Annotated in this window: 47 protein-coding genes (2 of these 47 only partly in view); 32 read left to right on the forward strand and 15 right to left on the reverse strand. The window is 61.1% G+C overall.

Annotated elements, in window-relative coordinates:
- The 5 genes from AC1RP7_RS00525 to AC1RP7_RS00545 form a co-directional block, all read right to left on the reverse strand.
- A protein-coding gene (locus AC1RP7_RS00525) for a substrate-binding periplasmic protein (protein WP_090455092.1) crosses the window boundary here: on the reverse strand, nucleotides 1–8 show its beginning. It extends 766 nt beyond the left edge of the window; 8 of the gene's 774 nt are visible here — the first part of the coding sequence; the start codon lies at nucleotides 6–8; the stop codon falls past the left edge of the window.
- 5 nt (nucleotides 9–13) lie between these two features.
- Complete coding sequence (locus tag AC1RP7_RS00530; RefSeq protein ID WP_057714926.1) at nucleotides 14–730, reverse strand: response regulator; 717 nt, start codon at nucleotides 728–730, stop codon at nucleotides 14–16.
- 92 nt (nucleotides 731–822) lie between these two features.
- A complete protein-coding gene (locus tag AC1RP7_RS00535; RefSeq protein WP_007981565.1) occupies nucleotides 823–1470 on the reverse strand; it encodes a TetR family transcriptional regulator C-terminal domain-containing protein in 648 nt (215 codons plus the stop codon).
- 245 nt (nucleotides 1471–1715) lie between these two features.
- Nucleotides 1716–2504: a class II aldolase/adducin family protein gene (locus tag AC1RP7_RS00540; RefSeq protein WP_223502231.1), complete on the reverse strand. Its 789-nt coding sequence runs from the start codon at nucleotides 2502–2504 to the stop codon at nucleotides 1716–1718.
- 75 nt (nucleotides 2505–2579) lie between these two features.
- Nucleotides 2580–3629 (reverse strand): ABC transporter substrate-binding protein, encoded by a 1050-nt coding sequence (locus AC1RP7_RS00545; RefSeq protein WP_218495945.1) that lies wholly within the window; start codon nucleotides 3627–3629, stop codon nucleotides 2580–2582.
- A gap of 315 nt (nucleotides 3630–3944) precedes the next feature.
- Here AC1RP7_RS00545 and AC1RP7_RS00550 point away from each other — a divergent pair, with 315 nt between their 5' ends.
- Both AC1RP7_RS00550 and AC1RP7_RS00555 read left to right on the forward strand, forming a co-directional pair.
- On the forward strand, nucleotides 3945–5906 hold the full coding sequence (locus AC1RP7_RS00550; protein ID WP_349734003.1) for an oxidoreductase: 1962 nt from the start codon (nucleotides 3945–3947) through the stop codon (nucleotides 5904–5906).
- Between the two features lie 179 nt (nucleotides 5907–6085).
- Nucleotides 6086–6682 (forward strand): cupin domain-containing protein, encoded by a 597-nt coding sequence (locus AC1RP7_RS00555; protein WP_057714930.1) that lies wholly within the window; start codon nucleotides 6086–6088, stop codon nucleotides 6680–6682.
- Here AC1RP7_RS00555 and AC1RP7_RS00560 read toward each other — a convergent pair.
- The gene (locus tag AC1RP7_RS00560; RefSeq protein WP_218495951.1) at nucleotides 6679–7611 is read right to left on the reverse strand and encodes a helix-turn-helix domain-containing protein; all 933 of its coding nucleotides are present in this window, start codon (nucleotides 7609–7611) and stop codon (nucleotides 6679–6681) included. The two genes, AC1RP7_RS00555 and AC1RP7_RS00560, sit on opposite strands and share 4 nt — an antisense overlap.
- A gap of 162 nt (nucleotides 7612–7773) precedes the next feature.
- Here AC1RP7_RS00560 and AC1RP7_RS00565 point away from each other — a divergent pair, with 162 nt between their 5' ends.
- The 10 genes from AC1RP7_RS00565 to AC1RP7_RS00610 all read left to right on the forward strand — a co-directional run bounded on the left by AC1RP7_RS00565 (nucleotide 7774) and on the right by AC1RP7_RS00610 (nucleotide 19469).
- Nucleotides 7774–9132 carry a glutamine synthetase family protein gene (locus AC1RP7_RS00565; RefSeq protein WP_090455086.1) on the forward strand — a complete coding sequence of 453 codons (1359 nt, stop codon included), beginning with the start codon at nucleotides 7774–7776 and terminating at the stop codon, nucleotides 9130–9132.
- Nucleotides 9133–9302: 170 nt separating this feature from the next.
- Nucleotides 9303–10391: a polyamine ABC transporter substrate-binding protein gene (locus AC1RP7_RS00570; protein WP_218495953.1), complete on the forward strand. Its 1089-nt coding sequence runs from the start codon at nucleotides 9303–9305 to the stop codon at nucleotides 10389–10391.
- The gene (locus AC1RP7_RS00575) at nucleotides 10388–11689 is read left to right on the forward strand and encodes an NAD(P)/FAD-dependent oxidoreductase (RefSeq protein WP_150813219.1); all 1302 of its coding nucleotides are present in this window, start codon (nucleotides 10388–10390) and stop codon (nucleotides 11687–11689) included. Before AC1RP7_RS00570 ends, AC1RP7_RS00575 begins: the two co-directional genes overlap by 4 nt.
- Nucleotides 11690–11928: 239 nt before the next feature.
- Entirely contained in the window at nucleotides 11929–12525 is a 597-nt protein-coding gene (locus AC1RP7_RS00580; RefSeq protein ID WP_493180870.1) for a paraquat-inducible protein A, read from the forward strand.
- Nucleotides 12522–13178 (forward strand): paraquat-inducible protein A, encoded by a 657-nt coding sequence (locus tag AC1RP7_RS00585; protein WP_057714936.1) that lies wholly within the window; start codon nucleotides 12522–12524, stop codon nucleotides 13176–13178. The genes AC1RP7_RS00580 and AC1RP7_RS00585 overlap by 4 nt, the downstream gene beginning before the upstream one ends.
- Entirely contained in the window at nucleotides 13159–14835 is a 1677-nt protein-coding gene (locus tag AC1RP7_RS00590; RefSeq protein WP_493180869.1) for a PqiB family protein, read from the forward strand. The genes AC1RP7_RS00585 and AC1RP7_RS00590 overlap by 20 nt, the downstream gene beginning before the upstream one ends.
- A 17-nt stretch (nucleotides 14836–14852) precedes the next feature.
- Nucleotides 14853–15410 carry a PqiC family protein gene (locus tag AC1RP7_RS00595; RefSeq protein WP_090455082.1) on the forward strand — a complete coding sequence of 186 codons (558 nt, stop codon included), beginning with the start codon at nucleotides 14853–14855 and terminating at the stop codon, nucleotides 15408–15410.
- Between the two features lie 376 nt (nucleotides 15411–15786).
- A complete protein-coding gene (locus AC1RP7_RS00600; RefSeq protein WP_057714939.1) occupies nucleotides 15787–16800 on the forward strand; it encodes an iron ABC transporter substrate-binding protein in 1014 nt (337 codons plus the stop codon).
- Nucleotides 16801–16803: 3 nt separating this feature from the next.
- A complete protein-coding gene (locus AC1RP7_RS00605) occupies nucleotides 16804–18402 on the forward strand; it encodes an ABC transporter permease (RefSeq protein WP_057714940.1) in 1599 nt (532 codons plus the stop codon).
- A complete protein-coding gene (locus tag AC1RP7_RS00610) occupies nucleotides 18399–19469 on the forward strand; it encodes an ABC transporter ATP-binding protein (RefSeq protein WP_057714941.1) in 1071 nt (356 codons plus the stop codon). The genes AC1RP7_RS00605 and AC1RP7_RS00610 overlap by 4 nt, the downstream gene beginning before the upstream one ends.
- A gap of 4 nt (nucleotides 19470–19473) precedes the next feature.
- On the opposite strand, the gene AC1RP7_RS00615 is transcribed toward AC1RP7_RS00610, so the two are convergent.
- A complete protein-coding gene (locus AC1RP7_RS00615; RefSeq protein ID WP_057714942.1) occupies nucleotides 19474–20412 on the reverse strand; it encodes a site-specific integrase in 939 nt (312 codons plus the stop codon).
- 461 nt (nucleotides 20413–20873) lie between these two features.
- Here AC1RP7_RS00615 and AC1RP7_RS00620 point away from each other — a divergent pair, with 461 nt between their 5' ends.
- From AC1RP7_RS00620 to AC1RP7_RS00640, 5 genes are all read left to right on the forward strand, one after another.
- Entirely contained in the window at nucleotides 20874–22253 is a 1380-nt protein-coding gene (locus AC1RP7_RS00620; protein ID WP_493180868.1) for a UDP-glucose dehydrogenase family protein, read from the forward strand.
- A gap of 182 nt (nucleotides 22254–22435) precedes the next feature.
- A complete protein-coding gene (locus AC1RP7_RS00625; protein ID WP_493183923.1) occupies nucleotides 22436–23647 on the forward strand; it encodes an MFS transporter in 1212 nt (403 codons plus the stop codon).
- Nucleotides 23648–23805: 158 nt separating this feature from the next.
- Nucleotides 23806–24513, forward strand: coding sequence for an HPP family protein (locus tag AC1RP7_RS00630; RefSeq protein WP_493180866.1), 708 nt, complete (start codon nucleotides 23806–23808; stop codon nucleotides 24511–24513).
- Between the two features lie 97 nt (nucleotides 24514–24610).
- Nucleotides 24611–26083, forward strand: a complete 1473-nt coding sequence (locus AC1RP7_RS00635) for a nucleobase:cation symporter-2 family protein (RefSeq protein ID WP_150813227.1) — start codon at nucleotides 24611–24613, stop codon at nucleotides 26081–26083.
- 57 nt (nucleotides 26084–26140) lie between these two features.
- Complete coding sequence (locus AC1RP7_RS00640) at nucleotides 26141–26611, forward strand: LEA/WHy family protein (RefSeq protein ID WP_057714946.1); 471 nt, start codon at nucleotides 26141–26143, stop codon at nucleotides 26609–26611.
- Between the two features lie 35 nt (nucleotides 26612–26646).
- Here AC1RP7_RS00640 and AC1RP7_RS00645 read toward each other — a convergent pair whose 3' ends face one another.
- Entirely contained in the window at nucleotides 26647–27663 is a 1017-nt protein-coding gene (locus tag AC1RP7_RS00645) for an AraC family transcriptional regulator (protein ID WP_493181012.1), read from the reverse strand.
- A gap of 182 nt (nucleotides 27664–27845) precedes the next feature.
- The gene (gene pssA, locus AC1RP7_RS00650) at nucleotides 27846–29189 is read right to left on the reverse strand and encodes a CDP-diacylglycerol--serine O-phosphatidyltransferase (protein ID WP_493180865.1); all 1344 of its coding nucleotides are present in this window, start codon (nucleotides 29187–29189) and stop codon (nucleotides 27846–27848) included.
- 215 nt (nucleotides 29190–29404) lie between these two features.
- Here pssA and AC1RP7_RS00655 point away from each other — a divergent pair, with 215 nt between their 5' ends.
- From AC1RP7_RS00655 to AC1RP7_RS00665, 3 genes are all read left to right on the forward strand, one after another.
- Nucleotides 29405–29968 (forward strand): TetR/AcrR family transcriptional regulator, encoded by a 564-nt coding sequence (locus AC1RP7_RS00655; RefSeq protein WP_218495974.1) that lies wholly within the window; start codon nucleotides 29405–29407, stop codon nucleotides 29966–29968.
- A 55-nt stretch (nucleotides 29969–30023) separates the two neighbouring features.
- Entirely contained in the window at nucleotides 30024–30500 is a 477-nt protein-coding gene (locus AC1RP7_RS00660; protein WP_020799197.1) for a nuclear transport factor 2 family protein, read from the forward strand.
- 190 nt (nucleotides 30501–30690) lie between these two features.
- Entirely contained in the window at nucleotides 30691–31470 is a 780-nt protein-coding gene (locus tag AC1RP7_RS00665; RefSeq protein WP_057714950.1) for a TSUP family transporter, read from the forward strand.
- Here AC1RP7_RS00665 and nudC read toward each other — a convergent pair.
- Nucleotides 31438–32268 (reverse strand): NAD(+) diphosphatase, encoded by an 831-nt coding sequence (nudC, locus tag AC1RP7_RS00670; protein WP_057714951.1) that lies wholly within the window; start codon nucleotides 32266–32268, stop codon nucleotides 31438–31440. The genes AC1RP7_RS00665 and nudC overlap by 33 nt on opposite strands.
- Nucleotides 32269–32274: 6 nt before the next feature.
- Nucleotides 32275–33087 (reverse strand): crotonase/enoyl-CoA hydratase family protein, encoded by an 813-nt coding sequence (locus tag AC1RP7_RS00675; protein WP_057714952.1) that lies wholly within the window; start codon nucleotides 33085–33087, stop codon nucleotides 32275–32277.
- A 559-nt stretch (nucleotides 33088–33646) separates the two neighbouring features.
- Between AC1RP7_RS00675 and glgA the strand changes: the two genes are divergently transcribed.
- The 8 genes from glgA (at nucleotide 33647) to AC1RP7_RS00715 (ending at nucleotide 46488) form a co-directional block, all read left to right on the forward strand.
- Complete coding sequence (glgA, locus tag AC1RP7_RS00680; protein ID WP_218495976.1) at nucleotides 33647–35230, forward strand: glycogen synthase GlgA; 1584 nt, start codon at nucleotides 33647–33649, stop codon at nucleotides 35228–35230.
- Between the two features lie 12 nt (nucleotides 35231–35242).
- Nucleotides 35243–37039 carry a malto-oligosyltrehalose trehalohydrolase gene (gene treZ / locus AC1RP7_RS00685; protein WP_218495978.1) on the forward strand — a complete coding sequence of 599 codons (1797 nt, stop codon included), beginning with the start codon at nucleotides 35243–35245 and terminating at the stop codon, nucleotides 37037–37039.
- The gene (gene malQ / locus AC1RP7_RS00690) at nucleotides 37036–39114 is read left to right on the forward strand and encodes a 4-alpha-glucanotransferase (RefSeq protein ID WP_057714955.1); all 2079 of its coding nucleotides are present in this window, start codon (nucleotides 37036–37038) and stop codon (nucleotides 39112–39114) included. The genes treZ and malQ overlap by 4 nt, the downstream gene beginning before the upstream one ends.
- Entirely contained in the window at nucleotides 39111–41906 is a 2796-nt protein-coding gene (locus AC1RP7_RS00695; protein WP_493180864.1) for a malto-oligosyltrehalose synthase, read from the forward strand. The genes malQ and AC1RP7_RS00695 overlap by 4 nt, the downstream gene beginning before the upstream one ends.
- A 21-nt stretch (nucleotides 41907–41927) precedes the next feature.
- Complete coding sequence (locus AC1RP7_RS00700) at nucleotides 41928–42245, forward strand: DUF2934 domain-containing protein (protein ID WP_218495982.1); 318 nt, start codon at nucleotides 41928–41930, stop codon at nucleotides 42243–42245.
- A 229-nt stretch (nucleotides 42246–42474) separates the two neighbouring features.
- Nucleotides 42475–44637, forward strand: coding sequence for a glycogen debranching protein GlgX (gene glgX / locus AC1RP7_RS00705; protein ID WP_493180863.1), 2163 nt, complete (start codon nucleotides 42475–42477; stop codon nucleotides 44635–44637).
- Nucleotides 44638–44850: 213 nt separating this feature from the next.
- A complete protein-coding gene (locus tag AC1RP7_RS00710) occupies nucleotides 44851–45609 on the forward strand; it encodes a PIG-L deacetylase family protein (protein ID WP_492587147.1) in 759 nt (252 codons plus the stop codon).
- 114 nt (nucleotides 45610–45723) lie between these two features.
- Nucleotides 45724–46488: an endonuclease/exonuclease/phosphatase family protein gene (locus tag AC1RP7_RS00715; protein ID WP_349733981.1), complete on the forward strand. Its 765-nt coding sequence runs from the start codon at nucleotides 45724–45726 to the stop codon at nucleotides 46486–46488.
- Between the two features lie 159 nt (nucleotides 46489–46647).
- On the opposite strand, the gene glgB is transcribed toward AC1RP7_RS00715, so the two are convergent.
- The 3 genes from glgB to AC1RP7_RS00730 all read right to left on the reverse strand — a co-directional run bounded on the left by glgB (nucleotide 46648) and on the right by AC1RP7_RS00730 (nucleotide 54385).
- A complete protein-coding gene (glgB, locus tag AC1RP7_RS00720; protein ID WP_493180862.1) occupies nucleotides 46648–48879 on the reverse strand; it encodes a 1,4-alpha-glucan branching protein GlgB in 2232 nt (743 codons plus the stop codon).
- A 2-nt stretch (nucleotides 48880–48881) separates the two neighbouring features.
- Entirely contained in the window at nucleotides 48882–52223 is a 3342-nt protein-coding gene (treS, locus tag AC1RP7_RS00725) for a maltose alpha-D-glucosyltransferase (RefSeq protein ID WP_493180861.1), read from the reverse strand.
- Between the two features lie 167 nt (nucleotides 52224–52390).
- Nucleotides 52391–54385, reverse strand: coding sequence for an alpha-1,4-glucan--maltose-1-phosphate maltosyltransferase (locus AC1RP7_RS00730; protein WP_493180860.1), 1995 nt, complete (start codon nucleotides 54383–54385; stop codon nucleotides 52391–52393).
- Between the two features lie 214 nt (nucleotides 54386–54599).
- On the opposite strand from AC1RP7_RS00730, the gene AC1RP7_RS00735 reads away from it, so the two are divergent.
- Nucleotides 54600–54767 carry a hypothetical protein gene (locus AC1RP7_RS00735; RefSeq protein WP_167362862.1) on the forward strand — a complete coding sequence of 56 codons (168 nt, stop codon included), beginning with the start codon at nucleotides 54600–54602 and terminating at the stop codon, nucleotides 54765–54767.
- A gap of 37 nt (nucleotides 54768–54804) precedes the next feature.
- Here AC1RP7_RS00735 and AC1RP7_RS00740 read toward each other — a convergent pair whose 3' ends face one another.
- Complete coding sequence (locus AC1RP7_RS00740; RefSeq protein ID WP_057714964.1) at nucleotides 54805–55302, reverse strand: MgtC/SapB family protein; 498 nt, start codon at nucleotides 55300–55302, stop codon at nucleotides 54805–54807.
- A 121-nt stretch (nucleotides 55303–55423) separates the two neighbouring features.
- Here AC1RP7_RS00740 and AC1RP7_RS00745 point away from each other — a divergent pair, with 121 nt between their 5' ends.
- The 3 genes from AC1RP7_RS00745 to mapR all read left to right on the forward strand — a co-directional run.
- Nucleotides 55424–55657: a DUF3203 family protein gene (locus AC1RP7_RS00745; RefSeq protein ID WP_057714965.1), complete on the forward strand. Its 234-nt coding sequence runs from the start codon at nucleotides 55424–55426 to the stop codon at nucleotides 55655–55657.
- A gap of 195 nt (nucleotides 55658–55852) precedes the next feature.
- Nucleotides 55853–57265, forward strand: a complete 1413-nt coding sequence (gene ccoG, locus AC1RP7_RS00750) for a cytochrome c oxidase accessory protein CcoG (protein ID WP_493180859.1) — start codon at nucleotides 55853–55855, stop codon at nucleotides 57263–57265.
- Nucleotides 57266–57444: 179 nt separating this feature from the next.
- A protein-coding gene (mapR, locus tag AC1RP7_RS00755) for a GntR family transcriptional regulator MpaR (RefSeq protein ID WP_057714966.1) crosses the window boundary here: on the forward strand, nucleotides 57445–57671 show its 5' end (the start). The gene runs 1183 nt beyond the window's last position; 227 of the gene's 1410 nt are visible here — the first part of the coding sequence; the start codon lies at nucleotides 57445–57447; its stop codon lies off the right edge, out of view.

Genomic DNA, 57671 nt, shown 5'->3' on the forward strand with positions numbered 1-57671 from the left:
CGCGCCATCAGCTTCAGGCCGCCACGCTGGCGGTGAACAGGTAACCGGCGCCGTGAATGGTGATGATCAACTGGGGTTCGGCCGGATCGTCATGCAACTTGCGGCGCAGGCGCCCGACCAGCACGTCGATGGAGCGGTCGTTGGGCACCCATTCGCGGTTGCGGATCTGGTCCATCAATTGATCGCGGCTGAGGGTGTGGCCGCTGTTGCGCAGGAACACGCTGAGCAACTGGTATTCGCCGTGGGTCAGCAGGGTTTCGCTGCCGGACGGATCGATCAGGCGACGGCGGTCGGTGTCCAGCGCCCAGTCGGCAAACTGCTTGACCGGTTTTGCCGCCGCGATGGCGGGCGCTGGCGTTTGCGCATGACGTACCCGGCGAATCAGGTTTTTCGCCCGGGACACCAGCTCCCTTGGATTGAGGGGTTTGATCACGTAGTCATCGGCGCCGCATTCGAGGCCGACGATGCGGTCGATTTCATCGTTGCGCCCGGTGATCAGGATGATCCCGACCTCCGAACGTACCCGCAACTCGCGGGTCAGGGTCAGGCCGTCCTTGCCCGGCAGGCGGATGTCGAGCATCACCAGGTCGACGGTCTGGCTAGCGAGGAAGGTTTCCGCCAGTTCCGCCGTGGCGGCGCAATGGACGTCGTAACCTTCCTGGGACAGGTAGGCGTGTAGCAGATCGCGAATCAGCGGATCGTCATCGACGATCAATACCCGAGGAGTCATCGCTTGGTGTCCGGCATAGGCCCGAAGGCCAGTTTCTTATTAGAGTGTTTTCCTGCGTCGGCGCCAGAGAGTATCGATTGCTGAACGACTGATCAACAGTCGCTCGTCTGCACGCAGAAGCGCTGTCGTCCGCCGGCCTGCAAACCATCGACCCAGGCCTCGCAAATCTGGATTCCCTGCTCCGGGGTGAAGGTGCCGGGGTTCAGCCCGGACTCCAGCCACAAGCCGTCGAGCAAGGCGCTGAGGCTGATGGCGGCGAGGTCGGCGTCGAAGTTTTCCCAGCCCTCCTCCTGGGCCAGTTCCGCCAGAACCTTGCGCAGGATGCCGCGATACTCGCCATAGGAATGATCGTGGGCCTGGTTGATGGCCTCGGCGGTTTTCACTGCGCCCCAGAACGCCAGCCACGCATCGATCAGCTGAGGATCGAGCAGCTCGGCGGAAAACGATCCGCGGAAAAACGCCGACAAGCGTTCCCGGGCATTCGGCGCGGCTTGCTCCATGGCGTCACGCAGCAAGGTCATGACCCGCCCGGTGATCGCCATGTAAGCCTCGGCCACCAGCTCATCCTTGCCGGAATAGTGATGGCTGATCAGCCCCACCGAGACCCCGGCCTCGGCGGAAATCTTGCGGATCGACGCGCCCTGGAAGCCATGACGCTTGAGGCACACCAGCGTCGCCTCGATCAGGTTGGCTTTGCGCAACTCCGGTTCCATGCGGGAAAAACGGGCTTCCTGATTCATGGGCGACACGCTCCTTGGTTCAATCGTTTAGGCCCGCGCGGGGTAGCGGCGGGCTGAACGAATGTACAGCAAGAGCGGGCAGTTTCTCTAGTCGGGTGTAAGCCAGGGGGACCGTGGTGCGCCCATCGCGAGCAAGCTCGCTCCCACAGTGGTCTGGGTTGTTCGCAGATCTTGCGTACGCCCACTCACCCTGTGGGAGCGAGCTTGCTCGCGATGGCGTCAGTCCATACAACACAGGATCTGGATCAGTCGCGGTAACCCGGCGCCACTCGATCCAGCATTCTCAACAACGCCGCCCACGCCAGTTGCATGGCATCCGGATCAGCCAGCTGACCCTCCTCCAACGGCCGCCCCGGATCATTGAACTGCCGTTCGGTATGCGCGCAGACCTCGTCAGACGGCAGTACGACTTCACCGGCGGCCTGGGCGGCCAACTGGATTTCACAGGCCTTTTCCAGGTAGTACATGCGCAGGAAAGCCTGGCTCACCGTCTCACCGACGGTCAGCAAACCATGGTTGCGCAGCATCAGTACCGATTTGTCGCCCAGGTCCGCGACCAGCCTTTTTTGCTCGCTCAAATCCAGCGCCACGCCTTCATAGTCGTGGTAGGCGACCCGGCCATAGAACTCCATGGAAATCTGGTTCACTGGCAACAGCCCGCACTTCAACGCCGCCACCGCGCAACCGGATTTGGTGTGGGTGTGCAGCACGCATTGCGCATCTTCGCGGGCGCCATGAATAGCACTGTGGATCACGAAGCCAGCCGGATTCACCGGGTACGGCGACGGTTCCACGGCGTGGCCATCAAGGTCGATCTTCACCAGGTTGGACGCGGTGATCTCATCGAACATCAGCCCGTAAGGGTTGATCAGAAAGTGATGCTCCGGCCCCGGAATGCGCACCGAGATGTGGGTGAAGATCAAATCGGTCATGCGAAAGTGCGCAATCAAGCGGTAACAGGCCGCCAGTTCCTCACGCAGGCGCTGCTCGGTGGCGCTGCGTTCGGGTGCCAGGTGGGTGGCGATGTTGTTCATTCTTGTGGTTCTCCAGGCTGATCGGCTGGGGCAGACAGTAAGGCTGGACGCTTGGACACGTCCAGCCGTCCGTGTTTATTTACTGGCCCAGGCGTTGAAGCGCTCTTCGAGTTCTTCGCCATGGTCGACCCAGAAACCGACGTTCATCGACAGTGCGCCCTTGAGGTTCTGCGGCGCGGTGGGCACCCATTGCGCCAGTTTGTCGTCCAGCCGTGCGGCGGCCTGGGTGTTGGTCGGGCCGTAGGGGATCTGTTGCACGTAGTTGACCTGGGCGTCCGGTTGATTGGCGAAGGCAATGAATCGCTTGGCCTGATCCACATGTTTGGACCCTTTGATGATCGCCCAGTAATCCATGCCGTACAGGCTGCCGGGCCAGACCAGACCGAGGTGGCTGCCTTTCTGCGCGGCGTCGGCGATGCGCCCGCTGTAGGTCGAGGTCATTACCACATCGCCGGCGGTCAGCCATTGCGGCGGTTGCGCGCCCGCCTCCCACCACTGGATGTAAGGCTTGAGTTCAGTGAGTTTGGCGAATGCCCGGTCCACGCCCTGCGGGGTGCTGAGTACCTTGTAGACGTCTTCGGTCTTGACCCCGTCCGCCAGCAAGGCGAATTCCAGGTTGTACACCGCACGTTTACGCAGCCCACGCTTGCCGGGGGTTTTCTTCACGTCCCAAAAGTCTGCCCATGAGGTTGGGGCCTGGGCCAGTTTGTCGGTGTCGTAGGCAATGGCCACGCTCCACACCAGCGCAGCGGAGCCGCATTCCTGTGCCGCTTCGGGGATCAACTGGTCGGCATGGCCCAGACGGGTCCAGTCCAGGCGCTCGTACATGCCTTCCTCGCAACCGCGCATCAGGTCCGGGCCTTCGATCTGCACTACGTCCCAGTCGACGTTGCCGGTATCGACCATCACTTTGATTTTGGCCATTTCGCCGTTGTATTCGCTCTGGATCACTTTGCTTTGATCCACGGCGGCGAAGGGTTGAAAGAACGCCACGTCCTGGGCTTTTTGTCCGGCTCCGCCGTATCCGACCACCACCATGTCCGATGCTGCCTGAGCGCTGCCCAGGCCCATGGCCACGGACAACACCAAGGGATAAAAACCGTGCTTGAGCTTGTGCGATTTCATCAGTGGTTCCTCTTGCAGGTGCCACGGGACCCAAGGCCCGCGCAGCCCTTTTTTATTGTTGTGAGGTTTGGCCCTGGAGCGGGCTCGAGACGAAACTACTGCAAGGCATAGTAAAAAAACAAGTTGATTTTTTACTGAAGGTAAATTTCTATAGATAAAAATAACAACACCGAAAACCTTATGCCTCTGTAGGAGCGAGCTTGCTCGCGATGGACCTGAGGGCGACGCGTTCATCCGGACAACACGCGTTATCGTTAACGTCCATCGCGAGCAAGCTCGCTCCTACAGAGGTAGCCTGCCAGGAGTACCCGCACCATGCCGACCTCTGCACCCGCCTTCGCGCACCTGTTCGAACCCCTGGAGATCCGTGGCAAGCGCCTGAAGAACCGCATCATGTCCAGTGGTCACGACACCTCGATGCCCACCGACAACTTGGTCAACGAACAATTGATCGCCTATCACCGGGCGCGGGCCGAAGGCGGAGCCGGGCTGATCGTGCTGCAAGTGGCCGGGGTGCATGACAGTGCGCGCTACACCTCCCACGTGCTGATGGCCACCGACGATGCGTGCATCGAGGGCTACCGCAAACTGGCGCAAACCTGCCATGCCCACGGCACCCTGGTGTTGTCCCAGGTGTTCCATCCGGGGCGGGAGATCATGGAGTCCAGCGATGGCCTGCTGGCGGTGGCCTACTCCGCATCGTCAGTGCCCAACGAACGTTTCCGGGTGATGCCCCGCGCGCTGGACCAGGCAATGATCGACGAGATCGTCGCCGGTTATGCCGCTGCCGCCCGCCGCCTGCATCAGGCAGGCATTGATGGCGTCGAGGTCGTGGCCAGCCACGGTTACCTGCCGGCACAGTTCATCAATCCGCGGGTCAACCGGCGTACCGATGGCTACAACGGTGAGCTGGACCAGCGTTTGCGTTTTCTGCGCGAGGTCATCGCCGCCGTGCGCGCGGCGACCGACGAGCAGTTCATCATCGGCCTGCGCATTTCCGCCGACGAGCGCGACCCGGAAGGCCTGACCGAGGACGAATCCCTGGCCGCCGTGCAGTCACTGCAAGCGCAGCTCGATTACGTGCATATCGTCGCCGGCACCTCGGCTTCCCTTGGCGGCGCGGTGCATATCGTGCCGCCCATGGCGATCGAAGCCGCGTACCTGGCCAGGGAAGCCGGAACGTTCAAGGCCAGCTTGAACATTCCGTTGTTCGTCACCGGGCGCATCAACCAGCCCCAGGAAGCCGAGCTGATCCTGGCTCGTGGTCAGGCCGATGTGTGCGGCATGACCCGGGCACTGATCTGCGATCCGCAAATGCCCAACAAGACCGACACCGGCCGCGTCGAAGACGTGCGGGCGTGCATTGCCTGCAATCAGGCGTGCATCGGCCACTTCCACAAGGGCTTGCCGATTTCCTGTATCCAGCACCCGGAAACCGGACGCGAACTGATCTTCGGCGAACGGCGACAAGCGCCACAGCGCAAACGCATCATGATCGCCGGCGGTGGCCCGGCCGGGATGAAAGCCGCCACCGTCGCGGCCCAGCGCGGCCATGAGGTGACGTTGTACGAAGCCAATTCGCAACTGGGCGGTCAGGTGTTGCTCGCGCAATTGCTGCCACGGCGCAGCGAATTCGGCGGTGCCAGCACCAACCTGCAGCGGGAAATGGAACTGGCCGGCGTGCGCGTAGTGCGCAATACCCGAGTCGACCGGGCACTGGTGGAGCAGGAAAAACCGGACATGGTGATCGTCGCTACCGGTGCCGAGCCCTACTGGCCACCCTTCGAGCGCGGTGGTGAGTTGCAGGTGGTGGACGCCTGGCAGGTATTGCGCGATGAAGTACGGATCGGTCGTTCGGTGGTGGTGGTCGACTGGCGCTGCGACTGGATCGGCCCCGGCATCGCCGAACGCCTGGTTCGCGCCGGGCACCAGGTACAACTGGCGGTCAACGGCACCCATTGCGGGGAAAACCTGCCGCTGTACGTGCGCGATCAACTGGCCGGCGAGCTGCATAAACTGGGCGTGCCGATCACGCCATATGCGCGGTTGTATGGCTGCGATGACAACACGGTTTACCTGCAACACACCGCCAGTGGCGAACCGATGCTGATGGAGAACATCGACACGCTGGTGCTGTGCCAGGGGCATCAGCCGGTCGATACCCTAGGCGCGGAGTTGCAAGGGCTGGTGGAGTTTCGCCGGATCGGTGACTGCCTGGCGCCGCGCACCGCCGAAGAAGCAATTTATGAAGGCCTTAAAGTCGCGTGGGAGCTTTAAGGCTGTTTATACTCCGGGGCTTAGACGGCTAACACCAACCCTGTAGGAGCGAGCTCTGCTCGCGATGAACCCGAGAACACCGCTGGGTGTCAGGCTTCCAGCGTTATCGTTGGCGACCATCGCGAGCAAGCTCGCTCCTACAAGGGATTTGCGCCACTCCTCCCGGTTCGGATTTGACCATGAGCAACAGCAGCACCACACAGCCCGCACCCGGCAGCGCCGAACCGCACTTTCTCGGCACGCGCATTCGCGGCCTGCGCAAGCGTCGGGGCATGACCCTGACGGAACTGGCGCAACAGAGCGAGCTCACCGCCGGCTACATCAGCCAGCTGGAACGCAACCTCGCCTACCCGTCGATTCCGGCGCTGTTCAACATTGCCCGCAGCCTCGGCGTCACCATCCAGTGGTTCTTCGCCAGTGAAGCGGTCACCGCGCCCGAAGACGATGGCATCGTGGTGCGCAAGAACAGCCGCCTGAACGTGCATTACGAAGACGGCATCGTCGACCAGTTGCTGACACCGCAAGCCAACCGCCAACTGGAAATGCTCCACTCGCGTTTCCCGCCCGGCACCTACAGCCAGCAAAGCTACAGCCACGACGGTGAAGAAGCCGGCTACTTGCTCTCGGGGAGTTTCGAGTTGTGGGTGGGCGAGCGCCATTTCCAGCTCAATGAAGGCGACAGCTTCAGCTTTTCCAGCCAGGAACCGCACCGCTATGGCAACCCTGGCGATGTCGATGCGGTGGTGATCTGGGTGATTACACCGCCGACGTTCTAACGTCGGCCGCGACCAGGGGACGGCGTGACACTCGCACGCTTGAGGGTGTCGCTCGGCAATTCCTTGAACAGCGCACGATAGCTGCTGGAAAACCGCCCCAGATGCCAGAACGACCAACGCATCGCCACTTCAGCCACGGTGGTTTGCGTCGGCGTGCGACTCAGCAATTCGCGGTGGGCGCTGTTGAGTCGGCGCAGGCGCAGCCACTGGGTCGGCGACATGCCGGTGTAGGTCTTGAACGCATGCTGCAACTGACGCAGTGAAAACCCCGCGATTTGGGACAACTGCAGCAGATTGAGATGTTCTTCCGGGGTGTCCGCGGCCCATTCCCCTACCCGTTTCATGATCGAGCGCTCCCCGGCCCGACGCTGCAAGGCGCCCTGGTCGAGGCCGACACACGCGTTGTCGAGGATGAACAGGCAATCTTCCAGCAGTTGCTGGGTCAGCGCTTCGCGGCTCGGTGGATCGAAGGTCTGCGACAGCCGCGTCAAGGTTCCGCTGAGCCAACGGCAAAACAGCGCGTTCTGCTGGGCGTTGAGCGGTGCCATGAACAACCCTTCAAGCCTGGCGATGTCCAGGCTGTGGCGCTTTACAAACTCCGGCCCGAACACCACGGCGATTTCCTGGTAGTTCTCCGGGGTGATCCAGATGTTGCGGCTTTCGCCATTCAACACGTACAGCGCGTTGTCACCGCGATCGAAACAGAACGATAACGAACCCTGGGGCGCGCTGAAATTCTGCTCGACCCGGGTGTTCATCGACTCTTCGTAAATCTCCACGCCCTGCAGATCCAGATAACGCACCCGACCCGCGAAGTGCCCCGGCGACATCTGCTGGTATTGCTGCACCCAGCCCGGCGTGGCGCGGATTTGCTCGGCGACATCGGCGGTGTTGAACGCTTGGACCTGGAGGGAACTGGAACCTGTCATGGGGCGACCTTACGCACTCTTTTGGTGCGTTTTGTGCTGCTTAAAGTGGATAGATGGAACCGCAAGGCTCGCACAAGATAGTCGTCAACGCGCTACAGGGGAAGTGTCCGGCGGATGAAACCGGTCTCTCCTGGCGTTAATAAAACCAATAACGAGGTCTTTATGAATGTCCCTTTCGATCAGCTGTTCACTTGGCTGAAAGATCACAAGATTACCGAAGTCGAGTGCGTCGTCAGCGATCTGACCGGCATTGCACGCGGCAAAATTGCACCGACCAACAAGTTCCTGCATGAGCGAGGCATGCGCTTGCCGGAAAGTGTCCTTCTGCAAACGGTAACCGGGGACTTTGTCGACGACGACATCTACTACGACCTGCTCGACCCGGCCGATATCGACATGGTCTGCAAGCCGGACGCCGACGCCGTCTACGTGGTGCCATGGGCCATCGAGCCGACCGCCATCGTGATCCACGACACCTTCGACAAGTTCGGCAACCCGATCGAACTGTCGCCGCGCAATGTGCTGAAGAAAGTCCTGCAGTTGTACACCGATAAAGGCTGGCGGCCGATTGTCGCGCCGGAAATGGAGTTCTACCTGACCCAGCGCTGCGAAGACCCGGACCTGCCGCTCAAGGCGCCGATGGGCCGTTCGGGCCGCGCCGAAAGCGGTCGTCAGTCGTTCTCCATCGACGCGGCCAACGAATTCGACCCGCTGTTCGAAGACGTCTACGACTGGTGCGAACTGCAAGGTCTGGACCTCGACACGCTGATCCACGAAGACGGCCCGGCGCAGATGGAAATCAACTTCCGTCATGGCAACGCCCTGGACCTGGCCGACCAGATCACCGTGTTCAAGCGCACCATGCGTGAAGCGGCGCTCAAGCACAACGTGGCGGCAACCTTCATGGCCAAGCCGGTCGGCGACGAGCCTGGCAGCGCCATGCACCTTCATCAGAGCGTGGTGGACATTGCCACCGGCCAACCGATCTTCGCCGATGCCGATGGCAACATGAGCGAACTGTTCCTGCATCACATCGGCGGTCTGCAGAAGTACATCCCGAAAGTGCTGCCGATGTTCGCGCCGAACGTCAACTCGTTCCGCCGCTTCCTGCCGGACACCTCGGCACCGGTGAACGTCGAGTGGGGCGAAGAAAACCGCACCGTCGGCCTGCGCGTGCCGACCTCCAGCCCGGACGCCATGCGTGTCGAGAACCGTCTGCCGGGCGCTGACGCCAACCCGTACCTGGCCATCGCCGCCAGCCTGCTGTGTGGTTACCTGGGCATGGTCGAACGCATCGAGCCAAGCGCTGCGGTACAGGGCCGCGCCTATGAGCGTCGCAACCTGCGCCTGCCGATCACCATCGAAGACGCCCTGACCCAGATGGAAGAATGCGACACCATCAGCCGCTACCTGGGCAGCAAGTTCGTGCGGGGCTATGTCGCGGTCAAACGCGCCGAGCACGAGAACTTCAAACGGGTGATCAGCTCCTGGGAGCGTGAGTTCCTGATGCTCAGCGTCTAAAAAACCCGCTCTCGCATGGGATCACACATCCCTTGTGGGAGCGAGCTTGCTCGCGATGAGGCCAGTGAATCCAATATCTTCGTTGACTGACAGGCCGCCATCGCGAGCAAGCTCGCTCCCACAGGTAGGTGATCACCTGAAGAATCCAATAATTCCAAGAAGGTATCGATATGCGCTTATTGAAATCCATGGTCCCGGTCGCGCTGGCAGCACTGTTCAGCGCCGTTGCCCAGGCCCAGCCACAGGTCAGCGTCTACAACTGGACCGACTACATCGGCGAAACCACCCTCGCCGACTTCCAGGCCAAGACCGGGATCAAGGTGATCTACGACGTATTCGATTCCAACGAAACCCTTGAAGGCAAACTGCTTGCCGGTCGTACCGGGTATGACGTGGTGGTGCCGTCCAACCACTTCCTGGCCCGCCAGGTGAAGGCCGGCGCGTTCCTCAAGCTCGATCGCGAGCAACTGCCGAATTTCAAGAACCTCGACCCGAAATTGCTGGCGCTGCTGGAGAAAAACGATCCGGGCAACGCGCACTCGGTGCCGTACCTGTGGGGCACCAACGGCATCGGCTATAACGTCGACAAGGTCAAGGCTGTGCTGGGCATCGACAAGATCGACTCCTGGGCCGTGCTGTTCGAACCGGAGAACATCAAGAAGCTCAGCGCCTGCGGCGTGTCGATGATGGACTCGGCGGACGAAGTGTTCCCGGCGATGCTCAACTACATGGGCATGGACCCGCGCAGCGAAAACCCCGAGGACTTCAAGAAGGCCGAAGCCAAGCTGCTGAGCATTCGCCCGTACATCACCTACTTCCATTCCTCCAAGTACGTCTCGGACCTGGCCAACGGCGATATCTGCGTAGCGTTCGGATACTCGGGTGATGTGTTCCAGGCCGCCAACCGCGCCAAGGAAGCCGGCAACGGCGTGAACATCGCCTACGCCATTCCCAAGGAAGGCGCCAACCTGTGGTTCGACCTGCTGGCCATCCCCGCCGACGCCAGCAACCCGAAGGAAGCTCATGCCTTCATCAACTACCTGCTGGACCCGCAAGTGATCGCCAAGGTCAGTGAGTCGGTCGGCTACGCCAACCCGAACCCGGCCGCCAAGCAGTACATGGACCCTGAGCTGGTCAGCAACCCCGAGGTTTATCCGTCCCAGGAAGTCCTCGACAAACTCTACATCTCCACCACGCCGCCGCAGTCGATCATGCGCCTGATGACCCGTTCGTGGAGCAAAGTGAAGTCCAACAAATGAATCAGTACACCAAGGAACACACCCACTCCTATTACGCAGCGTCCGCCAAGGGCATGAGGCAGCGCCCCGCGCTGGCCTCGGACCTGGTGGCCGATGTCTGCGTGGTCGGCGCGGGTTTCACCGGCATCAACACCGCCATCGAGCTGGCCCAGCGTGGGCTCTCGGTGGTCCTGCTGGAGGCCCGACGGATCGGCTGGGGCGCCAGCGGGCGCAACGGCGGCCAGTTGATTCGTGGTATCGGCCATGACGTCAGCGGTTTCGCCAAGCACATCGGCGCCGATGGCGTGCAATACCTGGAACACGCCGGGAACGAGTCGGTGCAAGTCGTGGCCAATCGCATCCGCGAGCACGGCATCGATTGCGACCTGAGCTGGGGCTTCTGCGAACTGGCCAATACCCCGGCCCAGTTCAAGGCGCTCAAGGCCGAGCAGGCGCAACTGATTGAATCCGGCTACGCCTTTGAAACCCGACTGGTGGCGCCAGAACAAATCCGTGAACAGGTGGTGAACTCCGGTGTGTACGCCGGCGGCCTGGTGGACATGGGCTCGGGGCATTTGCATCCGCTGAACCTGGTCCTTGGCGAAGCGCAAGTTGCCGAGTCCCTTGGGGTGCGGATTTTCGAGCAGAGCCCGGTGCTTGAGTTGATCCATGGCAGTACGGTGCAAGTGCGCTGCGCCGGTGGCACTGTGAGTGCAGGCACGTTGGTGCTTGCTTGCAATGCCCATCTGGAAGAGCTCGAACCGAAGCTCAGCGGCAAAGTACTCCCGGCAGGCAGCTACATCATCGCCACCGAACCCTTGTCGCAAGAGGCCGCTGCAAAACTGATCCCGCACAATGTTGCGCTGTGCGACCAGAAGGTCGGCCTGGATTACTACCGGCTCTCGGCTGACCGGCGCTTGTTGTTCGGTGGTGCCTGCCATTACTCCGGGCGCGATCCTTCGGACATCAGCGCCTACATGCGCCCGCAGATGCTCAAGGTGTTCCCGCAACTGGCCGATGTGCGCATCGACTATCAGTGGGGCGGCAAGATCGGCATCTCGGCCAACCGCTTTCCCCAGGTCGGGCGCCTGAGCCAGCACCCGAACGTGTTCTACGCCCAGGGCTACTCAGGCCATGGCCTGAACGTGACCCACTGGTGCGCGAAGTTGTTGGGCGAAGCGATCCATGCCGGCCACAGCAAAGGCTTCGACGTGTTCAGCGCCGTGCCGCACATGACCTTCCCCGGCGGACGCGCCCTGCGTTCACCCTTGCTGGCCCTTGGCATGTTCTGGTATCGGATGCGGGAAATGCTGGGCTGACGTCGTCCTGCCGGGCGCCTGCTAACCACTGTGGGAGCGAGCTTGCTCGCGATAGCGACCTGAAATCCAATGATTGGGTTGTCTGGCACGCCGCTATCGCGAGCAAGCTCGCTCCCACACTGTTTTACGTATTCCCTCTTCTACCATCCCCTTGTTTCGACTTTCGATTTGCTCAATTGCGAGTCACTTCTATATTGAGGGAGTGCTCTGAACTTCCTGCCTTCTGTCGAGCTTGACCCATGGCAACTACTGATCAGCTGATCATCTGCGAGCACTGCGACAGCGTGTACCAAAAAGTGACGCTCGCCAAACATCAAAAAACCCTGTGTACACGCTGCGGCGGCGTGCTTCAGCGCTATAACGGCCTCACTGTGGAGCAGCGTCTTGCGTTGACCTTCACCGCGTTGATGCTCTGGATATTCGCCAATTTCTATCCGGTAATGAGCATCAACCTCAAAGGCGTGAAGAACAGCGCAACGCTCTGGGACTCGGTGCTGGCCCTGAGCCTGGGGCCTATCACCTTCATCGCCATGGTGGCGGCAATCGCCATGATCATCGCGCCGATTGTCCAGTTGCTGCTGCTGATCTGGGTGCTGGGCTTCGCACTCGGCGGGCGACGCTCGCCCGGATTCAAATTCTGCATGCGCTGGCTGGAAACCCTCAGGCCCTGGAGCATGCTCGAAGTCTGCCTGCTGGGCGCCATGGTCGCGGTGATCAAGCTCGCCGGACTGCTCGATGTGCTGCCCGGCATAGGGTTGTTTGCCCTGGCGGCGCTGAGCCTGATGATGATCCGCATCGCCGGGCGCGACATTCGCGAACTATGGGACATTGTATGAGCACGCCTCCTTACGCCGACGAGCTCAACCTGTGCCTGTGCCACACCTGCGGCCTGGCCTGCGACATGACTTGCGAGCCCCACGAATGCGAGCGTTGTGGTGCACCGTTGCACCGGCGCAAAGCCAATTCTCTGGCCCGCACCTGGGCCTACATGATCGCGGCCCTGGTGTTCTACATCCCGGCCAACCTGTTGCCGGTGATGAACACCGAGATGGTCGGCAACGGCGCCGACAGCACGATCATGAGCGGCGTGCTGGAGTTCTGGGAAGCCGGGGCCTGGGATATCGCCCTGATCATATTCATTGCCAGTATCGCGGTGCCGGGAATCAAGTTCGTCGCCATCACATTGCTGCTGGTCACCGTGCAACGCGACAGCGAGTGGGCACGCAAGGAGCGGTCGACGCTGTACCGCTTCGTCGAAGTCATCGGTTACTGGTCGATGCTCGATGTGATCGTGGTCGCCCTGGTGGCCTCGCTGGTGAAATTCCAGGCCCTGGCCGACATCGAACCGCGCCCGGGCATTCTGTTCTTTGGTCTGGTAGTGGTGTTCACCATGCTTTCGGCAATGAGTTTCGATCCCCGCATGATCTGGGATAAAGAACGGAAAAACCCACACAATGAGGAGGTCAATGATGAAGTCACAAGCCACTGACGGGCCACAAGCCCCCGGGCAGGCGCCGATCAAGACCCGCCGTTTCAGCGTTTCGCTGGTCTGGATCGTCCCGATCGTCGCGGTGCTGGTGGGTATTTCGCTGGTGGTCCACAGCATTTTGCAGCAAGGCCCGACCATCGTTGTCACGTTCAAGACCGGTAACGGCCTGACCGCGAACAAGACCGAGGTCAAATACCGCAATGTCGTGATTGGTCATGTCTCCGATGTGGAGCTCAGCAGTGACCAGAAAAGCGTCAACGCCACCATCAAACTGGAAAAGCAGGCCGAAAGCTTTACCCGCGAAGATTCGCAGTTCTGGGTCGTGCGGCCGCGCATTGGCGCGGGCGGTGTGTCGGGGATCGATACGCTGCTGTCGGGCGATTACATCGGGGCCGATATCGGCCAGGCCAACGGCCGGGCAAAAAACTTCATCGGACTGGAGAATCCGCCTCCCATCACCTACGGCGAACCGGGCAAGCGTTTTACTCTGTTCACCCAGGACCTGGGATCGCTGGACATCGGCTCTCCGGTCTACTACCGCAAGATCCCCGTGGGCCAGGTGGTGGCCTACGCGCTGGACCCGGATGGCAAGGGCGTGAACATTGAACTGTTCATCCATGCACCCCATGACAAGTACGTCACCGAAAACACCCGTTTCTGGAACGCAAGCGGCATTGACGTGAACGTCGGCGCCAATGGCTTTGCGGTCAAGACCGAGTCGTTGTCTTCCTTGCTGGTGGGCGGCATAGCCTTCCGCGCGCCCGACTACAGCCCCAACGACAAGCCGGCTGCCGCAGAGTACGCCTACGAATTGTTCGACGACCAACAAACCGCCCTGGCCCCGCCGAACGGCAAGCCGCAATACCTGGCCATGCGCTTCGACCAGGCACTGCGCGGGCTCAAGGTCGATGCCCCGGTGGAGTTCCTCGGTGTGGAAATCGGCAAGGTAGTGGCGGTCAATCTGGATTACGACGAGAAAAAGCGCTCCTTTCCGGTCAACGTCGGTATCGTGATCTACCCGCAGCGCCTGGGCCAGGCCCATGTCAAAATGCTCAAGGCGCTCAATCATGACCCTGATAACGAAGCCGCTGGCGTACGCTTGATCGGTACCTTTATCGAAAACGGCCTGCGTGCCCAAGCCCGCACCGGCAACTTCCTGACCGGCCAGTTGTACATTGCCCTGGACTTCTACCCCAAGACCGACAAGGTCGCCTTCGATGTAAACGCACGCCCGGTCATGATTCCGACCATTCCCGGCAGCCTCGAGCAATTGCAGGAAAAACTCGAATCCATGGTCGACAAGATCAACAAACTACCGATCGAGCGTATTGCCGGCAATCTCGATGGCAATCTCGTCGAACTGCGCAAAGGCATGATGCAATTCAACGGAAAGATCTTGCCTGGCGTGCAAACCACTTTGTCGGAAGTCAGCAAGACGCTGGAAACGGCCAATTCGACCCTGCAGTCGGCCAGTTCGACCTTGGCCGAGGATTCGCCGCAACGGGAAAAACTGGGGCTAACCCTGGATGAACTGGGACGCACGTCGAGATCCTTGCGTGATCTTTCGGATTACCTGGGACGGCATCCGGAATCGCTGCTTCGCGGTCGTCCGAATAATGCCGCCCCCATGGATCTGCAAGGGCCACCGCGCAATTGAACACAGGAGCAACACCCATGGCTTTACCGCTGAAGTTCACCCTGGTCACCGCGATGTTGCTGCTCGCCGCCTGCCGCAGCGACCCGATTCAATTCCATACCCTGACCCCGGCCCAGGAGGGCAATCACTCAAGGACCACCGTCGGCGTGATCCAGATCGAGTCGATCAGCGTGCCGCCCCAGGTCGATCGTGCGCAGATCGTCATTCGCGAGGGCAACAGTGGCCTGGCGATCCTGGAAACCCAATGGTGGGGAGCAACCCTGGTGGACGAACTGCGCAGTGCGTTGGTCGATCAACTGAGCAACAGTCCTGTACAAGGCCGACACTCGGTGCGGGTCGATGTGCAGCGTTTCGACTCGGTGCCCGGCCAGTACGCCTTGATGGACGTGGAATGGCGCCTGCGCAGCGCCAGCACCGGCGACACGGCACGGTTGATTTGCCGTAGCACCTTGCAAACGCCCTCGGGTGCGAGCATCGATGACCTGGTGCTTGCCCAGCAAAACAACGTCAAACGCCTGGCCGCGCTGATCAGCCAGGCTGCCGTCAGACCACAGGCAACCTGCCCTGCGCCCTGAATGTATTCATCCCCAGGATTAACGGCGACAAGTTCGCCGTTAATCCGTCCCTCCTGTTTCCTGCTGTCATTCCCCGCGACAGGCGGCCCGCAGCAACTGGCAACGTCAAATACGCCGAGGCACACGACAAAAAGGCAGCCGGGGCAGCGTCATATTCTGATCGGCGGCATCGTTTGATCGACGAGTCGAAACACAGCGGGCACAGTGCTGCTAATCTGAATGAAAATTACATGTATTAACGGTTTTTTTGACGTTATTTTCTCATTTGGATCTCTACATTTCCCGCACTTCAAAAACATGCAAATGATTCGCATTGGTTAACTGGCGTTTCTATGCCCATGACTTTCAAAAAAATGTACCAGGAGCAGCCCACAGAATGATTCCAAAAATCCCTTCGTTCTTGAAAAAGGCCCTGCTGGCCACCGCTTTGCTGAGCGCTGGCCAGGCCTATGCAGCCGACTCCGTCGGCATCGTGGTGTACAACGCGCAACACGCAGGCCTGACCAAGGCCTGGGTCGAGGGTTTTACCCAGGAGACAGGTATTCCCGTCACCTTGCGCAACGGCGATGACACCGAAATGGGCAACCAGATCGTGCAGGAAGGCGCGGCTTCGCCAGCGGACGTATTCCTGACCGAGAACTCTCCGGCCATGGTCCTGGTCGACAATGCCGGGCTGTTTGCGCCTGTCGATAAGGCCACGCTGGAGCAGATTGACTCCGCCTACCGTCCGGCCCACGGCAAATGGGTAGGCATCGCCGCGCGCTCCACGGTGTTCGTCTACAACCCGAGCAAACTGCCAGAAGCCGACCTGCCGAAATCGATCATGGACCTGGCTTCACCGAGCTGGAAGGGTCGCTGGGGTGCATCGCCCGGTGGTGCTGACTTCCAGGCCATCGTCGCTGCCATCCTCCAACAAAAGGGTGAAGCCGCCACGCTGGATTGGCTCAAGGCGATGAAAACCAACTATGCCAACTACCGTGGCAATAGCTCGGTACTCAAGGCCGTGAATGCCGGGCAGATCGACAGCGGCGTGATTTACCACTATTACAGCCTGGTGGATCAGTCCAAGACCGGCGAAAACAGCAAGAACACCGCCCTGCACTATTTCAGGCACAAAGACCCGGGCGCTTTTGTTAGCATCTCCGGCGGCGGCGTCCTCGCTTCCAGTAAACACCAGGACCAAGCCCAGGCGTTCCTCAAGTACATTACCGGCAAGGATGGCCAGGCTGTCCTGAAGAACGGCAAGTCGTTTGAATACGCCGTGGGCAAAGGCGCTGAATCCAACCCTAAACTGGTGCCTCTGAATCAACTCGATGCGCCGACTGTCGATGCGTCAAAACTCGACAGTAAAAAAGCCGTGGAGCTGATGACACAGGCCGGACTGCTCTAATTGATGCCAGAAACCCTGCCTGCGGAGGTCGCTGAGGCGACACCCGCACATTTACGTCGACGCTCCCGCGGAGTCTTTGCGGGACGTGGCGGTGTATGGGTGATCGGTTTGTCGGTGCTGGTTTCATTACTGGCACTGCTACCGATCGCCTACGTTATTGGTGTGTCCCTGCAAACCGGCTGGTCAACCGTTGTGACCCTGGTGTTCCGCCCTCGGGTCGGTGAACTGCTGGTCAACACCGTGCTGCTGGTGCTGCTGACGATTCCCTTGTGCGTCGCGCTGGGGGTGACGCTGGCGTGGCTCACGGAACGCACGAATCTGCCTGGGCGGCGCTGGTGGTCGTTGCTGGCCACCGCGCCGCTGGCAGTGCCTGCGTTCGTTCACAGCTACGCCTGGGTCAGCCTGGTGCCACCGATTCACGGCTTGTTTGCCGGTGTCCTGGTCTCGGTCATCGCCTACTTCCCGTTCCTGTATTTGCCGGTAGCCGCCACTTTGCGCCGGCTCGATCCGGCCATCGAAGACGTCGCCGAGTCCATGGGGCTCAAACCCTGGAAAGTGTTTTTCCGCGTTGTGTTGCCGCAATTGCGCCTGGCGATCTGCGGCGGCGCCTTGCTGGTCGGCCTGCACCTGCTGGCCGAATATGGCCTGTACGCCATGATCCGCTTCGACACCTTTACCACCGCGATCTTCGATCAGTTCAAATCGACCTTCAACGGCGCAGCGGCGCACATGCTGGCCAGTGTGCTGGCGCTGTGTTGCCTGGCGATGTTGACGGCCGAATCCGCCGCCCGGGGTTCGGCGCGTTACGCCCGCGTCGGTTCGGGAAGCGCCCGGGAGCAACGGGTTGTACGCCTGAAACCGGTATCCACCCTGCTCTCGCTGACGCTGCAGATCGCGACCTGCGCCCTGGCCCTTGGCGTGCCCTTGATCACCTTGGGCAAGTGGCTCATCGCCGGAGGCGTGGAAGTCTGGGACATGGCCGAATTGTTGCCCGCACTTGAGCAAACCCTGCTGCTGGGCATCGGGGGCGCGGCGCTGACCACCTGCGCGGCGATCCCGATTGCCTGGCTGTCGATCCGCTACCCCGGTCGACTGCAACGGGTGCTGGAAAGCTGCAACTACATCACCAGTTCCTTGCCCGGCATTATCGTGGCGCTGGCACTGGTGACCGTCACGATCCACTTTGCCCGGCCGATATACCAGACCACCTTCACCGTGCTGCTGGCGTACCTGTTGATGTTCTTGCCCCGTGCCCTGGTGAGCCTGCGCGCGGGCATTGCCCAGGCCCCGGTGGAACTGGAAAACATTGCCCGCAGCCTTGGCCGCTCGCCAGCCCGGGCACTGTGGCTGATCACCTTGCGCCTGGCTGCCCCGGGAGCGGCCGCCGGCGCGGCGCTGGTGTTCCTGGCGATCACCAACGAATTGACCGCCACACTGCTGCTGGCCCCGAACGGCACGCGCACCCTGGCGACCGGGTTCTGGGCCTTGACCAGCGAAATCGATTACGCAGCCGCCGCGCCCTACGCCTTATTGATGGTTGTGTTGTCGCTTCCGTTGACCGGACTTCTTTATCACCAATCGAAAAAAACGGCTGGCCGATGAACACTCTTGAATTGAATGCCCTCTACAAGTCCTATGGCGCCCATTGCGCCCTGGACAACGTCAGCCTCTCGGTGCCCAGCGGCAGTCGCACGGTCATCGTAGGCCCCTCCGGCTCGGGCAAGACCACGTTGCTGCGGATGATTGCCGGTTTCGAGTTCCCCGATTCCGGACGCCTGTCGCTCAATGGCCAGACCCTGGTCGACGGCACCCACGAAGTGCCGGCCCATCAACGCCTGATCGGCTACGTGCCACAGGACGGCGCACTGTTCCCGCACATGACCGTGGCAGCGAACATCGGCTTCGGCCTGGCGACCAAGGGCACTGAAAAACAGCAGCGCGTTGCCGAACTGATGGACAGCGTGGCGCTGGACGCGAAGATGGCCGAGCGCTGGCCCCATGAATTGTCCGGTGGCCAGCAACAGCGCGTGGCCCTGGCCCGGGCCTTGGCGCAACAGCCACGACTGATGCTGCTGGACGAGCCGTTCTCGGCGCTCGACACCGGATTGCGCGCCGCCATGCGCAAGATGGTTGCACGGCTGCTGGAGGACGCGGGCGTCACCACCATTCTGGTCACCCATGACCAGAGCGAAGCCCTGTCGTTCGCCGACCAGTTGGCGGTGATGCGTCATGGCCGACTGGTCCAGTCAGGGCATCCGCTGGACCTTTACCGCTATCCCGAAGACGAGCAAACCGCGCTGTTCCTGGGGGATGCCGTGGTGATGCCCGCACGCATCGAGGCTGGTTGGGCCCATTGCGACCTGGGCCGGATCCCCGTCAACAACCACCGCAACAACAGTTCGGCGCAGATCATGCTGCGCCCCGAACAACTGCAACTGGCCAGCATCCTCCCCAGCGACCCGGAAGCCAGCGGTTGCCGGGCCGTGGTCACCGATCGGGATTTCAGCGGCAACACCTGCACGCTGACGGTGGAACTGCAGCCATTGACCCGCAACGCGCAGTCGGGCCGATCACTGCTGGTGCGCAGTTCAGGCATGTATGCACCACCCGCCGGCAGCTCGGTTCAAGTCTCGACCATCGGCCATGCCCATGTACTGAGCGAGGTGTGATCGTTCACAGATCGAATCGATCCACCGCCCGACGCCGCTCGTTGTCATCGCGCACATCGTAGTTGGCCGTGGTCTGGATATTGCTGTGGTGCGCCAGCTTCTGCGCAATCGACAAGTCATGCTCTTCGATCACCCGGGTGATGAATGAGCGCCGGAAGTCGTGGGGCATGATTTTCACCCCGACCTGCGCGCCCCGTTGCCGGGCGATGTAGTAAATCGCGTGTTTGGTGATGCGTTCACGAGTGATGTGGCTGCCACGGCGGATGCGGTTGAACAGGAACGGGTCGTCCGACTCGCCGTCCTTGAGCATCGAACGGCGCAGCTCGAGCCAGGCTTCAAGCTTGGCGAAGGCCCAGGCCGGTGCGTACTTGATCAACTGCTTGTTGCCCTTGGCCGTCACCCGCAGGCTGCGCTCGGTGAAGTCGACCTGGTTCAGCTCCAGGTTCACCGATTCGGATTTGCGCATCCCTGAACCGTACAAAATCCCGATGATCGCGGCATCCCGCAGGCCTTGCGGCCGCGGATCGGCAGCGCAGACCGCCATCAGTTCCTGGATCAGCGTACGCCTGAGATTGCGCCCCTGGGACAGCCGTGTACCGGCCATGCCCTTCACCGTACGCATCTTCAACAGATGCTCCTGAGAGATCAGGCTCATGCGCCACGCTTCGTTCATCACCCCGCGCACCGCGTTGACATAGAGCGAAGACGTGTTCGGCGCATAGCCGTCCGAACGCAAGGTGGCCACCAACGCAATGACGTCCTCTGGCTGCAGATTGTGCCAGGGAATTTCCTCGATATCGTGGTCTTCGAAGCCCAGGCGGTCGGCGGCATCCTGCAGCACATAACGCATGGTCAGTTGGCTGGACGGCGCCAGTCGCGCCAGATACAGGGTCAGTGGATTGGTGAGGGGTGTGCGTGAATCAGATACAGGTAAGTCAATCAAACGAAACGGCCTTGAATTAAAACAGTTAAGTGAAACAACTAATAAGTAAAAAAACAATGATGTAAAGGCTATTTACGTTTACAGCCCCGGGGTTGCCCAAGAGTCAGGCATTTCTCCCTTTTTCCCGGCACGGTATCGGCGACGAGGAAATCGCTGCCGTAGAGCATGCCGCGGTTCTTCAAGCCTTGCGCCCGTTGCAGTACTGGGTAGCGTCGGCATTGTCCTGACGGTTGAAACGGCCGGATGTGGCTTTTTTCAACACGATAGACAAATTGAAATATGACCTTGCCTATCCTGACTCGATTTTGATTATTCCTCAGGCGGCACCATGAGCCTGTTATTGCTACTGGTCGCCTGTCTGCTGACCTGTCTGGAAAAGCCTTGGCGTGGCATAGCTCTTCCTCGGCGTCATAACCATCAATATCCCGACCTGCTCGTGCGCCTGAATCAAGGAGTGACCCATGAAAATCAGTGTATTTGGTAGCGGATATGTCGGCCTGGTGCAGGCAGCGGTATTGGCGGAAGTCGGCCACGACGTGGTCTGCATGGACGTTGACGAGAGTAAAGTCGAACTGCTCCAACAGGGCCACGTGAGCATATTCGAACCCGGGCTGGCCAGCCTGGTACGCGAAGGCCTTGACGCCAGGCGGTTGCAGTTCACCAGCGACGAAAAATTCGCCGTCCAGCACGGACAGGTGCTGTTCATCGCCGTTGGCACTCCGTCACGGGACGACGGCTCGGCGGACTTGCGCTACGTGATGTCGGTGGGCGACGCCGTGGCCCGTCATCGCGAGCAACCGGCGATCCTGGTGGAGAAGTCCACCGTCCCGGTCGGCACCGGCGATGCCTTGCGAGCACACATCGACAAATGCCTGATCAGCGTCGGACGCGTATTGCAGTTCGATATTGTCTCCAATCCGGAATTCTTGAAAGAAGGTTCGGCCGTGGCCGACTGCCGACGCCCTGACCGTATCGTCATCGGCTGTGAACGCGAAGAAGTGCGTGAGGTGATGCGTGATCTGTACTCGCCCTTCAACCGCAACCATGAGCGCATCATGTTCATGGACCTGCGCAGCGCCGAGCTGACCAAGTACGCCGCCAACTGCATGCTGGCGACCAAGATCAGCTTCATCAACCAGATCGCAGAACTGGCCGAACACCTGGGTGCCGACATCGAATCGATACGCCTGGGCATCGGCGCCGACTCCCGCATCGGCTACCACTTCATCTACCCCGGTTGCGGCTACGGTGGCTCATGTTTCCCCAAGGACATGCGCGCCCTGATCCACAGCGCTGAACAGGCCCATTGCTCCAGTGACCTGCTGCAAGCGGTGGAAGCCATCAACGAGCGGCAGAAATACAAGCTGTTCGAGCGCATCAACGCGTTCTACAAGGGCGACTTGCGTGGCAGGACCTTTGCTCTGTGGGGCCTGGCATTCAAGCCAAACACCGACGACATGCGCGATGCGCCGAGCCGGGTGTTGCTCGAATCCTTGTGGGCCGCCGGAGCGCATGTCCGTGCGTTCGATCCGGAAGCCATGCAGGAAACCCAGAAGCTGTATCCCGATGAATCGAAGCTGATGCTCATGGGTACACCCGAGTCGGTCTTGTCCGGTGCCGATGCACTGATCATCTGCACCGAATGGCAACAGTTCAAGGCGCCGGACTTTCAACTGATCCGGCAGCGGCTCAACGCACCGCTGATCTTCGATGGCCGCAACCTTTACGACACAGACCGTCTGGCACGCATCGGTTTCACCTACTTCCCGATCGGTCGGGGCGAGTCGAGCAAATTGCCGATTCCGTACCAGCAATGGTTTGCCGAGTCAGTGGTCGCCTGAACAGCCTGTTCCCTCACATCCGCCAACAGTCTCCCGCGCTGGGTCTGCACGGCCGTCGGGGCATTGCCGCCAGTGCTGGGCGGGCGGTTCGACAAAAATGATTTTGTGCTGCGGCACCTCAAGCAAATCCCGTAGCAACGACCGCGTATCTGACTGCTAGAGTAGCGCTCACGATCGGGCTGATGCCGGCCCGATTGAATAAGGATATTCGCGCCGTGACCAGCTACTCCCCCCTCATCCGCCGCCTGTTGATCTGCTCGCTGACCATCGTCGTCAGCCGCGCCATCACCAGCCCTTTGCTCACGCTATTCGTCAGCGACAAGCTGGGACTCAACCAGCAGGACGTTGGCTTGCTGCTCGGCATTGCGGTGTTCGTCGCCACCCTGCTCTCCCTGTATGGCGGCTACATCATCGATCGCTTCGAAAAGCGCCGGTTGCTGATTCTCTCGATGGCGTCCAGCGCTGTCGGCCTGGTGTTGCTGACCTTTGCTGAAAACCTCTACCTGACTACCATCACCCTGATCGTCACCGAAACCGCTTCATCGCTGTTCCTCATCGGTTCGAAAGCGATCCTCAGCGACAACCTCCCGGTGGGTCAACGCGCCAAGGCGTTTTCCCTGAGCTATACGCTGACCAACATTGGCTACGCTGTCGGGCCGATGCTCGGTGTGCTGATTGCCGGAGCCTTTGCCAGTGCCCCCTTCCTGATCGCTGCGGCCATCGCTTTTTTCAGTATTTTCCTGATGACCGGGATCGCGAAGGACCCGGCGCGCTCGCCTGTCGGCGGCCAGGGGCAGAGTTTCCTCAAAACCCTGATCACCCTGAAAAACGACCGCACCCTGATCCTGTTCACCGCCGGTTGCCTGCTCAGCACCGTGGTGCACGGGCGATTTACCTTTTACCTGTCGCAGTACCTGCTGGTGACCAGCAATCCCCAACACACCATGGAAATCATGGCCGCCCTGCTCGCCTGCAACGCCATCAGTGTGATCTTGCTGCAATACCAGATCGGGCGTTTTCTCAAGCGCGAGCAACTGCGCCAATGGATCATGGCCGGCACCGGCCTGTTCATCCTCGGGCTGATCGGTTTCAGCCTGGCGGACAGCCTGGTGAGCTGGTGCGTGGCGATGTTCGTCTTCACCCTCGGTGAAATCATCATTTACCCGGCCGAGTTTCTCTTCGTCGACACCCTGGCACCGGAAGAACTGCGGGGCAGCTACTACGGCGCGCAAAACCTTGCTGCCCTTGGCGGTGCGTTGAGCCCGGTGATTTGCGGCTTCATGCTGATGCACACCCCGGCGCCGACGATGTTTTATGCCTTGAGTGCACTCGCGGCCCTGGGTGGTTTGCTGTGCTACACAAGCGGTCGATGGAGCAAATTACAGCAAAATTAATGCACTGAAAGCTCATTAATATGAATTTGTCAGTAGCAGGATTGGACGGCACACTGTGCGCGTTCCTCCCCCAACAGTTGGAACAACTTCAAGGGCTTTCTGGGTTCCCCAGCCAAGCCCTTTTTTTTGCCTGGATTTTCTGCCGGAGTCTTCTCGAAATGCTTGCTCGCTGGTTGCCCGCCGCCATCAACACCCGCCCCACCGAATGGAGCCGTGCCGCCATCGGCATGGCCCTGGGGACACTGATGAGCGTGTGGCTCTGTAGCCAGGTGTTCGGCATTGAGGTGGCCCAGCACCTGATCGGCCCGCTGGGGGCGTCGGCGGTGCTGTTGTTTGCCGTGTCTTCGGGCGCGCTCGCCCAGCCCTGGTCGATTCTCGGTGGTTACTTGAGCGCCGGTGTGATTGCCCTGCTGGTGGCCCATGTGTTGGGCCGGACCCTGGGTAGCGCTTGCCTGGCGGCGGGCATGGCGTTGATCCTGATGTGCTGGCTGCGGTGCCTGCATCCACCGGCCGGTGCGTTGGCCCTGACCCTGGTGCTGGCCGATCCTGCAACCATTGCCATGGACTGGAAAGCCATTGGGCCGGTGATGCTCAGCGCCGCGACGATGCTGCTGTGCGCCCTGGCCTACAACAACCTGACCCGCGTTCGTTACCCCAAGAGCGCCAGCGAGCCCGCGGCCAGGATTCCTGCCGATCACCCGCCGGTCGACCGTCAGGCCATCACCGCCGAAGACCTGAAACTGGCGTTGGCCGACATGGAAGCGTTCTATGACGTGACCCCCGAAGACCTTGAACAATTGATCCAGGCCAGCGAACTGCACGCCAAACGCCGCAGCGTTGGCGAAGTGTTCGCCCCACGACTGTAAGTCGCTGTTCTGGAGGTTCTTTTGCCGTGGCCGGGCGGTTCTGGCATCCTGCGCCTCCATTTTCTGACCCGGCCCGCCTTCTGGCACGCAAACCACCATGACCGCCTCCGAAAAAGCCCCCGCTCCACGCCACAGCGACCTGATCTACGGCCTCGATGACCGCCCGCATCTGACCGCCACCGTCTTCGCCGCCCTGCAACACGTGCTGGCAAGTTTCGTCGGCATCATCACCCCGACGCTGATCATGGGCAGCGCCCTGGGCCTGCAAAGCGAAATTCCTTACCTGATCAGCATGGCGCTGTTCGTTTCCGGCCTGGGCACCTTCGTGCAGGCGCGGCGCTTCGGCCCGGTGGGCTCTGGCCTGTTGTGCCTGCAAGGCACCAGTTTCTCGTTCATCAGCGTGATTCTCAGCGCCGGCTTCATGGTCAAGGCTCGTGGTGGCGGTACCGATGAGATTCTCTCGACCATTTTCGGCGTGTGCTTTTTTGCCGCGTTCATCGAGGTGGTGTTGAGCCAGTTCATTGGCAAATTGCGCATGCTGATCACCCCGGTGGTGACCGGCACGATCATCACGCTGATGGGCTTGTCGCTGATCAAGGTGGCGATGACCGACATCGCCGGCGGCTTCGGCGCCCCTGACCTGGGAGCGGCCAGTCACCTGGCCCTGGCGGCGCTGGTGCTGGGAACCATCGTAGTGTTGAACCGGGTGGATGTGCCGTTTCTGCGCCTGGGGGCGATTGTCATCGGCCTGACCCTGGGCTACGGGGTGGCATGGCTCATGGGCCAGGTGGATTTCAACAGCCTGCCCGAAGTGCCGCTGATGAGCGTACCGGTGCCGTTCAAATACGGGTTCTCCTTCGATTGGGTGGCGTTCATTCCGGTGGCGGTGATTTTCCTCGTGTCGCCGCTGGAGGCCGCCGGTGACCTCACGGCCAACTCGATGATCTCCCGGCAACCGGTCAAAGGCCCGGTGTACATTCGCCGGATCAAGTCCGGCCTGCTCGCCGATGGCCTCAACTCGGCCATGGCCGCGGTGTTCAACAGCATGCCGATGGTGACCTTCGCCCAGAACAACGGGGTGATCCAGCTCACCGGCGTGGCCAGCCGCTACGTGGCGTTTTTCATTGCCGGATTGCTGGTGGTGCTTGGCCTGTTCCCGATGATCGGCGCGGTACTGCAACTGATGCCGAAACCGGTGCTCGGTGGCGCGGAACTGGTGATGTTCGGCACCGTCGCCGTGGCCGGGATCAAGATTCTCGCCGAAGCCGGCCTGCATCGGCGCAACATGCTGATCGTGGCGATCTCCATCGGCATGGGCCTGGGCGTGGCCGCCGTGCCGGAAGTCTTGCGTGAACTGCCCAAGGCTCTGCACAACATTTTCGAATCGCCCATCACCGTCGGCGCGCTGTGCGCTATCGTTCTTAATATCTTCCTGCCCGAGGAGTTCATCGAGCTGGAGGAGGACGAATTCGATCCGGAAGCCTCCGTGCTTCAGGTGATGCAGAACCCCGATGTGACCGCCAGGGATGAACCCGCAAAGGCTGCGGTGGTTGCACAGTCGAACCACTAGTCGGGCTCAAGGGCTGAGCCGCTGGCGGTTCAGCCTTTTTCAGATGAGAGCACGTCCATGCGTAGCCTCCACGCGGTCCTGATTTCCCTCCTGCTTTGTCTGAGCGCCTGTTCCTCGCTGCCCAATCGAGACCCGTTGAAAATCAACGTCGTGGATGTCGAACCCCTGCAAGGCGAAGGCATGGAAGTGCGCTTTGCCGTGAGAATCCGCGTGCAGAACCCCAATGACTACACCCTCACCTACAGCGGCGTTGCCTTGGACCTGGACATCAACGGCCAGCCCTTCGCCTCTGGCGTCACCGATGAGAGGGGTACGATCGGGCGCTTTTCCGACACCATCGTCAGCGTACCGGTCAGCGTTTCGGCGTTTTCGATGATCCGCCAGACCTATGGCATCAGCCAGATGGAAACCCTCAACAACATGCCTTATGTCCTGCGCGGCAAGCTCTCGGGTGGGGTGTTCAACACGAAGCGTTTCGTGGACAGTGGCACGCTCAATCTGCCTGGACCGACCACTGGCAGCCGTTAAACGCCTTGGATGAATTGGCTGTTGCGCCGCTGAATTCACTCGGTGTCATTGAGAATCAGGCTGCGGTAATGCCCCGGATTTGACCCCGACCATTTGCGAAACGCCTTGTAGAACGAACTGACGTCAGCGAACCCGAGCCGCGTGGCGATTTCGCTGAAGCTGATCGTGGGTTCCGCCAGCCAGACAATCGCCAACTCCTTGCGTACGCCGTCCTTGAGGCCTTGGTAGGTTTGCCCTTCTTCGGCCAGTCGGCGGCGCAAGGTTGAAGCCGACATGCACAGGCGTTGCGCCAGGGCTTCGGTTTCCGGCCAGTGTTCGGCCGGCAGGTGGCGCAGGTCGTGTTTGATGCGGCTGGCCAGGCTCTGCGGATCGCGGTACTTCACCAGAATGTTCGCTGGCGCACGGGCCAGGAATCGCTCGAGTTCTTCAGGGCTGCGCTTGATGGACAGGTCCAGGCAATCGGCGGAGAAAATCATCCGGGTGCGTGGGCGGTCGAAGCGCAGGTTCTCGGAAAACATCACCTGATAGTCATCGCAGAAATCCGGCCTGGAACAGCGCAGCTCGATGGCAAGGATCGGAATCCGCCGTCCTGCCAGCCAGCAGGCAACGCCGTGCACGATCATCCAGTAAGTGAAATAAGTGAAGGCCCTGCGCGGGTCCTTGTCGTCCTCCAGCAGGACGATTTCCGCCAGGCTTTGCTGACGTACCAACTGCGCCGGCAAGTATTCGAGGATCAACGACAGAAACGCCAGGCCGCTGGCCAATCCCGCCGCCACGTTGGGCTGGAGCATGGCGCTGCGACACAGGAACGCAAAGCTGCCGGATTTGAGTTTGCGTGGGTCCATGCCAAAGAACTCATCATCCCCGCGCCGTGCCAGCAACCGCCACAGGCGCGCATAAGCCGTGGCCGGAACACGGGCGTCGGTGCTGCCCAACAATTGCGGGTCGATGCCGACCTTGATCAACACCTCATCCGTGGCGATTCCTGGCGCGCAGCTTTGCAACAGCGCTTCACGCACCAGTTGAATGGAGATGGTGTCTTTTTCCGACATGGATCGCGGCAAGCCCTGTTCTTGTTCGAGTGGGGGCATATTAGCTGAAACAGTATCCCTGTTGATTGATCCACCGCTATCGCGAGCAAGCTCGCTCCCACACTGGATCTGCGTTGTTCACAAATGCTGTGAACACCCGGATTCCTGTGGGAGCGAGCTTGCTCGCGATGGCTTTTCTGAATTCACAGAATGCGGTAGAGCAACCGTTCGATCCGCACACGACTCACGCGCTTGAGGAACTTGGCCACGCCCGCCGGGTATTCGGCCAGGGTTTCCAGGTTCTGGAAGTGCTCGATTCGCCGGGTGTGCTGGAAGATCTCCGCCAGCTCTTTGCCACGCGGTTCCAGCAGTTCGCCATGGGGATCATCGAGCAACAAGGCGTTTTCCAGATCGAGTCGAAACGCTCGCGGGTTGAGGTTGTTACCGGTCAGCAAGGTATAGCGCCGGTCGATCCACATGCCCTTGAGGTGGTAGGTGTTGTCACCGTCACGCCACAGATGCAGGTTCAACTGCCCGCTGTCGATGTTGCGCTGATGACGCTTGGCAAACCGGCGCAAGCTGATTTCGTACAGGTACGGCAGCGCCGAAATGACCCGGAACGGTTCGCTCGGCGGAATGTAGAAGTCGTTGGCCGTCTTGTCGCCGACCACAATGTCGATCTTCACCCCGCGGGCCAGCGCGCGGTTGATCTCGCGGATGATCGCCAGCGGCAGGTTGAAGTACGGTGTGCAAATGGTCAGTTGCTGCTGGGCGCTGGCGATCAGTTCGCAGATCACCCGGTTCAGCGGATTGTTCTTGCCGACGCCAAGCAGCGGGCTGACGGACAAACCGGTCCTGTCGGTGGTGCCCTGCGTGGTGTCGTACGCCGCGTGCTTGAGGCGGCTGCGCAGGTCACCGATGTCATTGCGCAGGCTGCGGGTGGTCGGCAGGTTTGGCAGGTCGAGGCGGTGCACCGCTTTGGAAGCCACCAGGCCGTGCTGCACCAGATGTTGCATCGAATCGGCCAGTTCACGATTGTGCAGCAGGTGATAGCGGTCGTAGCGGTACTTGTCGAACTTGTGCAGATAGACGTTGTTCAGGCTCGCACCGCTGTAGATCACGCAGTCATCGATCACGAAGCCTTTAAGGTGCAACACACCGAACAGTTCGCGGGTTTGTACCGGGACGCCGTAGATCGGCACTTCGCTGGCATGGGTGCGGGTCATTTCCTGATACCAGGCGGAGTTGCCCGGTTGCTTGCCGGCACCGATCAGGCCGCGCTGGGCGCGCAGCCAGTCGACGACCACCACCACGTCCAGTTCCGGACGCGCCAGTTTGGCGGCGTGCAAGGCATCGAGAATTTCCTGGCCGGCTTCATCCTGTTGCAGGTACAGCGCAACGATGTAGATGCGCCGGGTCGCGCTGGCGATTTTCTCCAGCAGGCAACGACGGAATTCGGCAGCGCCGCAGAGGATGCCAACGGCATCGGCCGTCAGCGGAAAACTGCGCAACTTGGGCAGCAGGGAGCGTTTGAAAAGCGACGGCATAGGGCTCGCAATGGGTCGAATCCGAAGAATCCAAGAGCTTACACCATCGATGGGTTCGGGTCTTGTTACTGTCTGTAATGCCCTCTTCGCGAGCAAGCTCGCTCCCACAGGGGAACGCATTTCAAATGTGGGAGTGGGCTTGCTCGCGAAGGTAATTTGTCAGGCGGCGCAAAAACAAATTGACCATGGAGAACGATCGTTCTACTGTTTGCAGCATGAACGAAATCACTAGCAACGACACACGCGACATCATTCTGGATGTCACCGAAAAGTTGATCTACAAAAGTGGCATAGCCGCCACTGGCATGGATCTTCTGGTGAAAACCGCCGGCGTCTCCAGAAAAAGTATCTACCGCTACTTCGCCAACAAGGACGAACTGGTGGTGGCCGCCCTGCAACGCCGGGACCAGCGCTGGATGCACTGGTACAGAGACGCAGTCGGCCAGGCACAAACCCCGGCCGAGCGACTGCTCAACCTGTTTACCGTACTCAAATCGTGGTTCGCCTCCGACGGTTTCCGCGGCTGCGCGTTCATCAACACCAGTGGCGAAACCGGCGACCCGCAAGACCCGGTGCGCCTGCTCGCCAAAGAGCATAAACAGAAGCTGCTCGACTACGTGTGCGAGCTGTGTACCGAACATGGCGCCGAGGATCCGCAACTGCTGGCCAAACAGCTGCTGATCCTGATCGACGGTGCCATTACCGTGGCGCTTGTCATGGGTGATCACAGTGCCGCCGATAATGCGCAATGCATGGCGCGAAAGTTATTGGACCTGTAGCAACCTGATCAAGCTCGACTGTTGTTTTAACTTTAACTTGATACGGAGACTTTAAATGTCTAATGCCGAAGTTCGTCCGCCATTACCCCCTTTCACCCGTGAATCGGCCATTGAAAAAGTTCGCCTGGCCGAAGACGGCTGGAACTCCCGGGACCCGGAGCGGGTGTCCCTGGCCTATACCCTGGACACTAAGTGGCGCAATCGCGCCGAGTTCGCCTATAACCGCGAAGAAGCCAAAGGCTTCCTGACCCGCAAGTGGGCCAAGGAGCTTGATTATCGGTTGATCAAGGAGCTGTGGGCGTTCACCGACAACCGAATTGCCGTGCGTTATGCCTATGAATGGCATGACGACTCGGGCAACTGGTTCCGCTCCTACGGCAACGAAAACTGGGAGTTCAACGAGGACGGCCTGATGGCCCGCCGCTTCGCCTGCATCAACGACATGCCGATCAAGGAAAGCGAGCGCAAGTTCCACTGGCCGCTGGGGCGTCGACCTGACGATCATCCGAGTTTGTCGGATCTGGGCTTGTAATTCAGCTTCACGCTAAACCCTGTGGGAGCGAGCTTGCTCGCGATAGCGGTTGTACATTCAACAGATCTGTTGCCTGTCACACCGCCATCGCGAGCAAGCTCGCTCCCACATTGGTTTTGTGTTGTACAGATGAGTAAGATGCTGCCCTTCCCCGCAGCCTCTTTCTGCACCCGCCGAATAAGCCGATCCCATGCCTTTCGAACTCAGCGTTGACCTCTCCACCCTGGCCATCCTGGCCTTAGTCGCTTTTGTTGCCGGTTTCATCGACGCCATCGCCGGTGGCGGTGGGCTGTTGACCACCCCGGCCTTGTTGACCGCCGGCCTGCCGCCGCATCTGGTGCTGGGCACCAACAAACTCAGCTCGACCTTCGGCTCGGCCATCGCCAGCTTCACCTTCTACCGCCGCAAGCTGTTCCACCCCGCGCAATGGATTCATGCCATCGTCGGCACCCTGGTCGGAGCGCTGACCGGTGCCGTGGTCGCGCATTACCTGCCGGCGGAATGGCTGAACAAGATGCTGCCGGTGATCGTCTTCGCTTGCGGTGTCTATCTATTGTTTGGCGGCACGCCAAAAGCGCCACTGGACAGCGAGGCACCGATCAAGAAAAAGTGGCAGTCGACCCAAGGCTTCAGCCTCGGTTTCTATGACGGTGTAGCGGGTCCCGGCACGGGCGCGTTCTGGACCGTGAGCAGCCTGCTGCTCTACCCCATCGATCTGGTGAAAGCCAGCGGTGTGGCACGCAGCATGAACTTCGTCAGCAACGCGGCGGCGCTGTCGATCTTCATCTTTTCCGGTCAGGTGGACTGGATCATCGGCCTGTGCATGGGCTTGTCGTTGATGGTCGGCGCCTTCTTCGGCGCCCGCACCGCCATCAGCGGCGGCGCGAAATTCATTCGTCCGGTGTTCATCACCGTGGTGCTGGGCCTGACCGTGCGCCTAGCCTGGCAGCACTGGTTCAGCGTGGCCTAAGCGCCGCGCCACGTAGACGTCGATCAGGTAACGGGCAATCGAGCGTGACGCCGGTAACGGCGGCAGCTCGTGCACGTTGAACCACTGGGCGTCCTCGATCTCGTCTTCCTGACAGACGATCTCGCCACCGGCATATTCGGCGTGAAAGCCGAGCATCATCGAGTGCGGGAACGGCCAGCACTGGCTGCCCATGTACTGGATGTTCCTGACCTCGATGCTCACCTCTTCGCGAACTTCGCGAATCAGGCAGTCCTCGGCCGATTCGCCCGGCTCGGCAAACCCGGCCAGGGTGCTGTAGACACCGCTGACAAAACGCGGTGAGCGCGCCAACAGCACTTCATCGCCTCGGGTCACCAGTACGATCATGCTCGGCGAAATCCGTGGGTAGCTGCGCAGATCGCACGGCTGACAGTACATCGCCCGTTCGCGTGGCACCTGGGTCATGGCCTGACCGCAGTTACCGCAATAGCGGTGTTCACGGGCCCAGGTGCCGATCTGTGCGGCGTAACCGAGCACCTTGTAGAGCGTGTGATCGCCTTCGAGCATGAACGCCCGCAGGCCTTTCCAGTTGCAACCCGACACTTCGCTGTGACTGCGCAACTCCAGCAGATAGACCGGCTCGCCATCGAGATGACCGATGCCATGCTCGGCAAGAATCGACAGGTCCTGGCGCTTGAGCCATTCGCGAGCGAACAGTGCGCCGTTGTCATCGAACAGAAAGCCTTCGGGGCTGCGCGCGATGGCCCAGCCGCCGGGTTGATCGGTGTCCAGTACTGCGGTGGTCCAGCGAGGAATCATGGTTAATCAATCCAGAAATTCGGGTTTCTGTTTGCTCATATGGGCGGCCATGGCCACGCGCAGATCGGTGGATTGCAGCATGGCGGCGTTCCAGGTGGCGATGTATTCGAGGCCGTCATCGATGCGATGGTCGCGCATGTAGCTGATCATTTCCTTGGTGCCGGTGACGGCGATCGGCGACTTGCTGGCGATTGCGTAGGCAATGCCCATGACGCCGTCGAGCAGGCTGGCGTTGTCGCTGTAGACGCGATTGACCAAGCCCATGCCTCGCGCTTCATCGGCGCCGAAGGTGCGACCAGTGTAAGCCAGTTCGCGCAGCATGCCGTCACCGATGATCCGCGGCAAGCGTTGCAGCGTGCCAACGTCGGCGGCCATGCCGATGTCGATTTCCTTGATCGAAAACTGTGCGTCCTCGGCGGCATAACGCATGTCGCAGGCGGCAATCAGGTCGATGGCGCCCCCCAGGCAGTAACCCTGAATGGCCGCAAGCACCGGTTTGCGGCAGTTATCGACGGCATTGAACGACGCTTGCAGGGTGAGGATCTTGCGCCGCAAAAGGCGCGCATTGCGTCCGACGTCCTTGCCCAGCTCATTGGCCACACCGGCCAGCATCATCAGGTCGATCCCCGAGGAGAAATGCTTGCCTGCCCCGCTGAGGACCACCACGCGCACTTCATCGGTGTCGTCGATCCACTGGAAGATCTCGACGATCTCGCTCCAGAACGCCGCGTTCATCGAGTTGATCTTCTCCGGGCGGTTGATCTGTACGTGGGCGATTTTATCGACCAGCTCGACGTTGAACGCGCTGTATTGAGACATGCCAATGATCCTTTTGCGGGCAAAAATGAGGCCCGAACTATAACAAGGCATCAAGGTGGGCAGTAAGGCAGCGGTTCGGCCAAATGCGGGACTCAAACCAGCGCACCAGAACAGTGCGCTACTGATAAATCGTGTCGCACATTTATATGACTGCCCAGTGACTTTTTGAGGCCAAAACGCAAAAAAACATGCACTTCGTCGGAGCGTTTGCACCTCGATCAGGCACGTCCGTACCGCTACAAACCGATTGTCGAACAATTTTGCCATCCGGCCTTTACCGCTCTAAGTTCTGGCCTAGACTCATTTTCTCAAGGCGAAACCGGTCGGTCACAAAGTGGAAAAATAGTCGAAACTTTTTCCAATCCCGATCGGTCCTCTGACAAGAAGGTGCGTTGCGACTGGTGCAATCTTTGCAACGGCTGATTCAACCCTTTTGCTTCGACGCATTGGGCAGCGCTTGCTCACTGATGCGCAGCGCGATTGCGCCCGGCCACAGCAATTGGCCATGAAACACCGTTTGCCAGACCTAAGAATTAGATCAACAACACGGGAGATTCATATGATCAGTACGGCTTTGGAAATACAGGGAGAGCGTGCTCATCAGGTCGGCGAATCGAGCGCCGTAACTGCCGCAAACACCCAACCCGTCGGCGTTCCTGGCACCAGGACGCTGACTCCGGCAGCCAACCAGAATCCGAACCGTAAAAAAGTGTTGTTCGTCACCTCGGAAATTGCCGACCTGGTGAAGACCGGTGGCCTGGGCGACGTTTCCGCGGCGCTGCCACGGGCCATGGCCCATCTGCACGATGTGCGGGTACTGATCCCGGGTTACCCGCAGGTGCTGAACAGCGAAAATCCGATCCATATCATTGGCGAGCTTGGCGGTCATGCTGCGCTGCCACCGTGCAAGATCGGGCGCATGGACATGCCCGACGGTCTGGTCATTTACGTACTGATTTGCCCCGAACTCTACGAGCGCGAAGGTTCGCCCTACGGCGCCAACAACGGCCGCGACTGGCCGGACAACCATATCCGCTTCGCCCGCCTGGGCCTGGCGGCGGCCGATATTGCCGCCAACCTCGCGCAGATCCATTGGTGCCCGGATCTGGTGCACGCCCACGACTGGCCGGCCGGCCTGGCCCCGGCCTACATGCACTGGCGTGGGCAGCGTACGCCGACGCTGTTCACCATTCACAACCTGGCCTATCAAGGCGTGACCAGTCTGGGCTCGTGCCCCGAACTGGGCATTCCCCATCACGCGCTGCAACAGGAAGGCATGGAGTTCTACGGCAAGATGTCGTTCCTCAAGGCCGGCATGGCCTATTCGAGCCACATCACCACGGTCAGCGCAACCTACGCCCAGGAAATCACCACCCCGGATTTCGGCTGCGGCCTGGACGGTTTTCTCGCCGCCAAGACCCAGCAAGGCCTGCTCAGCGGGATTCCCAACGGCATCGATGAAAGCTGGGATGCGGCGACCGATCCGCACCTGTTCTGCCCGTTCAGCATCGGCGACTGGGATGGCAAGGCGGTGAACGCCGCCCATGTCCGCGAGCTGTTCGGTCTGGAAGATTCCCAAGGGCCGCTGTTCGCCGTGGTTTCGCGCCTGGTCTACCAGAAAGGCCTGGACCTGACCGAAGCGGTGTCCGAGTACATCGTCAAGTCCGGCGGCCAGATCGCGATCATCGGCCGTGGCGAGCCGGAAGAAGAACAGTCGATGCGCCAGCTTGCCCTGCGTTTCCCCGGGCAGATCGGCGTACGCATCGGCTTCAACGAAACCGACGCCCGGCGCATGTTCGCCGGCAGCGACTTCCTGCTGATGCCTTCGCGTTACGAGCCATGCGGCCTGAGCCAGATGTACGCCCAGCGCTTCGGTTCGTTGCCGGTGGCGCGCAACACCGGTGGCCTGGCCGACACCATCGAAAACGGCGTGACCGGTTTCCTGTTCGATGAATCCACGGTGCAGAGCTACCAGGAAGCCCTGAGCCGCGCGTTCAAGGTGTTCGCCTTTCCCGACCTGCTGCACGCCATGCGCTGCCGGGCCATGGCGGCGCCGTTCAACTGGTGCAAGGCGGTCGAACCCTACGCCGAGCTCTACGAACAGCTTGTGGCCAAGGCATTGGGGAAATCGCACAAACAGTAAGAGGCTTTCAAGATGCCGTTACGGACCCTTGAGACCTGGCCCCACGGCGCAATCATGCTGGACGCAGAGCACACGCGATTCGCGTTGTGGGCGCCAGATGCGTTCTACGTCAGTGTCGAACTGGAAAATGGACAGTCCTTGCCGTTGCTGCCCCAGGCCGACGGCTGGTTCGTGAGCAACATCCGATGCGCGGCGGGCACGCGTTACCGCTACAGCATCGACGGCGAACTGGAAGTGCCCGACCCGGCCTCCCGCGCTCAGGCCGGCGATATCGACCGGCACAGTGTGGTGGTCGATCCGCTGGTCTATGCCTGGCAACACAGTGCCTGGCTGGGACGGCCATGGAACGAAGCGGTGATCTACGAACTGCATGTCGGTGCGCTCGGCGGCTTCAGCGCCGTCGAGCAGCATTTGGCGCGGCTGGTCGAACTGGGTGTCACCGCGATCGAACTGATGCCCGTCGCGCAGTTTCCCGGTGAACGCAATTGGGGTTATGACGGCGTCCTGCCCTACGCACCCCAGGCGTCATACGGCTCCCCCGAGCAGCTCAAGCACTTGATCGACACCGCCCACGGCCACGGCCTGGCGGTGATTCTCGACGTGGTCTACAACCACTTCGGCCCGGATGGCAATTACCTGCATCGTTATGCCAAGGGCTTCTTTCGCGAAGACAAACACACGCCGTGGGGCGCGGCCATCGACTTGCGCCGTCGCGAAGTACGGGACTTCTTCATCGAAAACGCATTGATGTGGCTGCTGGAATACCGTTTCGACGGTTTGCGCCTGGACGCGGTGCATGCCATCGAAGACCCGGATTTCCTCCAGGAACTGGCACGACGGGTGCGCCAGCAGACGGGCCCGACGCGGCATGTGTGGTTGATGGTGGAGAACGAACACAACCAGGCCAGCCTGCTCGAACAGGGTTACGACGCGCAGTGGAACGATGACGGCCACAACGCCCTGCATGTGTTGCTGACCGGGGAAACCGACGCCTATTACGCCGATTACGCGCAAAACCCCACCGAGCAACTGGCGCGCTGCCTGAGCCAGGGTTTCGTGTTCCAGGGCCATCTCAACCGCCATGGTGTGGCGCGGGGTGAGCCCAGCGGGCATCTGCCGCCCAGTGCATTCATCCTGTTTTTGCAGAACCATGACCAGATCGGCAACCGGGCCTTCGGCGAGCGCCTGCATCAACTCGCCCACCCGCAAGCGCTGCGGGCCGCCACGGTGCTGCTGCTGTTGTCGCCGATGATTCCGCTGCTGTTCATGGGCGACGAATTTGCGGTCGAGCAACCCTTCCTGTTTTTCACCAGCCATCATGGTGAATTGGCCAAGCAGGTTCGCGACGGCCGGCGCAGCGAGTTCGCGGCGCTCAGCGCCTTTGCCGACCCGATCCTGCGCGAACACATTCCGGACCCGAATGATCCGCAGACGTTTGCAGCGTCCCGCCCGGTCCTGCCATCGACCGGCCATTGCGAGATGCACGACCTGTATTGCCGCCTGTTGCAGATCCGTCACCGGCACATCATCCCGCGCCTGCCGGGCGCCCAGGCACTGGGAACCGATGTGCTGGGCGAAGGCGCGGTCAGTGCATCCTGGCGCTTGGGCGATGGCAGCCAGCTGCGCATTGACCTGAACCTCAGCGCCAGGCCTGTAGTCCATACCTCACAGACCGATGCCATGCGCTTGTTCGAATACCCGCCACAGAACCCCGACCTGCCGGCTACAAACACTCTTGCCCCGTATTGCGCGCTCGTCAGCCTCGCCGCCGCAGTCCCCTTTGCTACCTCGTTTGGAGAGCGTCCATGAGTGATGCGCAACTGGAAATCCTGGCCAGCCGTGCCGGCCTCGCCGTCGACTGGATCGACGCCAACGGCCGCCCGCAAAAAGTCGCGCCGTCCGTGTTGCGCAACGTGCTGGCCGGCCTGGGCCACCCGGCCGGCAGTGCCCAGGAAATCGACGCCAGCCTGCTGGAACTGCAAGAGGCGCAACAGACCCATCATTTGCCGCCATTGATCACCGCCGATGCGGGGATGGGCCTGGACCTGGCGCGTTTTTTCGAGCCCGGGACCCCATGCGAAATCCACCTGGAGGACGGTTCGCGGCTCAACCTGAAACTGGACGCCAACGCGGTGCTGCCGGGGCTGGTACCGGTCGGCTATCAACAGATCAGCATGGACGGACAAACCTTCACTCTCGCCGTGGCCCCGGCCCGTTGCTATAGCGTGGCCGATGCCGTGGACAACCCGATCCCCCGAGCCTGGGGCCTGAGCGTGCAGTTGTATGGCCTGCGCCGCCCCGGCGACGGCGGGTTTGGTGACACCCAGGCGCTGGAGGACCTCGCCCGGGTAGCCGGCGAGCGTGGTGCCGAGGCGCTGGCGATCAGCCCGCTGCATGCGATGTTTTCCAGTGACACCCAACGCTACAGCCCGTATTCGCCGTCCAGCCGTTTGTTTCTCAACAGCCTTTACTGCGCCCCCGGCACCATTCTCGGCGAACGCGCGCTGCGTACCGCCATCGATGCAACCGGGCTGGCCATTGAACTCAAGGCGCTGGAAGAGCGTCCGCTGATTGACTGGCCGGCCGCCGCCGAAGCCAAGCATCGGCTGTTGCAGTCGCTGTACGAAGGTTTCGTCCAGGGTGAACACCCCTTGCACGAAGACTTCAGCAGCTTTCGTCACGCCGCTGGCGAAGCGCTGGAAAACCACTGCCGCTTCGAAGCCATCCAGGAGGCACGCGCCGCCCGGGGTGAACACCTCGACTGGCGGCAGTGGCCCGAACCCTGGCGCAACCCGCGCAGCGCCGAACTGGCGGCATTCGCCGAAGAGAATGCCGGGCGCATCGGCTTCTTCGCCTTCTGCCAGTGGCTGATCACGCGCTGCCTGGAGCGCGCGCAAACCGCCGCCCGCGCCAGCGGCATGAGTATCGGCCTGATCGCCGACCTGGCCGTTGGCGCCGATGGCGGCGGGAGCCAGGCCTGGAGCCGCCAGGACGAACTGCTCGCGTCCCTCACCGTCGGCGCGCCACCGGATATTCTCAACCGCACCGGCCAGGGCTGGGGGATTTCCGCGTTCTCCCCTGAAGGCCTGGTGCGCAATGGTTTCCGGGCCTTCATCGAAATGTTGCGGGCCAACTTCGCCCACTGCGGCGGTTTGCGCATCGATCACGTCATGGGCTTGCAGCGTCTGTGGGTCATCCCCAACGGATCGCCGCCGGCCGACGGCGCTTACCTGTACTACCCGGTGGACGATCTGTTGCGTTTGCTGACCCTGGAATCCCATCGTCACCAGGCCATCGTCCTCGGCGAAGACCTCGGCACCGTGCCGGACGGCCTGCGGGAAAAACTCATCGCCCGTTCGATGCTGGGCATGCGGGTATTGCTGTTCGAACAGGACAACACGCACTTCAAACCGATCCTCGACTGGCCCGACAACGCCCTGGCCACCACCAGCACCCATGACCTGCCGACCCTCAACGGTTGGTGGCATGGTCGCGATATCGACTGGAATGCCCGGCTCGGCATGGTCGATGCCAGCGGTGAAATCGAATGGCGCCAGCACCGCGAACGCGAGCGCGAAGGCCTGCGCCGGGCGTTGAGCCAGGACCCGCAGAACTTCCGCGAAGAGTCCCACGAAACCGACCAGGTGCTCGATGCCAGCGTGCGCTTCCTCGGTCATACCCGGGCACCCTTGGTGCTGCTGCCCCTGGAAGATGCCCTTGGCGTCGAACAGCAAGCCAACCTGCCCGGCACCACCGACACCCACCCCAACTGGTCGCGGCGCTTGCCCGGATACAGCGAAGCCTTGCTCGACGGAGCGGATGCCGCACGACGCCTGGAATTGCTCGCCTGCGCGCGGCTCCAGGCGGCCGAGCGTGATCGATGACCCAGGTGCCGACCCGACCACTGCGCGCCACCTTGCGCCTGCAATTTCACAAAGGCTTCACGCTCGAAGATGCGGTGCCACTGGTGCCGTATTTCGCCCGCCTCGGCATCAGCCATGTCTACGCCTCCCCGCTATTGCGCGCCCGCGCCGGGTCGATGCATGGCTACGACGTGGTGGATCCGACCAGGGTCAATCCGGAACTGGGCGGTGAGGCGGCGCTGAACAGCCTGGTCAGTGCTCTGCATGGGCACAACATGGGGTTGATCCTCGACGTTGTCTCCAACCACATGGCGGTCGGCGGCAACGATAATCCCTGGTGGCTGGATTTGCTGGAGTGGGGACGCCTGAGTCCTTACGGAGAGTTTTTCGACATCCAGTGGCACTCATCCGACCCGTTGATGGAGGGCCAGTTGCTCCTGCCGTTTCTGGGCAGTGACTACGGCGTCGCGTTACAGGACGGCACCCTGCCCCTGCGATTCGATGCCTGGCACGGCACCTTCCATGTCGAGCACTACGAACACCGCTTTCCCATTTGCCCCAGCGATTACGGGGAGCTGCTCAGGACCGATGCACCGCTCGATACGCAACAGGCCGAACAACTTAAAAACCTGGCCGATCGCTTCAGCACCCTGAGCTACCAGACCGACGCCCACAGCCTGGCCCTGCCATTGAAAGCAGAACTTCGCGATCTGGTCAGCGATCCGGCCATTGCCCAAGCCATTGAGCAGCACCTGAACAACTACGTCTCACTGACCGGCGAAGGCTTCCAGCGCCTGCACAACCTGCTGGAACGCCAGAGCTATCGCCTTGCCAGCTGGCGCACCGCCGCCGATGACATCAACTGGCGGCGCTTCTTCGATATCAATGAGTTGGGCGGACTGCGCGTCGAGCGTCCCGCCGTGTTCGAAGCCACCCACGCGAAGATCTTCCAACTGGTGGCTCAAGGGCTGATCGACGGGTTGCGCATCGACCACATCGACGGCCTCGCCGACCCGCGGGGCTACTGCCGAAAACTGCGCCGCCGGGTCGACAGCCTGTCAGCGGGCCGCCACCTGCCCATCTATGTGGAAAAAATCCTCGGCGAAGGGGAAACCCTGCATCGCGACTGGTCGGTGGACGGCACCACCGGCTACGAATTCATGAACCAGTTGTCACTGTTGCAACAGGATCCACGGGGCGCGCAGACACTGGCCGAACTCTGGCATCGTCACAGCGAGCGGCCCGCCGACTTCTGCCAGGAAGCACAACTGGCCCGTCAACAAGTCCTCGGTGGTTCCCTGGCCGGAGATTTCGAAAGCGTCGCCCAGGCCCTGCTGCAAGTGGCCCGGGACAACCTCATGACCCGCGACCTGACCCTCGGCGCCATTCGCCGGGCCTTGCAGGCGCTGATCGTGCATTTCCCGGTGTACCGCACCTACATAGGCCCCCTTGGCCGTTCAGCCCGGGACGAGGCGTTTTTCCGCCAGGCCATGGACGGTGCCCGCCAAACCCTGGGCGAAGCGGACTGGCCGGTGCTCGACTGCCTGGCCGGCTGGCTCGGCGGTGAACCCTGGCGTTCGCGCCCGGCCAGGCGTGAACGCAAGCGTCTGAAGCACGCCTGCGTACGTTTCCAGCAACTGACCTCGCCGGCGGCGGCGAAATCGGTGGAAGACACCGCGCTCTATCGGTCGGCCGTCCTGCTTTCGCGCAATGACGTTGGCTTCAACACCGAACAGTTCAGCGCACCGGCCGCCGACTTTCATCAGGCCTGCATCGAGCGCCTCGACACCTTCCCGGACAATCTGCTGGCCAGCGCCACCCACGACCACAAGCGCGGCGAAGATTCACGGGCGCGGCTGGCGGTACTGAGCGAGCGCAGCGGCTGGTACGTCGACCAAATCGGCCTGTGGCGCGCCCTCGCCCGGCCCTTGCGCAACGACGATCAAATGCCATCGTCGGGCGATGAAATGATTCTGTACCAGACGATTCTCGGCAGTTGGCCGCTGGAGTTGGGGATCGATCATCCGCCGTCCCTCGAGGACTACGCAAAACGTATCTGGCAGTGGCAACGCAAGGCCCTGCGTGAAGCCAAACTGCAAAGCAGCTGGAGCGTGCCCAATGACCCTTACGAGCAAGCGACAGAGGACTTCATCCAGCGCCTGTTGCTCAGCCCCGAAGGTGAGCTGTTGCGTACGGCCCTCGCCAAGGCTGCCCGTTCGATTGCCGCCCCCGGCGCACTCAATGGTTTGGCGCAAACCTTGCTGCGCATGACCGTGCCCGGCGTGCCGGATTTGTATCAGGGCAACGATTTCTGGGACTTCAGCCTGGTCGACCCGGACAACCGTCGTCCCGTGGATTACGCCAGCCGCCAGCAGGCGTTGCAGCAAGCGGTGGACCTGCCGGACTTGTTGCAGAACTGGCGTGACGGGCGCATCAAGCAAACCTTGATTGCGCGCACCCTGGGCCTGCGCGCCGAGCATGCCGAGCTGTTTCGGCGGGGCACCTACCAGGCCCTGGAAGTGGTGGGCAGCGAGGCCCATCGAGTGCTGGGATTTGTCCGTGAACGGGAGGGGAAACGCGCCATTGTGATTGTGCCGATACGTTGTGCCGATCTGCTGGAAAACGGTGCCGAACCACAGGTCCACGCGCCGCGGTGGGGCGAAACCCGGGTCAAACTGCCGTTCGCCGACCCTGACGAACATCTGCAGGGACTTTTTTCCGGCATCACAGTCACAAAACACAGGGAGCTGTTGATCAGCGCCGCGCTGGGGGATTTCCCGGTCAATCTCATTATTCAAACTACCCACACTTGAGTTCAGTTCAGGAGCATTGCGATGAGTACCGACGAAAAACGCATCCGCGAATTTGCCTATCAGATCTGGGAATCCGAAGGAAAACCCGAAGGCCAGGAAGCCCGCCACTGGGAGATGGCGTGCAAACTGGCGGACGCCGAAGCCCTGGCCCCGAAAAAACCGGCCAAGGCTGCCCCGAAAACCCCGGTCAGCAAAACGGCCAATGGCAAGGCTGGCGATGCCAAGGTCGCCGCGCCAAAAGCCAAGGCCAAACCGGCAGCGGCTTCAAAAGTGGTCCCACCGGGGGAAAAGGCCGTCGAGAAAAAGCCCCGGGCTGCGCGAAAACCGCCAGCGGTTTGAATATGTCTTGAGGCCCCTTCGCGGGCAAGTCGGACCGCCGCACCGCCGCTCCCACAGTGTTTGAAGGTGTGGCTGCAATCTGTGGCAACTCACAATACCTGTGGAAGCGGGCTTGCCCGCGAAGAGGCCATCACTTCCAGCATTGATGTTGCCTGACACACCGTTTTCGTCGGAGCGCCGCCCGGAGCAAACTCGCTCCTACAGGTAACCCCCGTTTACAGGAGTACCTATGACCAGTCCGAAGAAAGCCGCCGCGCCAGCCCCTCGTGCCGAAACCACACGAATCCGCGAAGGCCTGCCCTTTCCGCTGGGTGCCACCTGGGATGGACTGGGAGTCAACTTCGCCCTGTTTTCCGCCCACGCCACCAAGGTTGAACTGTGCCTGTTCGACGACACCGGAGAAGTGGAACTCGAACGCATCGAACTGCCCGAATACACCGACGAGATTTACCACGGCTACCTGCCCGACGCCCATCCGGGGTTGGTTTATGGCTATCGCGTCTACGGTCCGTACGACCCGGCCAACGGCCATCGCTTCAACCCCAACAAACTGCTGATCGACCCCTACGCCAAACAACTGGTGGGCAAGTTGAAATGGTCCGAAGCGCTGTTCGGCTACACCATCGGCCACCCCGACGCCGACCTCAGCTTCGATGAGCGGGACAGCGCGCCCTTCGTGCCCAAATGCAAGGTCATCGACCCGGCGCACACCTGGGGCCACGATCATCGTGTCAGCGTGCCGTGGGACAGGACGATCATCTATGAAACCCATGTGCGCGGCTTCAGCATGCGTCACCCTGCCGTCCCCGAGAATCTGCGCGGCACCTTTGCCGGGTTGATGGTCGATGAAGTGGTCGAGCACATCCGCAAACTCGGTGTGTCGACCGTGGAGCTGCTGCCGATCCATGCGTTCGTCAACGACCAGCATTTGCTGCACAAGGGCATGACCAATTACTGGGGCTACAACAGCATTGCGTTCTTCGCCCCCGACCCGCGGTACCTGGCCAGTGGCAAGATTGCCGAATTCAAGGAAATGGTCGCGCACCTGCACGAAGCCAATCTGGAGGTGATCCTCGACGTGGTCTACAACCACACCGCCGAGGGCAACGAACAAGGCCCGACCCTGTCCATGCGCGGCATCGACAATGCGTCCTACTACCGCCTGATGCCCGAGGACAAACGCTTCTATATCAACGATTCCGGCACCGGCAACACCCTGGACCTGAGCCACCCGTGCGTGCTGCAAATGGTCACCGACTCCCTGCGCTACTGGGCCACGGAAATGCACGTGGACGGCTTTCGCTTTGACCTCGCAACCATCCTTGGGCGCTATCACGACGGTTTCGACGAACGCCACAGTTTCCTGGTGGCCTGCCGCCAGGACCCGGTGCTGCGCCAGGTCAAACTGATCGCCGAGTCATGGGACTGCGGCCCCGGCGGTTATCAGGTCGGCAATTTTCCGCCGGGCTGGGTCGAGTGGAACGACAAGTTCCGCGACACCGTGCGCGCCTTCTGGAAAGGCGACGACGGGCAACTGGCGGACTTTGCCAACCGCCTGACCGCTTCGGGCGAAATGTTCAACCAACGTGGCCGGCGGCCTTACTCATCGGTCAATTTCGTCACCGCCCACGACGGTTTCACCCTCAACGACCTGGTGTCGTACAACGACAAACACAACGAAGCCAACGACGAAAACAATCAGGACGGCAGCAACAACAACCTGTCCTGGAACCACGGCGTCGAAGGCCCCACCGACGATCCCGAGATCAACGCGCTGCGCCATCGGCAGATGCGCAATTTCTTCGCCACCCTGCTGCTGGCCCAAGGCACGCCGATGCTGGTGGCCGGCGACGAGTTCGCCCGCACCCAGGACGGCAACAACAATGCGTACTGCCAGGACAGCGAGACCGGCTGGGTCAACTGGGACCTCAGCGACGACGGCAAGGCCCTGCTCAAGTTCGTCAAACGCCTGATCAAGTTGCGCCTGACCTACCCGGTCCTGCGGCGCGGGCGTTTCCTGGTGGGTAATTACAACGAGGACATCGGCGTCAAGGACGTGACCTGGCTGGCGCCGGACGGTACGGAAATGACCACCGAGCATTGGCACGATGCGCACAATCGATGCCTGGGCATGCTGCTCGATGGCCGCGCCCAGGAAACCGGCATTCGCCGCAAAGGCGTCGACGCGACATTGATGCTGGTGGTCAACGCACATCACGACATCGTCAATTTCCGGCTGCCTGAAGTGCCTGACGGCGGTTTCTGGACATGCATGATCGACACCAACCAACCGTCGATCCGCGGCCAGGAGCGCTTTGAGTTTGGCCACGAGTACTCGGTCACCGGCCGTTCGTTGCTGCTGTTCGAATTGCAGCATGAGGAAGAAGAGTAAAAGAGACGCCAGGAATTCATAGCCGTGACACCGCAGGGCGGAAATATCATTGCGGACAACTTCACGACGCGACGAATAGCGTTACATGAGCAATACTCGATTTGCGGCAATCCAGGGTTTGGCTTGTCGCGCCGCTATCCACCAGCCCTCAAGGGTCTGCCGGGCTTGTCCCATGCACGACTGAAGGCGACGCAGAACAAGGACGTATCCACCATGAAACCCGTTTCCCTGAGCGAAGTCAGCCTGCCCTCACAGATCTGGAACAGCGCCCCGCAACTGGACAGCATTCCGGTCATCAACACCCAATCCCTGGTACCCATCGGCGCACGCGCGGTGCTCATTGCCCCGCACCCCGGCGATGAAGTCGTGACCTGCGGCGGCCTGCTGCAATTGCTCAGTAACCTGGGCCACCCGCTGCAATTGATCTCGATCACCGACGGCAGCGCCAGCCATCCGGGGTCACAGCAGTGGTCGGAAAAACGCCTCAGCGTGTTTCGTCCCCAGGAAAGCGTGGAAGCCATACGTCGACTCGGGTTGCCGATGCACAGCCTGAAGTGGATTCGTGGCGGGTTTACCGATAACGCGCTGGCGGAGCAGGAAGATCAGATCGCCCGATTCATCACGCGCTACCTGCGCCCAGGTGATGTGGTGTTCAGCACCTGGCGCCAGGACGGCAATGTCGACCACGACACTGTTGGCCGCGCGAGCGCCAGGGCGGCGGCCAATATCGGGGCCACCTACAACGACGTACCGTTCTGGGCCTGGCACTGGCCGGCACGGGATCGGGAGTTGATTCCCTGGCACCGTGCCCGCAAGGTGCGCCTCGATACCTGGACCGTCGCCCGCAAGAGTCACGCCACCCATGCCTACGCCAGCCAACTGGACGGCGAACCGGCCATCGGCCTCGCGCCGTTGCTGCCCCGGCCGCTGCTGGAGCGTATCCGTTTGCCTTATGAAATTGTGCTGGTTTGAAAACGCAGCCCATTGGACTGAACTGCCTGCCATCGCATCAGTCGCATACATAAGCAGCCCTGAGTCAGAGGAGTGCATGTGGCCAGTCATTCAAAACCGCAGGTAACCGAATCAATGCCATTGAACACGCCCCCGGCGATTCATCGGCTTCGCGTGCTGACGGTCAACACCCATAAGGGTTTTACCGCACTCAACCGGCGCTTCATCCTTCCTGAATTGCGTGAAGCGGTGCGCAGTACGTCGGCAGACCTGGTGTTCCTGCAGGAGGTCGTCGGCGAGCACGACCGCCACTCCTCCCGCTACAACGATTGGCCACAAACCTCGCAATATGAATTCCTCGCCGACAGCATGTGGAGCGACTTCGCCTATGGGCGCAATGCCGTCTACCCCGACGGTCACCATGGCAATGCCCTGCTGTCGAAATATCCGATCCGCGAGTATCGAAACCTGGATGTTTCCATTACCGGCCCGGAACGCCGTGGCTTGCTGCACTGCGTGCTGGACGTACCGGGTCATCGCGAAGTGCATGCGATCTGCGTTCACCTCAGCCTGCTGGAAAGCCATCGTCAGCTGCAATTGCAGTTGCTCTGTCAGCTCCTCGAGTCCCTGCCGGATGATGCGCCGGTGATCATTGCCGGCGACTTCAACGACTGGCAGATGCAGGGCAATGCCACCCTTGCCCGCCGCGATTACTTGCACGAAGCCTTCGAACGCCACCTGGGTCGTCCTGCCAAAACCTACCCCGCACGGTTTCCCTTGCTGCGCCTGGACCGCGTCTACCTGCGCAACGCCAGCAGCCATGAGCCGCAAATACTGGGAAACAAGCCGTGGACGCACCTTTCAGACCATTTGCCGTTGGCGGTGGAAGTGCATCTCTGAATCACGGCCATTCATTGCCAGGTGCCGGCGTCGATAGCACCGGCCCCTTCGCGAGCAAGTCGAATCGTCGCACCGCCGCTCCCACACTGGATTGATGCCGTACTCAAAACCAGTGTGGGAGCGGGCTTGCTCGCGAATTGCAGCACCGCCGACTTCGGATCAGCCCTGCGGCCGCAACATCAACACCGCCAACGGCGGCAAATTCAACACCAGCGACAACGCCTGGCCATGGCTCGGCGTTTCCTCGGCAACCGCCCCGCCACTGTTGCCGTAGTTGGAACCGGCATAGATGGACGAGTCGCTGTTGAGCACCTCGTTCCACTGCCCGGCAAACGGCACCCCGACGCGATAAGCCTCGCGTGGCACTGGCGTAAAGTTGGCCACCACCAGCACCGGTTCGCCGTCCTTGCTCCAGCGCAACCACGCATAAACGCTGTTGATCGCGTCATCGCCGATCAGCCATTGGAAACCCTGCGGCACGTCGTCCTGCTCATGCAGCGCCGGCTCTTCGCGGTACAAGCGGTTGAGGTCGGCCACCAGTTTCTGCACCCCCTGGTGCTCTGGGTATTGCAACAGGTACCAGTCCAGTTGCTGGTCATGGTTCCACTCGCGCCACTGGCCGAACTCGCAGCCCATGAACAGCAGTTTCTTGCCCGGATGCGCCCACATGAAACTCAGGTAGGCCCGCAGGTTGGCGAATTTCTGCCAGCGGTCGCCGGGCATCTTGTCGATCAGCGAGTGTTTGCCGTGCACCACTTCATCGTGGGAGATCGGCAGGATGAAGCGCTCGGACCACGCATACACCAGGCCGAAACTCAGTTCGTTGTGGTGATGGGCGCGGTACACCGGGTCCTGCTGGATGTAATGCAGCGAGTCGTGCATCCAGCCCATGTTCCATTTGTAGGCAAAGCCCAGGCCGCCCTGTTGCGTGCCCTGGCTTACACCGGGCCATGCGGTGGATTCCTCGGCGATCACCAACGCACCGGGCGCTTCGAGGGCCACCACGTCATTGAGGTGACGCAGGAAGTCGATGGCTTCCAGGTTCTCCCGCCCGCCATGGCGGTTCGGCACCCACTCGCCGGCCTTGCGCGAGTAGTCGCGGTAGAGCATCGAGGCCACCGCATCGACCCGCAGGCCGTCGACGTGGAAATGCTTGAGCCAGTGCAGCGCCGACGCCAGCATGTAGCCGTGCACTTCGGTGCGACCCAGGTTGTAGATCAGGGTGTCCCAGTCCTGATGGAAACCTTCCTGCGGGTTACCGTACTCGTACAGCGCCGTGCCGTCGAACTGGGCCAGGCCGTGGGTATCGGTGGGAAAATGCGCCGGCACCCAATCGAGAATCACCCCGAGTTCGGCCTGGTGGCAGGCGTTGATGAACGCGGCGAACTCGTCCGGCGTGCCATACCGCGCACTCGGCGCGAATTGCGACAACAACTGATAACCCCACGAGCCGCCGAACGGGTGCTCCATGATCGGCATCAGTTCGATGTGGGTGAAACCGAGGTCTTTGACATAGGGAATCAGCCGCTCGGTCAACTCGGGCCAAGTGTACTGGCGGGCCACTTCGCCCAGATCGTCCAGCTCGCATTGCCACGAGCCGGCGTGCAATTCGTAGATCGACAACGGCGCCGTCACCCGCTGGCGGTCACCTCGGGCCATCATCCAGTCCTGATCCTGCCAGTCGATGTTCAAGGGTGAAGCGACTTTCGAGGCGGTGTCCGGTGGCAGGCTGGTGGCCAACGCCACGGGATCGGCCTTCAACGGCAGGATGCCGTGGGCGCCGAGAATCTCGTATTTGTAGGTGTCCCCGGCTTGCAGGCGCGGGATGAACAATTCCCAGACGCCTGTGGGGTGACGCAGGCGCATCGGGTGCCGGCGCCCGTCCCAGACGTTGAAATCACCGACCACCGACACCCGCCGGGCATTCGGCGCCCACACGGCGAAACGCACGCCGTCGATGCCGTCCACGGTTTTCAGTTGCGCGCCCAGGCACCCGCTGAGGTCGCGGTGATTGCCTTCGGCAAACAGATACAAATCCATTTCGCCCAACAACGGACCGAAGCTGTAAGGATCTTCTGCCGTTTGCTCGCCGCCGGCCCAACGGGTACGCAGCAGATACGCTTGCGCACGTTCGAAATGCCCGACAAACAATCCCGGCGTCTCTGTGGCTTCAAGTTGGCCGAGCTCTTGTCCGGTATCCCTGGCCAGCACCTGCACACTCAAGGCACCCGGCAGATACGCGCGAATGAATTGCCCGCCAGCGCCATCAGCGTGGGGGCCAAGAATCGCAAAAGGATCGATATGCTCGGCGCGCACCAATGCGTCGATATCCCGCGCCCTGGGCAGCAGCGCTTCTTTGTGATGACCCTGTTCCTTGTTCGAGACACTCATGACTACTCTCCACCAAGATCGGAAAAGGGTTTAAGCCCACTCAATAATCCATATAAACCGTGCAACGGCACGGGCAACCAGGCGGGGCGATTTTCCGCCTCATAAGCCACTTCATACGCCGCCTTCTCCAGACCGAACAACGCCAGCGCGGCATCCTCGCCTTCGGGATCTTGCCATGCATGGGCAAGACTAGCTGCCGCCAGCCGATAAGCGTCGACAAATGCTTGCCGCGCCTCGCTCAAGTAGCGATCGGTGACCCGCAAGCGCGCGGCATCGGCCGCTGCGGTGTTATCGACGCTCTGCACGTTGATCGCCATCGCCGCCGCATAGTCGAAAGACCGCAGCACGCCGCTGACATCCTTGTACGGGCTGTGTTTGCCCCGTCGTTCATGCAATGGCCGGGCCGGTTCGCCTTCGAAGTCGATCAGGTAGGCATCGCCCTTGATCACCAGCACCTGCCCCAGGTGCAGGTCGCCGTGCACACGAATGCGCAAGCCGCCCGCGGTCTTTTTGCCCAACGCCTGTACATGGCCGAGGATGGCTTTCTTGTTGTCCAGTAAACGGCCGACCAGGGTCTGGTCCGCCGGGTCAAGTTGATTTTTATGCTGCTTGAGCAAGTTCAGCGCGCGCTCGATTTGCGCCGCGACATCCTTGGCCGAGGCCAGCGCCTCCTTCTGCGTAGTGACCTGGGGCAAGAAGTCCGGGTTGGCACTCGGCGCCGCCAGCACCTGGTGCATTTCCCCCAGACGCTGACCAAGCATAGCGGCGAAATCTTTCAGTTCGCCGAGCGCGTTGTAATGCTGTTCCTGCTCGGACACGGCGTCGGCCAGTTCATCACGAAGTGCCCGTTCGAGGTTGTTCTGAGTCCATTCCCAGGCGTCGCCCTGATTGCTCAGGTAGCCTTGGGCGATCATCAGCAAATTATCTTCACCCGCCCCATCCCGGCGCACCACGGCCCCCAGCAATGGCGAAATATTGCTGAACCCGGCTTGCGTCAGGTACGCGCTCATTTCCAGCTCAGGGTGCACGCCGCAGGCGACCTTGCGGATCAGCTTCAGTACCAAGCTGTTGCCGATCACCACCGAGCTGTTGGACTGTTCGGCGGACAGGTAACGTACCGGCGACTCGGCATTGAGGCCGAGCTTTTCCAGTTCGGCAGTGGACTCGAAGCGAATGTCGCCATCGCTGGAGGCCAATACGGTGCCGGCCTGAATGCCCTGCAATACGGCATGCACAAAGGTGTCCAGGCTGAAGGCATCGGTGATCAGGCCGACCTGGCGCCCACGCCGTACCCGCGACAATGCCAATTGCTGCGGCAAGGGAGTACCGACCTGATCTTCCGAGATAAAACCGAACGGCAACTGGTAGCGGCTGCTCTGGCCACCGCTGGTGACATTGATCTCGCTGAACAGCACCGGGTGCTGCGGATCGCCGAATCGCACGCCATAGGCCAGTTCGACCTGTTCGATGGCGGCGTCCTTACCTGCGAACCAGCGGCGGTTCTGCAACCAGTTGGGCAGGATGCTTTGCTCCAGCGTGGTGCGTGACGGTGCTTCGAGCAGTTCCTCCATGCGTTTTTTCAGCACCAGCGTGGTGAAGTCCGGCAGGCTCTGTGCAGGCTCCACGTGCCAGCTCGGCATCTGGTTTTCCGCGGCGAGGCCGAACCAGTAGAAGCCGTAAGGCGCCAGCGTCAGGAGGAAGTTCAGCTGGCCGATGGGGGGGAATGCGTTACCCCCGAGCATCTCCACCGGCACCATGCCGACGTAGGCCGACAGATCCAGCTCGGCGGCCTGGGCGCTGCGCGACACGTTGGCCACGCACAGAATGATTTCGTGTTTGCCGTCCACCCCGGTGTATTCACGGGTGTAGGCCAGAATCCGCCGGTTGCTGGGCGACAGCATCTTCAACGTGCCGCGCCCGAAGGCCTTGGAATGCTTGCGCACGGCAAGCATGCGCCGGGTCCAGTTCAATAGCGAATGCGGGTCGCCAGCCTGGGTTTCGACGTTGACCGACAGGTAGCCGTATTGCGGGTCCATGATCGGCGGCAGCACCAGACTCGCCGGGTCGGCTCGGGAGAAACCGCCGTTGCGGTCGATGGACCATTGCATCGGCGTGCGCACACCGTCGCGGTCGCCGAGGTAGATGTTGTCGCCCATGCCGATCTCATCGCCGTAATACAGGGTCGGCGTGCCGGGCATGGACAGCAGCAGGCTGTGAAGCAACTCGACCCGACGGCGGTCGCGTTCCATCAGCGGCGCCAGACGCCGGCGAATCCCCAGGTTGATCCGCGCCCGGCGGTCGGCGGCATAGTAATTCCACAGGTAATCGCGTTCCTTGTCGGTGACCATCTCCAGGGTCAGCTCATCGTGGTTGCGCAGGAAGATCGCCCATTGGCAGTTGGCGGGTATATCCGGGGTCTGGCGCAGAATGTCGGTAATCGGGAAACGATCTTCCTGGGCCAGCGCCATATACATGCGCGGCATCAACGGGAAGTGGAAGGCCATGTGGCATTCATCGCCGTTCAGGCCTTTCTTGTCGGTGTCGCCGAAGTACAACTGAGTATCCTCCGGCCACTGATTGGCCTCGGCCAGCAACATGCGGTCGGGGTAGTTGGCGTCGATTTCCGCACGGATCTTTTTCAGGACGTCGTGGGTTTCCGGCAAGTTCTCATTGTTGGTGCCATCGCGCTCGATCAGGTAGGGAATCGCGTCCAGACGCAAGCCGTCGATGCCCATGTCGAGCCAGTAACGCATCACCGACAGCACCGCTTTCATGACTTGCGGGTTATCGAAGTTCAGGTCCGGTTGGTGGGAGTAGAAACGGTGCCAGAAGTATTGGCCGGCGACCGGGTCCCAGGTCCAGTTGGACTTCTCTGTATCGAGAAAGATGATGCGCGTGCCATCGTATTTTTGATCGTCATCGGACCACACATAGAAGTCCCGCGCCGCCGATCCGGGTTTGGCCTTGCGCGCCCGCTGGAACCACGGGTGCTGGTCGGAGGTGTGGTTGATGACCAGTTCGGTGATCACCCGCAGGCCGCGTTTGTGCGCCTCGGCAATGAAGCGCCTGGCATCGGCCATGGTGCCGTAGTCGCTGTGTACGCCACGGTATTCGGCGATGTCGTAGCCGTCATCGCGCCGTGGCGAGGGGTAGAACGGCAACAGCCAGATGGTGTTGACGCCCAGGTCGGCGATGTAATCGAGCTTGGCGATGAGGCCGGGAAAGTCGCCAATCCCGTCGTTGTTGGAGTCGAAATACGATTTGACGTGGACTTGATAGATCACCGCGTCCTTGTACCAGAGCGGGTCCTTGATGAACGTGGCTGCCTTGGGTTTCTTCGCCATGTGCAACTCCTGGTGAATTCGAAAGTTCCGCCGGGCTGGTCACTCGAGTCAAACGCAATGAGGTCTACGTGGGAGCGAGCTTGCTCGCGATGACAATTGAATATTCAATAAAGAGGTTGCCCACAAAATTGCTATCGCGAGCAAGCTCGCTCCCACAGGTTTTGCGTTTAAACAGTTATCCTCCAAATCCCGAACGGCTGATACGCCGGGTCGATCCGCATGAACTGCTGCTTGCCGTGCCAGGTCCAGCGATGACCATTCATCAAATCTTCGCCCTGGGTGCTGGCGTAGTCAGGCAAGCCCATGTCCCACAACGGCAACTCGAAGTTCGCTTCCTGCACGTTGTGCGGATCGAGACTGACCGCCACCAGAATGAAATTGCCTCCATCGGCGCTGCGCTTGCCGAAGTAAAGGATGTTGTCGTTCCAGGCGTTGTAGACCTTCAGGCCCAGATGCGTGTGCAACGCCGGGTTCTGCCGTCGGATGCGGTTGAGCTGGGCGATCTCGGCAATGATGTTGCCCGGCGCGTTGAAGTCCCGCGGGCGGATCTCATACTTCTCGGAATCGAGGTATTCCTCCTTACCCGGTACCGGAGCCGACTCGCACAACTCGAAACCCGAATACATGCCCCACAGGCCCGAGCCCATGGTCGCCAGCACGGCGCGAATGAGAAACCCGGGACGCCCGGATTCGTGGAGGAACGCCGGGTTGATGTCCGGTGTATTGACGAAGAAATTCGGCCGGTAGCATTCTCGCCACGGCGACTCGTTGAGTTCGGTGAAGTAGGTCGCCAGTTCGGCCTTGGTGTTGCGCCAGGTGAAATAGGTGTAGCTCTGGGAGTAACCGACCTTGCCCAGGCGCGCCATCATTGCCGGGGTGGTAAAGGCTTCGGCGAGGAAGATCACCTCGGGGTACAGCGCCCGTACATCGGCGATCAGCCATTGCCAGAACGGCAACGGCTTGGTGTGCGGATTATCGACGCGAAAGATCTTCACGCCCTCCTCGACCCAGCCCACCACGATGTCGCGCAGTTCCACCCACAGGCTCGGAATCGCCTCGGGGGCATAGAAGTCGACGTTGACGATGTCCTGGTATTTCTTCGGTGGGTTCTCCGCATATTTGATCGTGCCGTCCGGCCGCCAGTTGAACCAGCCGGGGTGTTGCTTGAGCCATGGATGGTCCTGGGAACACTGGATGGCAAAATCCAGGGCGATTTCCAGACCATGGGCCGCAGCGGCCGCCACCAGTCGGCGAAAGTCTTCGCGGGTACCCAATTGCGAGTGAATCGCCTCGTGCCCGCCTTCCTCGCTACCAATCGCATAGGGGCTGCCCGGATCATCGGGACCCGCCGTCAGCTTGTTGTTCGGGCCTTTGCGGTAGCTGCGCCCGATCGGGTGGATCGGCGGGAAATACAGCACATCGAAACCCATGTCCTGGATCATCGCCAGTCGCGTATGCACGTCATTGAAGGTGCCATGGCGCGTCGGGCTGTCGGTGATCGAGCGCGGGAACAATTCATACCAACTGGCGAACTGCGCCAGTTCGCGCTCGACATCCACCGGGTACTCCGGGCTCAGGCTCAGGTAGGCGCGATGATTGACGCGGGCCATGAGGTCGGCGCTACGGGGGTGCAAAAACAGTGCGACCTGCTCGGTTTCGAGCAGTCCTGACAGTTCATGGTGCAAGGCCGCCAGTTGCTCGCTGAGTAGCCCTTCGCTACGCTCGGCGGCCTGCTGGACGTGAATCCGCCCTTCCTGCAATTCCAGACTGACGGGCACTGCCGCCGCATGCTTCTTTTCCAGCTCATGGCAAAAACTGGCGAACTGATCGATCCAGGCTTCGATACAGAACAGATAACGGCCCTGGCTGTCGACCCGGAACTGCCCTTGCCAGCCGTTATTGCCCAGGTCGTTCATGGCCGCGCTTTGCCAGGCGTCCTCGTCCTCGGCCCGCCAGCGCACGCGCACCGCCAGCTTGTCATGCCCGTCGGCGAAGACTTTGGCCGTCACCACCACGTCCTGCCCCACCACGGCCTTGACGGCGAATTGTCCGCCTTCAAGGATCGGCATGATGTTTTCAATGACGATACGCGGCAGCAACAACGCCTGCGACAGCGGCATGTGCGGGTTGTAGCTCAACTCAGTCGGTTTTTCAGCCGTCATCGAGCCTCTCTCCTTACGCCCCATGGACGCGCTTGTGTCTGGTCGCCACCCGCCGGGCAATCCGCCCCAGGATGCACTCACTTAGGTTCCGAGCGACAACCGCCGGGAAAGTTTCATCGGCAATTCCCGGAATCAAGTCCTTCGCGCCGCGGTCAACCAATCAGTCCACCTACTTAAGCACGACTCACGCCATGTGCCACTGGAGGCTTGAACAATGAACAATCCATTCCCGGCTGAAACCCCCGATCCCAACATCGACAACCCGGTGATCCCACCCAGCGATCCGCAACCGGTGCCCGAACAGGATCCGCCCGGCACGAACCCGCCACCAAGGGAAGAACCGCCAACGACGATGCCGCCGGTGATTGTGCCCCCTGAATGACGACAGTTGATCGCTCCCATACTGACGGGGAACGATCTCATTGGTGATCCTTGTCGATCAGTTTCACAATCCCCGGCATCACACTGAACACTCCCAGCGCCAACAACGTACTGAACACCGCCGTTGCCTCCCGGCCCAGCCCGGCCGCGACGCCGATGGCGGCGGTCATCCACAGGCCGGCGGCGGTGGTCAGGCCCTTGACGTGCCCCTCATCGCCGTCGCGGTTTTTCAGGATAGTGCCAGCCCCCAGGAAGCCGATCCCGGCAATCACGCCCTGCACCACCCGGCTCATGGCATCGGCCTGTGAGCCGGACATCTGCGGCACCAACACGAACAGCGCCGCCCCCATTGCCACCAGCATGTGGGTGCGCACGCCGGCGGCCTTGCCCTGGTGTTCACGCTCGAACCCGAGAATTCCGCCCAGCACCGCGGCCATCAACAGGCGCACGGTCACTCGCGTCAATTGCGAGGCATCGCCAATGTCGGCGAACTCGCCTTGCAGCGTCACCCAGACTTCGTGCCACCAAGTGTTCATGGGATTGTCCTTGTGAGGGGCCATGGACGGTGGACCGCAGCGACCATTAATCAGTTGCACAGAACGATGACCGGCGGTTGCGGCCTGAAACTTTAGTTTCCACTGAAAAAAGGATCCCGCCATGACCGTACGCATCGAGAACCAGACCTGCTTTTTCACCACTGAAAATGGCGAACTCATTCGTCTGTGTCCCGACGTGACCATCATCACCGACGGTGCCATGGCCATGTCGGCAGTGGACATCGAAGGCGAGCGCATCTACATCACGGAAGCCGAGGCCGACGCCTTGACCGTCGCAGGCGCGGTGGATGGACGCCGGCACCTGAAAGCTACCGACAGTGGTTCGGTGATTTGACCGGGTTTGATCCGCACTTGCCGCCGCTGCTTTGCAAAGCTCCATGGACCCTGCAGCGGTGGCTGCTTCAAGTTGTCGCAGTCCGTGCAAACATGGCCATCTGATCCGCTTTTTAATGCAATACCTGAGTCTGTTATGCAAACAGATCGCCGCTCATAGTGCTCATGCCTGATGGAGGCTGATGAGCGAATGACCATGAGCGAAAGAATCCCCGTCCGAACCGTAGAAACATTCGAGCCTTCGCGCCCCAAGATGAAGGCCAAATCCAGCGACAACCTGATCCACACCCGCAGCTTCACCGGGCTATACCGCAACCTGCGCATCAGCGGCGCCGGTTTTCTGTTTGTGCTGTTTTTCGGCACCGTGTGGCTGAACTGGGGCGGCCGCCAGGCGGTGCTCTGGGATCTTTCGCAAAGCAAGTTCCATATCTTCGGCGCGACCTTCTGGCCGCAGGATTTCATCCTGCTCTCGGCGTTGTTGATCATTGCCGCGTTCGGCCTGTTTGCGATCACCGTGTTCGCGGGCCGGGTCTGGTGCGGCTACACCTGCCCACAAAGTTCATGGACCTGGATCTTCATGTGGTGCGAGAAGATCACCGAAGGCGAACGCAACCAGCGGATCAAGTTGCAAGCCGCGCCGTGGGGCCTGAACAAGCTGATGCGTCGCGCGGCCAAGCACACCTTGTGGTTGGCCATCAGCCTGCTGACCGGCCTGACCTTCGTCGGCTACTTCACGCCGATCCGGCCGTTGGCCGAAGAGCTGCTGACCTTCCAGATGAGTGGCGTCAGCCTGTTCTGGGTGCTGTTTTTTACCGGCGCCACGTACATCAATGCCGGTTGGCTGCGTGAAGCGGTGTGCATGCACATGTGTCCCTACGCGCGGTTCCAGAGCGTGATGTTCGACAAGGACACCCTGACCATTTCCTACGACGTGGCCCGTGGCGAGAGTCGTGGCCCACGCAAGCGCGAAGTCAAACCGGCCGAGGTCGGGCTGGGTGATTGCATCGACTGCCAGCTGTGCGTACAGGTCTGCCCCACCGGCATCGATATCCGCGACGGCTTGCAGATGGAATGCATCGGTTGCGCGGCGTGCATCGACGCCTGTGACTCGATCATGGACAAAATGGGCTACGCCCCAGGGTTGATCAGCTACACCTCCGAGCATCAGTTGCAGGGTGGCAAGACACACCTGCTGCGCCCACGTCTTATCGGCTACACCGCCGTGCTGCTAGTGATGATCGCAGCCCTGGTGATGGCGCTGGTGGAACGACCGATGGTGTCCCTTGATGTCAGCAAGGACCGGGGCCTGTTCCGCGAGAACAGCCAGGGGCAGATCGAAAACATCTACAGTCTGAAGGTGATCAACAAAACCCAGCAGCGTCAGGACTATCAATTGAGCCTGGTGGATGCCGATGATTTCCAGTTGCAGGGCGGGACCGAATTCAGCCTGGCGCCGGGCGAGATTGTCGATGTGCCGGTGTCGGTGGCGATGCTCACGGAGCGTCCGGCCAGCAGTTCACAGAGCCTCGGCTTCAAGGTGGTCGACAGCGATGACCCTGGCGTCTACAGCGTGGCGAAGAGCCGGTTTGTGGCGCCAATGAATCGCTGAGCCTTTAAGATGCTGACCTTTGTGAAGTGCAGTCTTGTTTTGGCAATGCAATCCACTGTGGCGAGGGGGCTTGCCCCCGTTGGATCGCGAAGCGGCCCCAAAATGGGACTGCTGCGCAGTCCAACGGGGGCAAGCCCCCTCGCCACAATTAATCGAACCGACTCCATTGCGGGACACCGATGAAACGCTACGAAAAATTCGCCGACGACATCGCAGAACTGATCCGCTCCGGCGTCCTGGGTCCCGGCCAGCGGGTGCCGTCGGTGCGCTACGCCAGCCAGACCTACGGGGTCAGCCCGTCGACGGTGTTCCAGGCCTATTACCTGCTGGAGCGTCGCGGCCTGATCCGCGCTCGGCCGCGCTCCGGCTATTTCGTCAACGCCCACGCACCCCGGCCGTTTTCCGA

The sequence above is a fragment of the Pseudomonas sp. GW822-FHT01E03 genome, from assembly GCF_058802985.1.

Coding starts and splice junctions, on each gene's coding strand:
- AC1RP7_RS00710 (WP_492587147.1), top strand. CDS start 44,851: ATGAAACCCGTTTCCCTGAGCGAAGTCAGCCTGCCCTCACAGATCTGG.
- AC1RP7_RS00695 (WP_493180864.1), top strand. CDS start 39,111: ATGACCCAGGTGCCGACCCGACCACTGCGCGCCACCTTGCGCCTGCAA.
- ccoG (WP_493180859.1), top strand. CDS start 55,853: ATGAGCGAAAGAATCCCCGTCCGAACCGTAGAAACATTCGAGCCTTCG.
- AC1RP7_RS00630 (WP_493180866.1), top strand. CDS start 23,806: ATGCTTGCTCGCTGGTTGCCCGCCGCCATCAACACCCGCCCCACCGAA.
- AC1RP7_RS00595 (WP_090455082.1), top strand. CDS start 14,853: ATGGCTTTACCGCTGAAGTTCACCCTGGTCACCGCGATGTTGCTGCTC.
- AC1RP7_RS00635 (WP_150813227.1), top strand. CDS start 24,611: ATGACCGCCTCCGAAAAAGCCCCCGCTCCACGCCACAGCGACCTGATC.
- AC1RP7_RS00625 (WP_493183923.1), top strand. CDS start 22,436: ATGCCGGCCCGATTGAATAAGGATATTCGCGCCGTGACCAGCTACTCC.
- AC1RP7_RS00585 (WP_057714936.1), top strand. CDS start 12,522: ATGAGCACGCCTCCTTACGCCGACGAGCTCAACCTGTGCCTGTGCCAC.
- AC1RP7_RS00645 (WP_493181012.1), bottom strand. CDS start 27,663: ATGTCGGAAAAAGACACCATCTCCATTCAACTGGTGCGTGAAGCGCTG.
- glgA (WP_218495976.1), top strand. CDS start 33,647: ATGATCAGTACGGCTTTGGAAATACAGGGAGAGCGTGCTCATCAGGTC.
- AC1RP7_RS00560 (WP_218495951.1), bottom strand. CDS start 7,611: ATGACAGGTTCCAGTTCCCTCCAGGTCCAAGCGTTCAACACCGCCGAT.
- AC1RP7_RS00600 (WP_057714939.1), top strand. CDS start 15,787: ATGATTCCAAAAATCCCTTCGTTCTTGAAAAAGGCCCTGCTGGCCACC.
- AC1RP7_RS00570 (WP_218495953.1), top strand. CDS start 9,303: ATGCGCTTATTGAAATCCATGGTCCCGGTCGCGCTGGCAGCACTGTTC.
- AC1RP7_RS00660 (WP_020799197.1), top strand. CDS start 30,024: ATGTCTAATGCCGAAGTTCGTCCGCCATTACCCCCTTTCACCCGTGAA.
- AC1RP7_RS00605 (WP_057714940.1), top strand. CDS start 16,804: ATGCCAGAAACCCTGCCTGCGGAGGTCGCTGAGGCGACACCCGCACAT.
- AC1RP7_RS00675 (WP_057714952.1), bottom strand. CDS start 33,087: ATGTCTCAATACAGCGCGTTCAACGTCGAGCTGGTCGATAAAATCGCC.
- AC1RP7_RS00735 (WP_167362862.1), top strand. CDS start 54,600: ATGAACAATCCATTCCCGGCTGAAACCCCCGATCCCAACATCGACAAC.
- AC1RP7_RS00655 (WP_218495974.1), top strand. CDS start 29,405: ATGAACGAAATCACTAGCAACGACACACGCGACATCATTCTGGATGTC.
- pssA (WP_493180865.1), bottom strand. CDS start 29,189: ATGCCGTCGCTTTTCAAACGCTCCCTGCTGCCCAAGTTGCGCAGTTTT.
- glgX (WP_493180863.1), top strand. CDS start 42,475: ATGACCAGTCCGAAGAAAGCCGCCGCGCCAGCCCCTCGTGCCGAAACC.
- AC1RP7_RS00545 (WP_218495945.1), bottom strand. CDS start 3,629: ATGAAATCGCACAAGCTCAAGCACGGTTTTTATCCCTTGGTGTTGTCC.
- AC1RP7_RS00550 (WP_349734003.1), top strand. CDS start 3,945: ATGCCGACCTCTGCACCCGCCTTCGCGCACCTGTTCGAACCCCTGGAG.
- nudC (WP_057714951.1), bottom strand. CDS start 32,268: ATGATTCCTCGCTGGACCACCGCAGTACTGGACACCGATCAACCCGGC.
- malQ (WP_057714955.1), top strand. CDS start 37,036: ATGAGTGATGCGCAACTGGAAATCCTGGCCAGCCGTGCCGGCCTCGCC.
- AC1RP7_RS00580 (WP_493180870.1), top strand. CDS start 11,929: ATGGCAACTACTGATCAGCTGATCATCTGCGAGCACTGCGACAGCGTG.
- treS (WP_493180861.1), bottom strand. CDS start 52,223: ATGGCGAAGAAACCCAAGGCAGCCACGTTCATCAAGGACCCGCTCTGG.
- AC1RP7_RS00745 (WP_057714965.1), top strand. CDS start 55,424: ATGACCGTACGCATCGAGAACCAGACCTGCTTTTTCACCACTGAAAAT.
- AC1RP7_RS00540 (WP_223502231.1), bottom strand. CDS start 2,504: ATGAACAACATCGCCACCCACCTGGCACCCGAACGCAGCGCCACCGAG.
- AC1RP7_RS00620 (WP_493180868.1), top strand. CDS start 20,874: ATGAAAATCAGTGTATTTGGTAGCGGATATGTCGGCCTGGTGCAGGCA.
- AC1RP7_RS00740 (WP_057714964.1), bottom strand. CDS start 55,302: ATGAACACTTGGTGGCACGAAGTCTGGGTGACGCTGCAAGGCGAGTTC.
- AC1RP7_RS00700 (WP_218495982.1), top strand. CDS start 41,928: ATGAGTACCGACGAAAAACGCATCCGCGAATTTGCCTATCAGATCTGG.
- treZ (WP_218495978.1), top strand. CDS start 35,243: ATGCCGTTACGGACCCTTGAGACCTGGCCCCACGGCGCAATCATGCTG.
- AC1RP7_RS00665 (WP_057714950.1), top strand. CDS start 30,691: ATGCCTTTCGAACTCAGCGTTGACCTCTCCACCCTGGCCATCCTGGCC.
- AC1RP7_RS00610 (WP_057714941.1), top strand. CDS start 18,399: ATGAACACTCTTGAATTGAATGCCCTCTACAAGTCCTATGGCGCCCAT.
- AC1RP7_RS00715 (WP_349733981.1), top strand. CDS start 45,724: ATGCCATTGAACACGCCCCCGGCGATTCATCGGCTTCGCGTGCTGACG.
- AC1RP7_RS00565 (WP_090455086.1), top strand. CDS start 7,774: ATGAATGTCCCTTTCGATCAGCTGTTCACTTGGCTGAAAGATCACAAG.
- AC1RP7_RS00535 (WP_007981565.1), bottom strand. CDS start 1,470: ATGAATCAGGAAGCCCGTTTTTCCCGCATGGAACCGGAGTTGCGCAAA.
- AC1RP7_RS00575 (WP_150813219.1), top strand. CDS start 10,388: ATGAATCAGTACACCAAGGAACACACCCACTCCTATTACGCAGCGTCC.
- AC1RP7_RS00590 (WP_493180869.1), top strand. CDS start 13,159: ATGAAGTCACAAGCCACTGACGGGCCACAAGCCCCCGGGCAGGCGCCG.
- AC1RP7_RS00640 (WP_057714946.1), top strand. CDS start 26,141: ATGCGTAGCCTCCACGCGGTCCTGATTTCCCTCCTGCTTTGTCTGAGC.
- glgB (WP_493180862.1), bottom strand. CDS start 48,879: ATGAGTGTCTCGAACAAGGAACAGGGTCATCACAAAGAAGCGCTGCTG.
- AC1RP7_RS00730 (WP_493180860.1), bottom strand. CDS start 54,385: ATGACGGCTGAAAAACCGACTGAGTTGAGCTACAACCCGCACATGCCG.
- AC1RP7_RS00555 (WP_057714930.1), top strand. CDS start 6,086: ATGAGCAACAGCAGCACCACACAGCCCGCACCCGGCAGCGCCGAACCG.
- AC1RP7_RS00530 (WP_057714926.1), bottom strand. CDS start 730: ATGACTCCTCGGGTATTGATCGTCGATGACGATCCGCTGATTCGCGAT.